The organism is Rufibacter latericius (assembly GCF_003721515.1).
In the GTDB taxonomy this organism is placed as follows: domain Bacteria; phylum Bacteroidota; class Bacteroidia; order Cytophagales; family Hymenobacteraceae; genus Nibribacter; species Nibribacter latericius.
This window is the reverse complement of the sequence record NZ_RJJD01000008.1, coordinates 676,680-731,154: the sequence shown is the minus strand read 5'-3', so window position 1 is coordinate 731,154 and position 54,475 is coordinate 676,680. Positions and strand designations below refer to the sequence as shown.

Genomic DNA, 54,475 nt, shown 5'->3' with positions numbered 1-54,475 from the left:
GGGTCACGTTGTTGTCTCCACCCAGGAAGTACCAGGCCGCAAAGCTGAGCACAGCAATCCCGATGACGATGGGCACGAAGATGCCGGCCACTTTATCGGTGAGTTTCTGCACGGGCGCCTTGGAGCCCTGCGCTTCCTGCACCATTTTGATAATTTGGGCCAAAAGCGTCTGGGCACCCACCTTCTCCGCGGAGATCTGCAGGCTGCCTTTCTGGTTGATAGTGCCCGTGAAAACCTGGTCTCCGGCGGTTTTCTCCACCGGAATCGGCTCGCCGCTTATCATGCTCTCGTCCAGAAAGGAAGAACCGTTGATTACCCGACCATCCACCGGAATCTTCTCGCCCGGCCGGATGAGCAGGACATCGCCCACTACCACTTTCTCAATAGGCAGTTCAATCTCCTGACCGTTGCGCAGCGCTTTTACTGATTTTGGCTGCAAACCCATCAACTTTTTGATAGCGCCTGAGGTGCGGGATTTGGCCCGTTCCTCCAGCATCTTGCCTAAAAGGATGAAGGCGATGATAACCGTAGCGGCCTCAAAATAGACGTGCGGCTCTAATCCGCGGGACAAAAAGAACTCAGGGTAAATGGTGTTGAAGGCGCTGAACAGAAACGCGATGCCGGTGCTCAGGGCTACCAGCGTGTCCATGTTGGCTTTGCCGTGTCGGGCCTGTTTAAAGGCATTCACGTAAAACGTGCGCCCGAACCAGAACACCACTGGCAAGGTGAGCGCAAGCATAATCCAGTTGCCGTAGGTCATGTGGTGGAAGAACATGCCAATCACTGCCACCGGCAAAGACAGGGCCCCCGCCCAAATTGTTTTGGTTTTGATGCGTGAATAGGCTTCCTGCTCGCGGGCTTCCTGAGCCTCGTGGGTGGCTTCTTCTTCCTTCAAAAGCAGATCATAGCCGATGTCCTGAATGGCTTTCTGCAAAAGGCGCAGATCGGTGCCGGGGAGGTATTCGACCAAGGCAGTTTTATTGGCGTAGTTCACGGCCGCGCTCTGCACGCCGGGTTGTGCCTGTAGCATGGACTCCACGCTTACGGCACAGGCGGCACAGCTCATCCCGTCAATGGGAAAGCTGCTCTTTATGGCGGGTTTTGTTTTCTCTTTCGTTAAGGTTGCCATAGTAGTAGGCGTTTTGGTTTCATTCAATTTCTGTTACAAAGATAAAGCGCCCTTCTGCCCGAGGCGTTACACCATTGTAGCCCTGTTGTTACATAATTTTATACCAGTCGCTGCGCGATGAACTGAGCATCATGCCCAGCACCCAGCAGCAAGGCCGAACTTCGGCTCCGCTGCCAGGAGAGGCCCAGGTAAAACAAACCTTCCACCGGACTTACTCCCTGTTTATGGATTGGGTGACCGTTTTCCGCTAATGCGCCCTCAACCTGTAACCACCCGTACTCGGGCCGAAAGCCGGTAGCCCAGATGATGCTGTTGAAGGTGGCGCGGCTGCCATCCTTGAAAACCATTTCCTGTTCTTTAAGAGCAACAATCTCGGACCTGAGCAGCACTTCTCCCTTTTTGAGCAGTTTTTGGAAATCCTGCCCGTAAATGACATCGCTTTTCTGCAGAACCTTTTTACCTACCCTAGAAGAAGGAGAGGCATAAATGGCCCCTGTCTGAGTGGCCCACCAGAAGACACTTTGTCCGAGCATACGAAGGGCCGAGAACCTAGGCTTCCTCTTGACGGATACCTGTACTTCATGCGTCTGGGCCAGTTCCACCGCAATCTGAGCCCCGGAGTTACCGGCTCCCACCACCAGCACGTTGCCATTGGGTACTTGGGAGGGGTTTCGGTACTGCGAACTGTGCAGTTGGGTAATTTCCGGCGGAAGAGTCTTCGCAATGTCTGGGACAAAAGGCGTCTGGAACGGGCCGGTTGCTATTACCACTTGCCGGGCTTGACATACCTGGGTGGGCGTCTGGATCTGGAAAGTCCCATTGGCTTTACTCATGCTTACCACCGGCTGCTTTAACTTTACCGGAAGTTGGAATTGCGCGGCATACTGCTGCAGGTAAGAAGCGATTTCATCTTTGGTGGGGTAGTAGCCTTTAGGTAACAGCAAGGGCCAACCCGGCAAAGAGCAATATTCAGCGGGGGTGAAGAGGCGTAAGGAATCATACCGGGCTCGCCAGGAGTCGCCTACCTGGGCTGCAGCGTCCAGCAACAGGAAGTTTTTCCGTTGGAGGTGCAGGTAATAGCCCATCGCTAAGCCGGCTTGTCCCGCCCCAATGACGATGACGTCATAGCTGTTTCCTGATTCGGGGGAAAGTATAGGTTCACTTCTGGTTTGCATGGCTCTTCGTTAGTATAGAGAGGCAAATCTAGCAGGAGCTAGGGCGGGGCGGTTACACAATTCTGTAGAAGAAGTGCAGGATTTTAGGCGGGTTTGGTCCTGATAAAAAGGTCTCTAAAGCAAAAGCTCTCTTCACTACAACTGCAGCAAAGAGAGCTTTTAGGCATTTATTCTGAAATCAGGCTTAAATCACCTTTAAAGGATTATGGCGCTGAGGCATACAGCATTTCAGTTACGGCATCTGGTTTTGGGATGAGTTCCTGGCAGACTTCAATGCATCGTCGGCAGGCGGCGGCGCATTCCTGACAATGGTCGTGGGCGTGGCGTTCGCATTCTACCGCGCAGGCCTCGCAGATCTCCACGCACTGACGCAGCACCAGGCGGGCGTGCTCAGAACCCTTTGACAGAAACGAAGCCGCCAAGCTACAGTAATCGGCGCAGTCCAGGTCCAAGTGGATGCAGCGCGCCATTTTTTTGACTTCTTCTTCCTGCAGGCAGGCGGTGGCGCAGTGGTCGCAGGCCGCGATGCAGGCCAACAACGCATCAATGGCCGGTTTATACTCGGTACGCATAGGCTTGAGGTTTGGTCTCCTATTCTATACGCGATTGAAAAAATGGGGGTGCCGTTTTTTGCGTTGTTTCCTGAAAAGGGGCCAGAAACTGGTTCAATGATATACCCCGGCATCGGCGCAGGCGTGGCCTTCGGTTCCGCGTTCCACCTGCAGGGTCACGTGCGGAATATGGAAATGGTCGCGGAGGTCATTCCGGATCTCGGATAACTGGAAATCGGAAGAATCTTCTTCTACTACCAGATGGGCGGTGAGGGAATTCTCGGTGCTGCTCATGGCCCAGACGTGCAGGTCATGGACTTCGGTGACGCCGGGTACCTCCAGCAAGTACGCCCGAATAGCTGCCAAATCTACCCCGTGCGGAACGGCATCCAAAGTGAGGCGCAACGATTCTACCAGCAACCCCCAGGTACTCCAGACAATTACGGCCACAATCACCAGACTCATGACGGCATCTACCCAGAACCAATCAGTGTAATACATCACCACTCCGGCAACTACCACGCCCAGGCTCACCAGCGCATCGGCGGCCATGTGCAGGTAAGCCCCTTTCACGTTGATGTCATGGTCTTTGTCCCGGAAGAAGAGGAGAGCGGTGCCCGCGTTGATGAGAATACCCACGCCAGAGACCAGAGAAATAGCGGTTCCGTTGAGCGCCGGGGCGGTGCCCAGCCGTTCAATGGCTTCCCACCCGATGGCGCCCACGGCCAGCAACAGCAACACCGCATTGAGCAGAGAAACCAGGGTGGTGCTTTTCCCATACCCATAGGTAAACCGATCGGTGGGTTTGCGCTGGGAGATTTTGAGGGCGAAGAAAGCCAGCAGCAGGCTTATGACATCAGTGAAATTGTGGCCGGCATCGGTGAGCAGCGCGAGGGAATTGTACCACCATCCGGCTCCGGCTTCTACCATTACATACAACACGTTGAGACCGATGCCCAGCAGAAATGCCGTGTTCAGGTTGCCAGTGGCGGGTAAACTGGGGCCATGATGGTGGTGCGCATGTGCATGACCGTGAGCGTGGGAGTGTGCCATCAGGAGAGCAGGTTCATATAGGTATCATACGTGCCCATGAGAATCAGGGCTTCTGCTGCAAAGAAAAACAGAGGCAAGCCGGAGCGTGTTACAGATTACGGAACAAGAGTTACAGAATTTGGGGTGAGAATCAGGGGCTTTCCGTAGAAGGCCCTGGAATGAGATGTAAAAAGCAACAGCCGAAGACCTCCAGCTGTTGCTTCCTATTGGGGTAGTCAGCCCTTAGGCAGCCAAAGACCGGCAAGCCTCGGCGCAACGGCGGCAGGTAGCGGCGCATTCCTGGCAATGATCATGGTCGTGCTTAGAACATTCTGCCGCGCAGGCTTCGCAGACTTCAATACACTCGCGCAGCAGGTGTTTGCCATGTTTTGACCCTCGGGCCAATAAGGTATGGGTCAGGCGGCAGACATCGGCGCAGTCGCGGTCAGCCTCAATGCAGGGCACCATCATGTGCAGGTGCTCTTCGTGCAGGCAGGAAGAGGCGCAATGCTCGCAGGCTAGAATACAATCGTTGAGGGCATCTAATACGGGTCTGATTTGTGAATTGTGCATACGTTTTGAATTAGGTTTTACAAAATCGATTCACAAACACGCTCTATTTTCTTATTCAGCAGAAGGCTTTGTGCCTAAGCTTTAAATAAGTTCACAGTAGTCATACGCCCAGACCCGGCAGCGGTTCTTATAAAATTACCCGCCTAGAAAGGTGAAACCCCTGCCTACGCCAGGTTGTCTAGTGGCCGGCGCTCTACGGTAGGGTTCTTTTTGTAGTCGGTGACGGAGATGCCGGTAACTTTCTTGAATTGATTGGAAAGGTGCTGCACGCTGCTGTACTGCAGCCGAAAGGCAATTTCGCTCAAGGTCAGCTCGCCGTAGGAGATGAGTTCTTTCACACGCTCAATCTTCAGGCGGATGAGGTGTTTCTCAATGGTGGTGCCGGTGTGCTGGGAAAAGACTTTGCTCAGGTGTTGGTAAGACATGCCCAGTTTATCGGCGAGATACACCGAGGTGGTGATGGGCTGGTATTCTTCCTCCAGGTGGCGCTGGTATTCCAGTAGGGTGGTCTTGATGAGGTTGGTGAGTTGTTCTTCCTTTTCCTGCAACAGTTCAAACCCATGGGCCTGCAACGCCGCCGAGAGTGCCGAGGCATCTGGTTCTTCGTTGGCGGTCACCACCGCTTCGCCCAGTTTCACCTCCTGCACCGCCAGCCCTTGTTGGGTCAGGACCTCCGTGACGGTGGCAATGCACCGGGGGCACACCATGTTCTTAATATATACGTGATGTTCCATGCGCTTTAGGGACAAAGGGTAAAATGCTGGTTCGTTCCCGAATGTAGGGATATAACAAAGAAAATACAGGGGTAGTGCCTTTGTCCTCTTTCTTCAGTCTAAACTATCGGCTCAAACCTCAGGAATCAGAACTATCCCATTTTGGTTCTCTGGCCTTTGCTTTAGAGATAGGGCGCTTGGGGGCAGCCGATGCTTTTTTAGGAGCTTTAGGGGCTTTTCCGGAAAGCCGCAGGAAAACCCAGTTCACCCCAGGCACAATGACAAAGGCCGTACCCGCCATCAGGAGAAATATAACCAGGAATGCGTTGAACAGCCGTGAGATGAAGTCGCTGGTGAGCCCGAAGGCGTACAGCAGCAGGGCCATAGCTAGCAGCATGCTAATGAGCGCAGCAATGAGCAGGTCGCGGCGCCAGTCTCGCTGGAAGGGATGTCTTTTGACAACTTTTGCCATGTTACGCTTGAGCGGCTTTCGCCCATTTAGGAATCAGGTGCAGCAACTCGGCCTGCAGGGCCTGACCATTGTTTTCCTCTGAGTGCCCCAACGATTTCTTAATGAATTCCAGAAGGGGCAGGTCTTTTTTCTTCAGATCCAGGACGTACTCCTGCAGCACGAGCGGCCTGGGCCCCCAGGAGCCTAGCGGCTGAAGCGTATCGGGAGCAAGGGCAATCAGCTTGGGAATGCTTTTGCCGCCGTGGGTGAGGTATGCGTCCATGACGGCGGGTTGCTCCGTGCGCAGGATGGTTCTAAACGTGATATTGTCCGATTTTTCGGTCAGCGCTGCCAACACCGGCAGGTGTACCGCCGCATCGCCGCACCAGCCCTCGGTGAGTACCAGCCACAACTGTGGCTGCGGTAAGTCCTGGATCAACTTCACCAGTTCTGGCAGCAGCGGGGTTTTGTAGGTGCGTTCCATAATGGCCAGGTTGTCTTGGGTGAGCTGCGCCAAAAAAGCAGACTGCTCTAAACCCGTGGTCTTTCCCTGGGCCACCGCCTCATGTACCAACGCCAGATATCCCTCAAAGGAAAGACTTTGGGCTACTACTTCGGGGGTAATCACCTTCTCGCTCTGTGATGCTTCCATACACGTTTTGTTAAAGTCTGGCAAGGCAGACGGTTTCGCGAAGATACGGGAATGCCGGCGGCTTGCCCAAACAAAGCGTTAACCGGGTTAAAAACAAAAGACCCGGGGCGTTTCCCGGGTCTTTTGCTGAAATCAGAGCTAAAACGCCCGCTTTTTCTTCGCTTACAGGTAAGCCAAGTACTTATTCTTTCTCGTTGCCCAAGCCTTCTTTGTCTTTGTGGCCTTTGAGGGTACTCGCGTTAGGCTGATTGTTCCGGAACTCCTTGTCCGATGAATCTGAGCCCCGGGTGTCTGACGGGTTGGCGTGTGAACCCTGTGGGGAATGCTGTTCGGGATCGAATTTGCCTTTTTTCGCGCCGCCGCCGTGTCCTTCTCTGGACGGAACGTTGGTGCCTCGGGTATTATCGGCGCCGCCGGCCACGGGTCCGTCCTGGAACTTAGGATCGTTGGTGCCCTGGTCGCGGTTGTGGTTGTGCTCGTTGTTGGGTTGGCCGCTCACGCCCGCCCCAGTATCCATGCCTCCTTGGTCATTGTTGCTGGATTTCTGGTTTCCGCTGCCCGGCGTATCGTGGTTAGACCGGGTTTCCGGGGTTCCCTCGTAAGGTGGGTTGTTGTTGTGCCGATTGCTGTTGTTGAGCTGGTCATCCTGGCTGTTGATGTCTCTCCAGCTTCTATCCTGGTCAGGTCTATGTTGCTTTGGGCTATTCTCGCCTTTTCCTTTGGTCATAGCGCTTTCTCCTTAGTTGGGGTGAAACTTATACAAATAGGTACGCCAGCATTCGCCAGCTCCTTCCTGTTGTACGGAGAGAGGGCAAGATAAGGTTAGCCCGATTGATTCTTAAAGCAAATAATGCCGGAAAGCCGCAGGTAGGTTAACTCAACCGTGATGAAGCGCGTACTATCCTCAGAGCGGGCCTCACGCATAAGCTAACCCGTAATGCTCATCTATTGAACCAGATCTATGAAAAAGAGAACGATGTCCATAAAACGTATTTCCGGCTCTTTGCTGTTAGGGGCCGCCTTACTGCTAGGCACCACCGCCTGCAGCACCGGTACCAGCGAGGGCCAGGTGAACGTAGAGGAAAGTGACTTCAAAGACAAAAGTCCTACTGAAAGAAACCCCGAGGGGCTCTCAGACGAAACCCAGGACCCCGTGAATACCAACGCCACCGACTCTACCAACCAGGCAATCTACGACCAGCAGGAAGATAAACTGCGGGAACGGAACTCAGATGTCAGTAACCAGGGAGTAGGCGGCGCGGCCGAGCGGAAGAAAGACAGAGACAATAATTAAAATTAAGTTTAATTTTCCTTTAGGAAAGCCTGCCTTGAAGAAGGCGGGCTTTCCTGTTTTCAGGCCTATTTGGTCAAAACGGCTCTTAAACTAGCGGAAGCTAAACCCGTTGGGTACGCCCTGTACCTGGAAAGAATCTACCACCGCGCCGTTGGTCTTATACCTGATCACCCACCCGGTCTTGCCATCTGGAGCAGTTCTGGAGACATATAACAATCCATCTGTAGGGTCTTGCCCCAGGCTTTGGAATGGCCTACGGATGATTGGTGCGGTTGGCAGGGCTATGGCTGCTGTTTCCATCACGTAGACCCCGCCGTTGAGGAAGTACAACCGGTTACGGCTGGTGCTCAAGGCCAGGTTCTTCGGCTGGAAAGTGGTTCCCGGAAATTCAAAGACTCTTTGTTGCGCCCTTAGGTTATTGGTAGTAATCCGGATGAGTTTGCCTTTGGTGCGGTTGGCTGGGGTTGTGGCATCGGGGCGACCGCCGCAGAGAACCCACAGGAATCCGGCTCCGTCTACCACCATGCTGTTGGGGTTATCCCCCACGGTGATGGTGGTGTCAATGGCTAAGGTGGCCGGGTTGATGACATGAATCCTGTTGGTGTTGTTGGCCACGTACAGCCGGGTGCCGCCCATCGCCATTACTCCTGGTCTTTTGTCAGTTTTGAGGGTATCTGTGATCTCGAGCGTGCGTAGGTTCACTTCCAGTACCCTCCCGGAATCGGCTTGCGCGGTTACCCAGTCCGTGACGAAGCCTGTGGTGCTGTTCATGGCCACAAACCACTGCGGAACCTGCAACCCTTGGATTACGCCTGCCGCGGTAAAGGTGCGCGAGGTAAGGACTTCTATTTTTTTGTTACCGGTGAGCAGGTACGTTTTGTCAAACGCACTGGCCATCTGTAGGGTGTTTCCTTCCAGAGATCGGCCGTTTACCTTATTGAAAAGATCTGGTTCAACGGTGCCGGTGGCTCGGTCATAATAACTGACACTGCCATTTGGTTCTCCTGCCGTACTTTCATTGGAGACCAATACCCCCGCCTCATACATGGGAAGCACCACTTTTTCCTCCTCTTTGCAAGATGTAGTAAACAAGAGAAAAGTACTTAAAAGCCCCATCAGGACTTGATTGCGGAGGAACAAACGTTTCATGTCACTAAGGTATGAAATTAGCCGAAATTGCAGGTGGTCAGGAGGGGAGCAGGACCGGAAGCTTGGTCTGCGCTTTGGTAAAACCAGAAGCAAAAACAGCAAAAAGGCAGCCTCAGATAGAGGCTGCCTTTTTGCTGTTTTCATTGCAGTTTCAGGAAAATGACGCTAAAAAGGGGTTATCTGAAGGAGAACCCATTAGGTAGAACCCTTACTTGAAAAGAATCAATGACGGTGCCGGTGGGTTGATATCGTACTGCCCAACCATTGGTCGTATAACCGCCTGCGCCCAGGTATATGGTATTGGTTTCCGGGTCAACGCCCAGGCCGTACGCACTCCGGTTGATAAGAGCCGCTGTTGGGGCAGAGGTTGCCGCCGTAGACATAGAATAAACTTTGCCACTGTATGAGTAATAAAGCGTGTTTTTGGCACCGTTGAGAGTTAACTGCCCAGCACCACTGGTTCCCTCCGGAAAGTTGTAGGTGGTAAGGGAATTGTTGTTGGCCGGATCTATTTTGATCAAAGCCCCCGGCGAGGAGTAACCGCCTCTCAGGACCCAGATTTTATTGTTAGCATCCAGCACCAGGTGTTGCGGGGCTTCGCCTACGGTAATGGTAGATTCCACTACATCGGTAGTGGTGTTGATAACTGAAATGGTGTTATCGCCGCCATTGGCCACGTACAATTTGCCGTTGTAGAGGAGCAAGCCTTCAGGAAGAAAGCCCACAGTGATGGTCTTGGTTACCGTGTTGGTGGATAGGTTCAGGACAGAAACCCGTCCGGCTCCTTCGTACCCTACATACTCGGTCACGTACGCTTTGTCAGATGAAAGGGCCGCAATGTACCTAGGAATCTCAAGTCCGTTGATGACACCTTTCGAGACAAATGTATTTGCATCTACCACTTCAATCTTTTTGCTGTTATTCACGGCTATGTAGGCTCTATCCCCGATAAAAGTCATGGATTGGGCCGCATCTCCTAAGGGGCGGTCGTTCACCTCTTTGAACAACTCTGGGATCAAGGTTTTGCTGTCTTTGGAAAGAAAGCTTACCTCAGCATTGGTATGCCTGAACTGTCCTTCGTTGGTGATAAATACGCCGTGTTCATAGGCTCCTTTTGGTTCATTGTCGTCTGAGTTGTCGCAGGAAGAGGTCACTACGCTACTGCTGGCCAACACTACGTAAAGTAGGTACTTCTTAAAAGTATTGATTTTCATAGAGGTAATTGGTGAATGGAAAAAATGAGAAATTAAGGTTTAGCCGCCCATTTAAATGAAACGGATATTCTGAAGTGACGCGGCGGCATGGCCAGGTACGCCATGGTTTGGTACACGGTGTTGGTCAGGTTCTGTACCTGCGCCATAAGTTGTGTTTCAAAGCGGGGCCAGGTGAAAGTTTTACCCAAACTGGCATTTACCAAGGCATAAGGCTCCAGCCAATTGTTGTTGTCATTATCGGTGAAGCGTTGGCCGGTGAATGTAGCATCTGAGGAGAGCCACCAGCTACCGTAGCGGGCTTCAACCCAGGAGGCTACTTTGTGTTTGGGAACGTAGAACAGTTGCCGGTCCTGTAATTGTGCTTGGGCATCGGGGAGTTTCTGTTGGGAGATGGTGTAGGCGTAGGCAGCTCCTCCAGAAAAAGACCATCGGTCATCAAGGGTAAATTGCCACCGGCTGTCCAGTTCAACGCCATTTCCGCTAACGGTTTGTAGGTTGACGGGCTCAGAGTAACCTCCGGTAGCGGAGGGTTGCCACTGAATCCAGTCGTTCACGCGTAGGGCATAGCCGGTGATTTCTGTAGTACCGCTTAAACGGCTTTTCTTGTACTGGTGCCTTAAACCGCCTTCATAGCCCCAGCCGCTTTCGGGTTTTAGGGCCGGATTTCCGCCCGGACGCCAAAAACGGTCGTTCAGGGTAGGCACCCGGTAGCTGCGGGAGAGGTTGGCTTTGGCGGAGAGCGTATTTCCGGCTTGGTCCAGGAATGTAAAATTAGCGCCCAGGGTAGGAGTAAGCGGCGGATTAAAACCCTGTACCCACGCCTGCCGCAGGTTCAGGCTTAGCTGCAATGCCGACAGGGGATCATACCGAAGCCATCCGTAGGTGGAGAGCCTCCGTTCATCTACTTTGCCGCCATATCCGCCCACATTGGCTTTGAATAACTGGCCCTCAGCCCCTACTTGTAGCAGCAGATTGGGCAATAAGGCGCGTTCGTGCTCCACCTGGCTCTGGTAGGTATCCACGGAAGAAAGGGAAAGCACCCCATCGTCTTTGTAATTAAGCACGTCATGGAAATAGGCCGCTCTTACGGTGGTGGTGCCTCGGGCAATCTGACCCTGCCACTCACCCATAAGGCGTAGGTTTTCATCGTCCTGCTCAGCGTGGGTGTTGGCGCTGCCCATGGGCGCTTGGATTTGGCGATGTGTTTTCACGTACCAGCCGCGCACCGATAGGCGCTGCGCCGGACTCAGTTTGTAATGCACCTCCTGCGCCAGGCTGGTTTGAGCGAAAGCGGCGTTCTGCTGCGTCTCCCACGGTGACCCGAAGGCAGTGGTATTCAAAAACCGGAAATCATTGTCTGACGCCGTGCGGGTAAACGAAGAAGAAAGGGATAATCTTCCGTTGGAGACTGTCCCGTTGGCGGCTGTGCGCCGGTGCCCGAAACTGCCCACTTCCTGCTGTACCCGTACCCATTGCTGCGGATGGAATGAAACGGGATTCTCCAGCAAAAGAGCTCCGCCCACGGCCCCGGTGCCGTGCAAGGCTCCGCTAGGCCCGTGCTGTACGCTTACCTGGGTGTTGCCTGAAGGTGGTAGCAAAGCGAAATCAGACATGCCCAAGGTGGGCAAGGCAATGTTAAACCCATTCCAGACCACGGCCGTGTGGCTAGACGATGTTCCCCTGAACGCTACCGTGGCCGTCATGCCGTTGCCATAGCTTTTAAGATACAAGGGGCTTCGTTGTTGCAGGAGATCGGCTAGGGTGGTGCCAGGGTTGCGTTGCAGGAGCAGGGTGTCTACCGTTTGCACCCGCGAACCAGCGGCATACCGGGTGTAGCGGTGAGCGGCTACCGTAACTGGCGCCAGTTGCACCGTGTCTTGTAGCTGGGCATAGCTGGTCTGCGGGGCCAAAAGCTCCCAACTTACCGCAATCCACGCAAACAGAAAAAGACGACGTACCATATCCTCGGCTACACAAGCAGAGGAGACTACCCAGGAAGAAATAAACGAAAACGCCGGCCCACGGCGGAGCCACCATCCTTGCTGCTTTTTTCCCGAAAGCCTCCAGGTGAATGTTAGATGTTGGCAGGTCTCCTGGCTCTCTTCTTCTGCCCGGCCTTCCCATCTGGCAAAGCAGACAGTGGCGTGCGGTGGGCAGAAACGTGTAGAAGATAACAGTTGCGGGAACAGCTCAGGTTTTGCACCTGATTCCCTTTTAAGACATCATCGGTAGAAGACCGAGGCTGTCACCAAAATCAGGGCAAAGGTACACCAAGTTTGGAAAGGGCGCTATACACGGTCAGAAAATTTACAAACGGCTGGCTAAATGCGGGGAAAACAGATTTTAAAATTTTCCAGAGTCAGCATATTTCCTCTGTTTCAGCGTTGTTTTTACAGAAACGGGCCCAAAACAGAAGTGCCTGACAGATGGAGCCGCGACGAGAGTGTAACTTTTTACCCTGCCTGTAGTTTTTAGCACTGTATTTGCCGTAGGCTTGTCGTCTTAAATTCCCCTAATCACCTACATGAAACAACTCCTAATTGCCAGCATCCTGTGCCTTGGCTTTCTTTTCCAGAGTCAGGCCCAGACCGTCTCCAAGATCAACTACGATGCCATCAAGACGGCAGTGACTTCCTCTAAGTCCAAGATGTACTATCCTACCTTGTTAAAGCGCTACCACGCCAACGACCCCAAACTGACGGTAGACGAATACAAGCACCTCTACTATGGCTGGACCATGCAGAAAGGCTACAACCCCTATAAGCCCAACGACCAGTCCGATGCCCTCAACGAGATGCTGCTGTACGAGCGGTTCCCTGAGATCATTACCACCGGCAAGAAACTCCTGGCCACTGATCCCTTCAACCTGGATGTGATGTACCTCATGCACATGGCCTACGGCGAGTTGAATAAGAAGGCGGAAAGCCAGATGTGGTTGACCAAGTTTGAAGGGCTTATGGCCGCCATCAAGGCCAGCGGCAACGGCCGAAGCAAAGAAACCGCGGTGGTCCTGAATGCGCCCCGTGATGAGTACATGTTCCTGACAGTAGTAGGGCTTCGGCAGAAAGGCCGTCCGCAGTTGGTGGAAAACAAATACGATTTGGTGAACCTGCAAACCCCGAACAAACTCAACCTGACCGAGCTTTATTTTAACATCCAGAAGGCAGTAGAGAAAAAACGATAACTACTTTTTGCCTCAACTTCATAACAGGGGCGGTCACCTAGATTTTTGGGTTGGCGGCCCCTGTTCTTTTTGCGTTCTTGCCGTTCAAAGTAAAAACTGCCCTATGAAAAACATGCTTTCTGCGGCTCTGATGAGTGCGGTACTTCTGGCGTCCTGCCAAACAAACGGAGAGAAACCAGCCAATGCCACTTCCTCCGATGAGGAAAACAAACAGACCGCTGTAGCTCTCTGCGAGTTCTCCACCACAGATTCAGCCACCGCCGCTACTCGGTTAAAGGGCAAATGGGAGTTGCGCGGTCTCCAGACCAATTACATGGGTGCCCAGGAAGATGAGTTTCTCACCGGAGAGCAGGTAGGCGATTCCAAAACCCTCACTTTTTTTGAGAACGGCGAATACGAGGAACACGTGAACGGCCAGCTTCGGGGAGAACGGCAGGCTTTTAAAATTGTAGGGCAGAGCCTGCCGCCGGTAGGGTACCAATTCTGGTTTTGCGGCGAGAATACCCTGGTCATCAACAACGTTATCGCCGACGGCGCCACCGAAGTCTTCATCCGTCAGTAACCTTCATCCATGCGCCTCCAGCAGAAACTCTCTTCGGATTTCTACACCCGCCCGGACGTAGTCACCATCGCTCGCGACTTAATTGGCAAGTACTTCTTTTCTAGTTTTGACGGCGTGCTTACCGGCGGCATGGTAGTAGAGACCGAGGCCTATTCCGGGACTTCCGATGCCGCTTGCCACGCCCATTTGGGCCGGCGCACCAAACGCACCCAGATCATGTATGAACAGGGCGGCGTGGCCTACGTGTACCTTATTTACGGCATCTATTCGCTTTTCAACATTGTGACCAACGCAGAGGGCACTGCTGATGCCGTTCTCATCCGGGCTATCGAGCCAATAGAAGGGATAGAGGAAATGCGGCTGAGAAGGGGACTAGCCAAAGTAGAGCCTCGGCTGACCGCCGGACCTGGTTTGGTCACGCAGGCGCTAGGCATTTCTACCCAACACAACGGTACCCAACTTTCAGGAAGTGAGATCTGGTTTGAAGACCGAGGCATGCTCGTGCCAGAGGATCAGATCATTGCTGGTCCTCGGGTAGGTGTGGCGTACGCCGGAGCCGATGCCCTGCTGCCCTGGCGGTTCTCTTTGAAAGGTAGTCGCTGGGTGAGCAAAGCCAACCCGAAATATCCACAGTAGTCTAATTCCCTACCTTCTTGCAAAGGAGAAGAATAGGCTTGTTGTGCAGGTCAGTAGTGGCGAAAAGATAATCATCGCCGCCTTCTTTCAGCTTTACTTTCTCCCGCAGTTGCGCCACCGTAAGCGGATAATTCCGGACGGTAATATTGGCTTTCTTTTGGGGCAGGAGTTGCTGCAACTCTTTTGCATTGGCCTTCGGTTTTCCGGTGATTTCAAAAATCCGGCCCGGAAACGATGGTTCCAACTCGTCTGATGTGTAAAGGTGGCTGTTGCGGTGCAGTTTGTTCAATCGGTAATGCTCAGAAAGCCAGCGAAAGGCCCCGGCTTTCAGCAAGGCCGTGTTGGGTTCATACAGGTAGCGTTGCGGCTCAGAATAGGTGGCTTGGGCGGTTTCCTCCTGGTTTTTGGTAAAGCTTATCGGGTGGGCTTCTTTGCTGGGCGTGAGGTTGACGCAGGTCAATTGAAGCGGTTCTGTCACCTGGGGTTTAAGGAGATACAGCACTTCTTTGCATTCATTCTGCACTGCCACTACCCACACGTGGGCTACCCTGCCCAGTTCTTGCAAGGCGAGGTCAATGTCCAGCATGGGGGCCGTTTTCAGGAGCACGGCTTTGCTTTTCTGGAATAACAAGGGCAGGAGCCCCAACACATCCGGGGTGCAGTCTTGCAGCAGATGCACTCGCTCTTGGCTATGCCCCCGGCGGGCAGGGTCTAGGTAAAGAACGTCTACCGGGGAGTCCATGCCTTGGAGATATTCTTCGGCAGAAATGGCAAGGCTTTGGATGTTTTCGGCCCCAAGCAATTCGAAATTATAGCTGGCAACCTCCTGCAGTTCCTGGTTCTGCTCCAAATGCACTACCTGATTGAAGCTCTTCGCAAAGTAAAAGCTGTCTACCCCAAATCCCCCGGTTAAATCCACCAGGGTCCGGCCTTGCACCAAGGTTGCCTTGAACGCGGCCGTTTCTTCTGACGAACTCTGCTCCACGGATAGCGTCACCGGGAAAATGGCCTCCGGGTGTCTTGCCCATGTAGGAAGCTTTTGCTGGGCCTTTTGCCGGGCCTTAATCTGCTGTACCAATTCAGGTACTGGCAAGGGGGCAAAGCGTTTTGCCTGCAACATCAATTGGGCGGTGTCTTGCAGTTGGTGGTCCAGAATAAACTTTTGCTCTTCAGGGTTGAAAATGCGCATAAAACAGGTTGGGCGTGGAGGCGCAAAGATACGCAAATTGGAGAGGGGCGAGGTGGATATGATTTGTTTAATAAATATTGTATAAAGATTAAACAAACTGCTGCCAGTCTGGTTCTTTCTGTACCTGAGTTTAGTTTTTACCTTAAGTTTTTACAGCTATGAAGAATTGGATGAAACTCGCTCTATTTGCCGCCTTGCCTGTTTTATCGCTCACCAGTTGTGACGATGATGACGACGCTGCGGAGATGTTGACAGATGAGGCTAGGGTACTGGTGGTGCATGCCTCGCCTAACGCCCCCGGAGTAGACTTGTATGTAGATGGCACCAAAGCAAACACTGCGGCCCTGAATTACCCAGACAATACAGGTTACTTAACCCTGGCCTCAGGTTCCAGGAACGTGAAAGTGACCGCTGCCGGAGCTGGGGTGGGTAGCCCGGTCATAGATGCCAATGTCACCCTGGAGAAGGACAAAAATTACACTGTCTTTGCCGCCGGTCCGCTCAGTGGCATCACGCCGGTTGTGTTGGTAGATGACCTGACAGCTCCGGCCAGCGGACGGGCCCACATACGGTTTGTGCACCTGTCGCCAGATGCACCCAACGTGGATGTGGTGGTGCAGGGAGGAAACAACCTTTTTTCAGACATCGAATTCAAAGAAGGTTCTGCGTTTACGCCCGTGAATGCCGGTAGCTATACAGTGGAGGTGCAGCCGGTAGGTACCGATATAGCCGCCGTGACCGCCACCCTGAACCTGCAAGCCGGTAAAATTTACACGGTGTACGCCCGAGGGTTCCTGAATCCTCCAGCCGGGAACACGAATACCCTAGGGGCTGGCGTCATTATGAACAATTAACCCAATAGCTAAGTTAGAGCTTGCCGGGTCACCTTTTGTCTAAAAAGGTGACCCGGCATTTAAAGGCAGGTTCAGGATGGCGGTAAGCCAAAAAATTGAGGATAATAAACTTATTGCGTACCTTTGTGTTTCTTCTGTAAAAACTTGAACTACAATGGTAGAAACGTATTTGCCTTACAAAGTAAAAGATATTTCCCTTGCTGAGTGGGGAAGAAAAGAAATTAAACTGGCCGAAGCCGAGATGCCAGGTTTGATGGCCATCCGTGAGGAGTACGGCGCAAGCCAGCCTTTGGCGGGTGCCCGAATTGCGGGTTGCTTGCACATGACCATTCAAACGGCTGTGTTGATTGAAACCTTGACTGCCCTTGGCGCTGAGGTGACCTGGTCTTCCTGCAACATCTTCTCTACCCAAGACCACGCTGCCGCAGCTATTGCCGCCGCCGGTATTCCGGTTTACGCCTGGAAAGGCATGAACGCCGAGGAGTTTGACTGGTGCATTGAGCAGACTTTGTTCTTCGGTGAGGATCGTCAGCCATTGAACATGATCCTGGACGATGGTGGTGACCTGACCAACATGGTGTTTGACAAATACCCAGAGTTAGCCGCTGGCATCAAAGGTTTGTCTGAAGAGACTACCACTGGTGTTCACCGTCTGTACGAGCGTATGAAAAACGGCACTCTGTTGATGCCCGCTATCAACGTGAACGACTCTGTGACCAAATCTAAATTCGATAACAAATACGGCTGTAAAGAATCACTGGTAGACTCCATCAGAAGAGCTACTGACGTGATGATGGCCGGTAAAGTAGCTGTGGTTGCCGGTTACGGTGACGTAGGGAAAGGTTCTGCCGCCTCGTTGCGTGGTGCCGGTGCCCGCGTGATTGTAACTGAGATTGACCCCATCTGTGCGCTGCAAGCCGCAATGGACGGTTTCGCCGTCCGTAAAATGGAGAATGCCATTCCTGAGGCTGACATTGTAGTAACCGCTACTGGTAACTTCAACATCATCAGAAGTGAGCACTTCCTAGCCATGAAGGACAAAGCCATTGTCTGCAACATCGGTCACTTTGACAATGAGATTGACATGGCCTGGTTGAATGAGAACTACGGTCATACTAAAGACACCGTGAAACCGCAGGTGGACCTGTACACCCTGGAAGGCAAAGACATCATCATCTTAGCTGAAGGTCGTTTGGTGAACCTGGGTTGCGCCACTGGTCACCCATCTTTCGTGATGTCAAACTCTTTCTCTAACCAGACTTTGGCCCAGATTGAGCTTTGGACCAACGCTGAGGCGTACGAGAACAAAGTGTACACCCTGCCTAAGCACTTGGATGAGAAAGTAGCCCGTCTGCACTTAGCCAAAATTGGTGTTGAGCTGGAAGAACTTTCTCCTGAGCAAGCTGCCTACATTGGTGTGGAAGTAGAAGGGCCTTTCAAACCGGAGTACTACCGCTACTAAGCATATCTGTTTCCGGCCTGTTTTCCGGAAATGAACATAAAAACGCCCGGCTTCTTTACAGAGGTCGGGCGTTTTTATGTTCATTTCCTTCACTCTGTCATCGTTTCAGGATGACAGAGTGAAGGAAAGCCTGTGCGGTCTTCCTTATAAGCGATAGAAGGTCTGGATATTAAGTAGGCTACGCTTGAAGATATTTGTTGATGCCGTTCTCACACCACTGTGCTTTCTGTGCAATGGCATCGGACAGGATCTTGTCGTTTTCTGACAGAGAGGTGCGGGCGTTCTCAGGGTGGTACAGGTGATAGCCCACCCCTCCGAAGGGCAGGTTGCGGCGTTCTATCCCGGAGTTCAGCATCCGAATGGCAAACTCGCTGTCTTCGCGGCCCCAGCCTTGAATGTTCTCGTTGAAACCGTTGATGCGCAGGACATCGGCGCGCCAGAAAGCCATGTTGCAGCCTCTGATAGCTTTGATGTCGGGGCGCTTCTTGGAGCCGAGCTTTGCCAGCGTTTCTGAGGAAACGGCATTAAAACGGTTGATGATGCCAGAGGTGAAAGGCGTGATGTGCCATTGCTTGCTTTGGAGAATCTGTGTGGTGAGTTCTGGCTGCAGCAGCACGCGCTTTCCTTGGATGAAGGTGTTGGCTCGGGCAATGCGTTTGTGGCTTTTCACGAAGTCTGGGTGCAGGACCATATCGCCATCAATGGAGAGAATGTATTCTCCCGTAGCCATGGCCATGGCTTTGTTCCGGATAGCGGCCAGCCGGAAACCGATGTCTTCGTGCCAGCAGTGGCGGAGCAGTACGGGAAAGTTTTGCTGAAAACGGTCAATAATCGCCTTGGTCTCGGGGCGGGAGCCGTCATCGGCAATGATCACTTCGCCTGGCAGTTCATTTTGTAAGGCAACGCTTTTCAGGACTACCTCTAGGGCCTCGGGCCAGTTGTAGGTGGAGATGATGAGGCTGGTGGTCATGGAGCGGTTGGCCTCGTGTAGTTTCATGTATTTGTAGAAAGCGCCGTTGGCATTGCAGGCCGAGATCAGGAAACCTTCAAAGCCGTACATGAAACCGCGTTTCAGGAAATAATTGCGGATAAACGTCCAGCCGGCTTTGTAAGACGCTTTGAAGGCCGAGGATTTCTTCTTGAACCGGTTCTCCTGCGCAAAGAGGGTCGTGTACTGGTTAAGTTTCTGTAACAGTTCGGTGGTGTTTTTGAAGGAGTAGTGGTTCAGGATGCCGGGTAGGGTTTCCACTGAAATCCCATCGGTCATGATGCCTTCGTGCACCTCACGATCCGTGAACCGAGTGGTTTTTCGGTTGAAGAGCCGCAGCACGTAATCATTTTCCCAACCACAGGCATTGATTAGCCGTTTCCCATAGTAATTGTGACGCAAGAACCTGTAAGCTTTGCCGTTATCCAAGGGATATGTCAAAATGCTTTGCACCAGTTCCGGCGTGAGCACCTCATCGCTGTCAATAGAGAGAATCCAGTCATGGGTGGCGTGTGAGGCGGCCAGGTTCTTGAGCGGACCAAACCCAATGAAGGGTGAATGGAAAACCCGCACGTTGGAAAACTGGCTAGCAATGGCTACAGTGGCATCGGTGGAGCCGTTGTCCAGCAGGATCACCTCCGGAAACAGCGCCAGCGACCGGAGGCATTGCGGCAGTAGTTCCTGGCTGTTCTTGGCGAGAATGGTAACAGAGATACGTTGAGACATGGGGCGCAGAAACAAAAAAGAAGGAAGATAAGGGCTGCAAAAGTACCTTTCAGCGGAGGAATGTAAACATCTGCCTGAATATTCGTATGTACCTATGTATATTTAATGTCTATATTTGCGTATAGGTATTTTTATCCCCAAGTGTAAAAGTACAAAATCAAGACCAATGAGCGAACAGAGAGCGAATTCAATGACGAAAGAGGAGAAAGACGCCCGGTTTGAGGCGGAGCTGATGCCGGTTATCTCGCCTCTCTACAACTTCGCGTACCGCCTAACCCTAGACGAAGACGACGCCAACGACCTGGTTCAGGAGACCTATCTCAAGGCGTATCGCTTTTTCGATTATTTCGAACCCGGAACTAATGCCAAAGCGTGGCTGTTCCGCATCCTGAAGAACTCGTTCATCAACGACTTCCGGAAGAAGAGCAAACAGCCCGCCAAAGTAGACTACTCTGAGGTGGAAGGTTACTACAATTCAGAGGACGTGGATGCGGAGGGAGACAGCTCAGGCGGTACCACCGACCTGCGCATGGAGAGCGTGCAGGATCTGATTGGCGATGAGGTGGCAGGTGCCTTGAACTCGTTGCCGGTAGATTTCAGGACGGTGATCATTCTCTGTGACTTGGAAGGATTTACCTATGAGGAAATGGCCAAAATCTTGGATATTCCTATTGGAACAGTACGGAGCCGCTTACACCGGGCCCGCCACTTCCTCAAAGAGAAGTTAGAGCAATACGCAAAGTCAATGGGTTATAATAGCTAAAGGAATTAAAATGATGGGGACTACTACAATGACAGAAGATTTGATGGGGCCAAATGCCTCTGATGAGAGCCATGAATCGGATTGTGAGAAGGTACAAGGTGTTTTTGAGAAATGGCTGGAAGGCGTAGCCACCAGTGATGATGAAGCTTTTCTGGCAGAACGCGCCGACGAGTGCTCTCCCTGCTTTGAAAGCGTAGACAAGCAACGGTTGTTTGTGCAGTTCCTGAACGCGACGCTTCGCCGCCCAGGCATGCCGGCTACGTTGGCAGACACCATCAAATCAAGAATCCACCAAACTGCTTAGTATTAAGCCTCCTAACCCCGGATGCAAGGTAAAATCATTATTTTTTCGGCCCCTTCCGGAGCCGGTAAAACCACAATTGTCCGTCATTTAGTAAACGTTCTCCCAGAACTAAGTTTTTCTATCTCCGCCTGCACCCGCGATCGCCGGGGCCGCAGTGAAATCAACGGCAAAGATTATTATTTCATCACCCCAGAGGAGTTCCGCGAGAAAATAGGGCAGGACGAGTTTGTGGAGTGGGAAGAAGTGTACGAAGGGGCTTTCTACGGCACCCTTAAATCTGAAATTGAGCGCATTTGGTCTGAAGGCAAACACGCCATCCTGGACGTTGACGTCAAAGGCGGCCTAAGCGTGAAGAATTTCTACAAAGACCGTGCATTGTCTGTGTTCGTGAAACCACCTTCCATAGAAGAGCTCTCTAAACGGTTGGTGGCCCGCAATACAGATTCTGCTTCCAGTATTTCCAGCCGCGTGTTCAAAGCGAAATTCGAGCTGAGCTTTGAAGACCAGTTCGATGTAGTCATCGTGAACGAGAACCTGGAGGAGGCGTTCGCCAAAGCCGAGAAGCTGGTGCGGGACTTTATCTATCCTCAGGAACCTATCGTTTAGTTATGCGGGTAGGGCTGCTGTTTGGGTCATTCAACCCCATTCATATCGGGCACCTGATTCTGGCCAACTACATGGCCACTAACACTACCCTGGACACGGTCTGGTTGGTGGTGAGTCCGCAGAATCCGTTTAAGCCCAGCAGTAGTCTGTTGCATGAGTTTGACCGGCTGCACATGGTGCGCCTGGCCATCGCTGACAACGCTGATCTTGGTGTCACTGACATTGAGTTCCGGATGCCCCGACCCAGCTACACCATAGACACGCTTACGTACCTCAAGGAGAAGTATCCTAAGTATCAGTTCGTGCTCATCATGGGCGAAGACAACCTGGCTACGTTGCCTAAGTGGAAAAACTACGAGCAGATCCTGGAGCAGCATGAAGTATTAGTATATCCTCGGTCTGAAAGCGGCAAAGTGCCGGCTTCATTAAAGGAACATGCAAAGGTCACGTTGGTGCCAGCTCCGCTGCTAGACATCTCGGCCACCTTCATCCGGAAATGCCTGAAGGAAGGCAAATCTACCCGATATCTGCTTTCTGAGCTCGTCACCGAATACATCAATGCCAAGAAGCTGTACCTGACGTAAAATCGAGCTGGCTAAAGCTGAAGGTTTGCCAGTGAGGCCGGGGTTTTGGGGCTACTTTATGCAAAGTAGCCCCAAAACCCCGGCCTCGCTTTTTTCTTACACGACCCGATGGTATCTGATTTTTTTCTCGATAGAAAAAATAATTTTCGATCGCTCTTTCAAGATCACTTCTCCCTTTCTGAGCTTTTGCTTTGCCGTTGAGGGAGGTAAGAATTTAGAACTAGCTACTTACTTCTGGCTATTTTTTGCAGTGTGGAAAAATGAATAAAACCTTCTGTTTTAAACTTCGTTTAGAATAAGTTAGCTTCATAAGCAGGTTGAAATAATCCTATAATTTACCGTATAAATACTTGGTTACCTCACATCCCAGATGTAATTTGCTATCCTTCCCAGACAGACACTGGAGGAGCTCTTGACAATGAGTAACGAACAAATATTCAAAGACACTTTCATATCCATCGAATACAATCAGGAGCAAAACTACCTTCTCGCCAATTGGACGGGCTTTCAGACAAAGCAGTCGGTGCAGGAGGGGTGCGAGCGGATACTAGACTCCATGGGGCAATTCAACTGCTACAAGGTCCTTAACGATAATACCAATGTGCAGGGCATCTGGTCCAGCGCAGCAGAGTGGGTTGGCGCCGATTGGTTTCCCCGGATGCGGCAGGCTGGCATGGTTTCCTTCGCTTGGGTGTATTCGCCCAGTATGTTCAGCCGGTTGTCAACAGATAAATCGCTGCGCTTTACCTATGACACCACCGGTATAGAATTGTTTGATCAGGTAGAGGACGCCGCGCAGTGGCTGGCTTCTTTTCCCGCATAGATTCAATCCAGCATATAAAAGGGAAGGCCCCGCACCAATAAGTGCGGGGCCTTCCCTTTTATGCGGATTTTTCTAAAACTAGGCGTAAAATGCAAAGGTGTTAGATGGTCATGATTTCAGCTTCTTTCTTGGAGAGCAACTCATCCAGGCGCACGATGTACGAATCGGTAAGTTTCTGAACCTTGGCTTCGGCGTCTTTCACGGCATCTTCTGAAGTGCCTTCTTTCTGCAGTTTACGCAGGGATTCGTTCACGTCTTTGCGGATGTTGCGCACTCTAATCTTGCCGCTCTCGGTTTCGTTTTTGGCTTGCTTTACCAAATCCCGACGACGCTCCTCAGTTAGAGCCGGGATGTTCAACCGGATGCCGTCTGCCTCTGTGTTAGGGTTCAGGCCCAGGTCACTGTTTTTGATGGCTTTGCCAATTTCCGCGATCATGTTCTTCTCCCAAGGCTTGATCATAAGCGTGCGGGCGTCTGGGGTCATGACGTTGGCTACCTGCGAGATGGGGGTTGGCGTGCCGTAGTAGTCTACGCGCAGGTCTTCCACCATGGCCGGAGAGGCTTTGCCGGCTCTGATTTTGGTTAATTCTACACTTGTGTGCTGCACCGATTTCTGCATCGATTCCTCGGCTTCGCTTAAATAAAAGTTAATTTCTTCGGTCATTGGGTTTTCTGATTTAGAAAGATGACTAAACGGTACCACCGTAGCAAACGCCAAAGGGCGGTACAAATTTCTGATTTAATTCTGTAAAATCCACTGCCGGGGCAGAAGACCTTTATCTTACATAGAAACCAGGGTTCCTACTCTTTCGCCTTTGATGAGTTTGGCCAGGTTACCCTTTTTGTTGATGTCAAACACCACAATAGGCAAATTGTTTTCCTTGCACAAAGTAAACGCAGTCATGTCCATTACGTTCAGGCCTTTTTCGAAAACCTCCTCAAACGTGATGTCATCGTATTTCACCGCTGAGTTGTCTTTCTCTGGGTCGGCGGTGTAGATGCCGTCTACGCGGGTACCTTTCAGCACCACATCGGCCTCAATCTCAATGGCCCGGAGGCTGGCGGCGGAGTCGGTGGTGAAGTAGGGGTTTCCGGTACCGGCCCCAAAGATCACCACGCGGCCTTTCTCCAGGTGGCGCATGGCCCGGCGGCGGATGTACGGCTCGCACACCTGCTGGATGTTGATGCCCGATAACAGACGGGTGAAGATGCCGGCTTTCTCCAGCGCGCTCTGCAGCGCCATGCTGTTGATCACAGTGGCCAGCATTCCCATGTAATCGCCCTGCACACGGTCCAATCCTACAGACTCGGCCTGCACGCCCCTGAAAATGTTTCCTCCGCCAATTACTACGGCAACCTCAGCGCCAAGGTCTACGGCAGATTTGATTTCTTCGGCGTATTGCACCAGCATGTTGGTATCAATGCCATACTGCTGATCGCCCATCAAGGACTCACCGCTGAGCTTCAATAGAATTCTTTTGAATCGCATGCTACTTATTAGATATTGAAAGTTAAAGACGTATGTATTGACACGTTTTGGGCCTGTCTTTCACAAAACAGGCCCAAAACGGAATTCTCTTTAAAACACCACCAGGATTTGGTTCTTCTCTACGTTCTGCCGTAAGTTTACCTTGACTGCGCTCACTACGCCATCGCCGGGAGACTTGATGATGTTCTCCATCTTCATGGCTTCCAGGATAAGGATTGGGTCGCCTTTTTTCACTTCCTGACCCGGCTCTACCTTAATGTCGATGATCAGGCCCGGCATAGGCGCTTTGATATCATTGACCTTGTGCGCCAGCGCCTGGCCCATGCCTAAGCTCTCTAGAAGGAGGTCCATGCGGTCCTGCACCTGCAGGGTATGCACCTGGCCGTTGATCTTGATCTTGAAGGTTTTGGTCTCAGGCTCGGTTTCCAAGAGCTCGGCGGTGTAGGAGCGGCCGTCTTTTAAGATATGGAAAGAAGTTGGGCTGAGGGGAAGCAAATCCCAGGTAAACGGAGCATCGTTGAGAAGAATCTGGTTTTTCTCCAGAACTACTTGCCAGGTGGCAGTAGCCGATTTTACCTGTAGCATGTTTGCAGGGTTAAAAGACAGTAAGTACCGTATGAGTGAAATAAATTCACAACTTGAGTTCCCAAAGTTAATAAATCATTACATGAATCACATCCTTTCCCGCGGCTTCTTGTACTTTCTGTTGTGCGGTGCCACCGCAAGCTGCGCCGTAAAGAAACCCGCTGCCCCCAGCGTTGCCACAGAAGAGACTGTTTCTGCTCAGGATACCACCGCTACCGCTGTAGTTCCCCTCACCAGCAAGGGACCGTACCAACCAGCCGCTGAGCGCCTCGTGGATTTGGTGCACACCACCCTGAACGTGCGGTTTGACTGGACGAAGCAGCATCTTTTAGGGGAAGCCACCCTCACCTTAAAGCCTTACTTCTATCCGCAGAAACAGGTTGTCTTGGATGCCAAGGGATTTGATATCCACCAGGTGGCACTGCTCAAAGGAAAGCAGCAAGTGCCTCTGAAGTATTCCTACGATCAACAGCAACTGACCCTGCAACTGGATAAACCTTACACCAGAAAAGACACGCTGCAGCTCTTTATTTCCTATACGGCCAAACCCAACGACCTGAAAGCCAAAGGTAGCGAAGCCATCCAGTCAGACAAGGGCCTGTATTTCATCAATCCGCTGGGTGCTGAAGAGGGCGTGCCGCGCCAGATCTGGACCCAAGGGGAGACCGAGGCGAACTCGGCCTGGTTCCCCACCATTGACAAGCCCAATGAGCGCATGACCCAGGATATTTTCATTACCGTGGAAAATCGCTTCAAGACCTTGTCTAACGGAACGCTGGTTTCATCTAAGGATCTGAAAAATGGCCTCAAAACCGATCACTGGTGGATGGCCAAGCCGCACGCCCCGTACTTGGTGATGATGGCCATTGGGGAGTTCTCCGTGGTCAAAGACAAGTGGCGGAACAAGGAAGTGAGTTACTGGGTAGAGCCTGAGTACGCTTCTACCGCTAAAGCCACCTTCGGGCGTACCCCGGCCATGCTGGAGTTTTTCTCTCAAAAACTAGGCGTGGCTTTCCCCTGGGATAAATACGCGCAGGTAGTGGTCCGGAACTTCGTTTCGGGGGCGATGGAGAACACCACTGCCTCAACCTTCATGGAGTCTGTGCAACAGGATCGCCGCGAACTGCTGGACAAGAACTGGGACCACATCATCGCGCATGAACTCTTTCACCAGTGGTTCGGGGATTATGTAACTACCGAGTCTTGGGCCAACCTGCCTCTGAACGAATCCTTCGCTGATTACTCTGAATACCTGTGGGCCGAACACCAATACGGTCCTGATGAAGCCGCTCTAACGCATCAAACCGCCTTGTTGGAGTACCTGGGGGAGGCAAGAACCAAACAGGAGCCACTCATCCGGTTTCATTACACCGATAAAGAAGACATGTTTGATAGCCATTCCTACGCCAAGGGAGGACGGGTGCTGCACATGCTTCGGCAGGAAGTAGGGGATGAGGCTTTTTTCGCTTCCCTGAACCTGTACCTGTCGCAGAACAAATACACAGCCGTAGAAATTGACAAACTGCGGCTCGCTTTCGAGGAAATCACCGGGCGCGATTTACGGCAGTTTTTCCAACAATGGTTCCTAACCCCGGGCCACCCCGAACTTCAGGTAAAACATACGTACCAGAATGGTGCTTTGTCAGTGCAGGTTACCCAGACCCAAGACACCACCCGGACCTCGGTGTACAAAATGCCCCTCACCATCTCGATTCTGAATGACGGGAAATGGCAAGACGAACAAGTAGAGATGCTCAAGGCAGACCAGACCTTTACTTTTCCGGTGCAAAAAGCCCCGCAGACAGTAGTGCTGGATCCCAACCAGAAACTGCTCGCCAACATCCGGCATGAGAAATCCATTGAAGAGTGGGCAACCCAGTTCCAGTACAGTGCAGCCTTTGCCGCTAAGTCAAATGCTTTGGAGAACCTCCGGGACACTGCCCATGCTGCTATTACACCTGTGCTACTGAAAGCCATCAAGGATCCCTTCTGGAAAGTACGGGCAACAGGGCTGGAGATGTTGGTAATCACGGAAGCCATGCAGGACCCCAAAGTGCAGGAACAGATTCAGCAGTTAGCAGAGGCAGACAAGAACAGCGCGGTGCGGGCCACGGCCACTTATGTCTTAAGCACCTTAACCGGTTTGCCCCAGGATATCATTGAAAGCAGGCTGCAAGACAGTTCCTACCAGGTGGTGAGTGCCGCTATCTTTGCCTGGAGCAGGGGAGAGCATGACCTCAGCAGGCTAAAGCCTTTCTTAGCTTATAAGAACCCAGACGTTGTGAATGCCCTGGCCTCGGCTTTCACGGCCAGCGAGGAAGAGGAGCTTTATGACTGGTATCTGAAAAACAGCCAAAGACTGCGGGGAGGAGACCGGTTTTACTTTGTGCAGAGCTTCGGAGCCTTCCTGCTGAAAAAAAATATTGACAGCCAGGAGAGAGGGTGGCAGGCCTTGGTAAAGGTAGTAGAGCAGGAGACCCTGAAAGAGGCCAAACAAGCAGCCTTTCAAATGCTTACGATGATGGCTGAGACCGATGACCGGCGGGAAAAGCTGCAGGAACTGACCGTAAAAGACCCACAATTAGCCCTGGCGGAAAGCCTTCAAACCAAATGACAGAAAAAAATAATTGCAGAAATATTTGACATGGAAGAAAAAGCCACTAGTTTTGCAGCTCCTAAGAACGAAAACGGCAACGAAAAACGGTTTTAGGGTTCTTTGAAACAGTATTGGGGAGATTCCAGAGTGGCCAAATGGGACGGACTGTAACTCCGTTAGCGTAAGCTTTCGAAGGTTCGAATCCTTCTCTCCCCACACTTAATTCGGTCAGAAATTGAGACAAGGTTACAGGTTGTTTCGTGAAGATTTCTGATGTTACCAGTAACAAGCGGGAGTAGCTCAGCTGGTAGAGCGACAGCCTTCCAAGCTGTAGGTCGCGGGTTCGAACCTCGTCTCCCGCTCTTTTAAGAGAGCAATGCAGCGAAAGCTGCATTCTTTTATTTTGCCGACGTAGCTCAGGGGTAGAGTACTTCCTTGGTAAGGAAGGGGTCGTGGGTTCAATTCCCATCGTTGGCTCAAGCGGTATTTTTATTACAAACATTACACCGTTTCACCCAAGAACTAAATAACTTTCTAAAATGGCTAAAGAAACATTTGATCGTTCCAAACCGCACGTAAACATCGGTACTATTGGGCACGTTGACCACGGCAAAACAACCTTGACTGCTGCTATTACTCAGGTTTTAGCGAGCAAAGGTCTAGCCGCAAAGAGAGATTTCTCTTCAATTGACAACGCTCCTGAAGAAAAAGAGCGTGGTATCACTATTAATACGTCTCACGTTGAGTACGCTACTGAAAACCGTCACTACGCGCACGTTGACTGCCCAGGTCACGCTGACTACGTGAAGAACATGGTTACTGGTGCTGCTCAGATGGATGGTGCTATCCTGGTAGTTGCTGCTACAGATGGTCCAATGCCACAAACTCGTGAGCACATCCTTTTGGCTCGTCAGGTAGGTGTTCCTGCTCTTGTTGTGTTCATGAACAAAGTGGACATGGTAGACGATCCAGAATTATTAGAACTTGTTGAAATGGAAATCAGAGAGCTTCTTTCTTTCTACGATTTCGATGGCGACAATATCCCGGTTATCCAGGGTTCAGCTCTTGGTGGCTTGAACGGTGACGAGAAATGGGTGAAAACCATTGAAGAATTGATGGCAGCTGTTGATAGCTACATTCCAATTCCTGCTCGTTTAACTGACCTTCCATTCTTGATGCCAGTTGAGGACGTGTTCTCTATCACTGGTCGTGGTACAGTAGCTACTGGCCGTATTGAGCGTGGTATCATCAACTCTGGTGAGCAAGTGGATATCTTAGGTATGGGTGCTGAAGGCTTGAAGTCTACAGTAACTGGTGTTGAGATGTTCCGTAAGATCCTTGACAGAGGTGAAGCTGGTGACAACGTAGGTCTGTTGCTGCGTGGTATTGAGAAAACTGATATCCGTCGTGGTATGGTTATCTGTAAGCCAGGTTCAGTAACTCCTCACATGAAGTTCAAAGCTGAGGTTTACGTTCTTTCTAAAGAAGAAGGTGGACGTCACACTCCATTCTTCAACAACTACCGTCCACAGTTCTATTTGAGAACCACAGACGTTACTGGTATCATCACGTTGCCAGAAGGTGTTGAAATGGTTATGCCTGGTGATAACATCACTATCACTGTTGACTTGATCAACAAAGTAGCGATGGAAAAAGGTCTGCGTTTCGCTATCCGTGAAGGTGGTAGAACTGTAGGTGCCGGTCAGGTAACTGAAATCCTTGACTAATTAGTTGAAAATAATAAGTCCGCCTTGCTGAAAATGTAAGGCGGACTTGTTTTTTTAAGAAAAGAATAATACATTTGCACTCCATTTAGACGAATGGCGTGCATTTTTTTACGGGAGTAGCTCAATTGGTAGAGTAGTGGTCTCCAAAACCATTGGTTGTAGGTTCGAGTCCTACCTCCCGTGCAAATAGAGTTAATAGCACCAGAATGGCAAAGCTGACAAAATTTTTCAATGACGCTGTAGAGGAGATGCAGCACAAGGTTACCTGGCCAACCTACTCAGAGCTTCAGAAGAGTTCTATCTTAGTATTGGTAGGATCTGTTGTGTTTGCACTTGTAGTGGGTGCTATGGACTTTGTTTACGACTCCACCCTGGAATGGTTTTACAACCAGTTCTAATAAAAGCTGGAGAAAATGGCAGATTTAAAATGGTATGTAGTACGGGCGGTTTCAGGACAGGAGAAGAAAGCAAAATCTTATCTTGAGAATGAAGTAGCGCGTCATAATCTTACGGAGATGGTGCCTCAGGTGCTGATTCCGTCAGAGAAAGTATACGAAATGCGAAACGGGAAAAAACGCGTTAGAGAGCGCAGCTTTTTCCCCGGTTATGTATTGGTGTTTGCAGACATCTCCAACGGTGAGGTAGAGCACTTGATTACTAGTACACCAGGAGTCATTGGCTTTCTGGGAGCGGGTAACGGTAAAGCTGACGAGAAGCCAGTTCCATTGCGCATGTCAGAAGTAAACCGAATCTTAGGAAAGGTTGACGAAACAGATGAGCAAGTGGAAACTTTAGAGACTCCTTTTATTGTTGGCGAAACTGTGAAAGTAATGGACGGTCCATTCAACGGTTTTTCTGGTACAGTGGAAGAGGTGTTTGAAGAGCGTCGCAAGCTGAACGTAATGGTGAAAATCTTCGGGCGGAATACGCCAGTAGAGCTGAACTACATGCAGGTAGAAAAAGAACAGTAGTAATAAATAATAATGGCAAAAGAAATAAAAGGTTATCTGAAACTTCAGGTAAAGGGAGGCGCCGCGAATCCAGCACCGCCGATTGGACCTGCACTTGGATCTAAAGGTCTTAACATCATGGAGTTCTGCAAGCAATTCAACGCTAGAACCCAGGACAAGGCCGGCCAAGTATGCCCAGTTTTGATTACAATGTACACAGACAAGTCGTTTGACTTCGTAATTAAGACTCCTCCCGCTCCAGTATTGTTGATGGATGCTGCGAAAATCAAATCCGGATCTAAAGAGCCTAACCGTAACAAAGTAGGTTCTGTGACCTGGGATCAGATTCGCGAGATTGCTGAAATCAAAATGCCTGACCTGAATGCATTTAAAGTTGAGGCGGCAATGAAATTGGTAGCTGGTACCGCGCGTAGCATGGGTATCACGGTAAAAGGAACTGCTCCTTGGAGTGAGTAATTAAAAAGCAAATGGCTAGAATTTCTAAAAACAGAAAAGCAGTCTTAGCGAAGTACGACCCTAAAAAAGAGTACTCTCTGTTAGATGCAGCAGGCGTAGTAAAAGAAATTACTTTCACTAAGTTTGATGCCTCCGTTGACATTGATGTACGCTTAGGAGTTGACCCGCGTAAGGCTGATCAAATGGTGAGAGGCGTGGTAACGCTTCCTCATGGAACCGGTAAAGATGTACGTGTGTTGGTGCTTTGTACTCCAGATAAGGAGGAAGAAGCCAAAGCGGCAGGTGCAGATTTCGTAGGTTTGGATGAATACATCCAGAAAATTGAAAAAGGTTGGACAGACGTTGATGTAATCATCACTATGCCAGCCGTAATGGCAAAAGTAGGTAGATTAGGCCGTATTTTGGGACCTCGTAACCTGATGCCAAACCCTAAAGCTGGTACTGTAACCACAGACGTAGCCAAAGCGGTGAAAGAAGTGAAAGCTGGTAAAATTGACTTCAAAGTTGACAAAACCGGTATCATCCACACTAGCATTGGTAAAGTTTCTTTCGGTCCAGATCAAATTGCGGCAAACGCTTCTGAGGTAATCGCTACCTTGAACCGTCTAAAGCCTTCTTCTGCAAAAGGAACTTATATTAAGAGCATCACATTGTCAAGCACAATGAGTCCTGGTGTAGTAGTTGATAAAACCTCAATTTAACGAGAAGAGATGACACGGGAAGAAAAAGAAATCATTGTACGTGACCTGAGTGAGAAATTAGCTCAAAACTCCTTCGTTTACATCACAGACGCTTCAGAATTGACCGTTGCTACCATCAACAGATTCAGAAGACTTTGCTTTGATAGAGGCATTGAGTACAAAGTTTACAAAAACACTCTGATTCGTAAGGCGCTTGATACCTTAGATGTAGACACATCTTCTTTAGATGTAGCTTTGAAAGGTTCTTCTGGAATCATGTTTGAAGCCACTACAGGTAATGCACCTGCAAAATTATTACTTGATTTCCGCAAAACAGGCGCCAAAAAGCCAGTTTTAAAGGGAGCTTACATTGATGCAAGCATCTATCTGGGCGATGACCAGTTGGATACCCTGAGCAAAATCAAGTCTAAAGAAGAATTGGTTGGTGAAATCATCGGCTTACTTCAATCTCCTGCCAAAAACGTTATTTCTGCCCTTCAGAGCGGCGGCAATATCCTGGCTGGCTTGGTGAAAACATTATCAGAGAAAGAACAATAACATTTCAATTTTAAAACAACTTTTAATTACTAATAAAAATGGCAGATTTGAAAGCATTCGCTGAGCAGTTGGTTAACTTAACTGTAAAAGAAGTTAATGAACTTGCTACTATTCTTAAGGATGAGTACGGTATTGAGCCAGCAGCTGCTGCTCCTGTAATGGTAGCTGGTGCTACCGGTGGAGACGCTGGAGCCGCTGCTGAGGAGAAAACTTCTTTTGATGTAATCCTTAAGTCAGCAGGTGCCTCTAAACTAGCAGTTGTGAAGCTAGTGAAAGAACTTACCGGTCTTGGCTTGAAAGAAGCGAAAGAATTGGTTGATGGTGCTCCAAAACCATTGAAAGAAGGTGTTGCTAAAGATGAAGCAGATTCATTGAAAAAGCAATTGGAAGAAGCTGGTGCTGAAGTGGAGGTTAAGTAATCCCACACTACCTTCCATTACCACAAAGGGTTAGACCTGGCATTTTCGTCAGGTCTTTTCCTGTTTGTACCTAGAAATGATTTTCTAGAAATTTCTGCCGGAGTAACACCTGTTTTCTGGCACGACAAAGTTTAAACGTAAAATTCAGACAACTTTGGCTACAAATAAAAAGACAGAGCGGATCAATTTTGCGTCCATTAAGTCGGTCATAGATTACCCAGACTTTCTGGACGTACAGCTACAATCTTTTCAGGACTTTTTCCAGTTGGAAACCGCTGCCGAGAACCGCACGGAAGAAGGTCTCTTCAAAGTGTTTGCTGAAAACTTTCCGATCTCTGATTCAAGAGAGAATTTCGTTCTGGAATTCGTAGACTACCACGTAGACCCACCCAAGTATTCAGTTGATGAGTGCATTGACCGTGGGTTGACTTATTCAGTACCTTTAAAAGCAAAACTTCGCCTGATCTGTAATGATACGGATAACGAGGATTTTGAAACCATAGAACAGGAGGTTTTCTTAGGAAACATTCCTTACATGACAGAGAAAGGTTCATTTGTGATCAATGGCGCCGAGCGCGTAATTGTATCTCAGTTGCACCGGTCGCCGGGAGTGTTCTTTGCCCAAAGCAAGCACACTAACGGGACCAAACTTTATTCTGCCAGAATTATCCCTTTCAAAGGATCCTGGATAGAATTCGCGACAGACGTGAACAACGTGATGTACGCGTACATTGACCGTAAGAAGAAGTTCCCGGTTACAACGCTTTTGCGTGCCATTGGTTACGGAACCGACAAGGACATCCTGGATTTGTTCGGGTTGTCTGAGGAAGTGAAGGCCGATAAGAAAACGTTGAAAGACGTAGTAGGCCGTAAACTGGCGGCAAGGGTTCTGCGCACCTGGACAGAAGACTTCGTGGACGAGGATACCGGTGAAGTGGTATCTATTGACCGTAACGAGGTGCTGTTGGAGCGGGACTCTGAAGTAACCGAAGATGACTTAGACGTAATCATCGACTCAGGCGTGAAATCCATCATCCTGCACCGTGAGAACGTAAACATCGCCGATTACAACATCATCTACAATACCCTGCAGAAAGATAACTCTAACTCTGAGCAGGAAGCAGTAGAGCAAATCTACCGTCAGCTCCGGAACACCGAAGCACCAGACGTAGAGACAGCACGGGACATTATCCAGAAGTTGTTCTTCAGTGATAAGCGTTACGACCTAGGTGATGTAGGACGTTACAGAATTAACAAGAAACTAGGCCTAGACAAAAACTGGGATGCCAAAGTATTGACCAATGAGGACATCGTCCTGATTGTGAAATACCTGATTGGTCTCATCAACTCTAGAGCCGTAGTGGATGATATTGACCACTTGAGCAACCGCCGTGTAAGAACGGTAGGGGAGCAGTTGTACGCGCAATTTGGTGTAGGTCTTGCCCGTATGGCCAGAACCATCAAAGAGCGGATGAACGTGCGTGACAACGAAGAATTCAAACCAGTTGACTTGATCAACGCGCGTACGCTTTCTTCGGTGATCAACTCGTTCTTCGGAACGAACCAGTTGTCTCAGTTCATGGACCAGACCAACCCCCTGGCAGAAATCACGCACAAACGTCGTGTGTCTGCACTAGGGCCAGGAGGCCTTTCCCGTGAGCGCGCTGGTTTCGAGGTACGTGACGTTCACTACACTCACTATGGTCGTCTTTGTACCATTGAAACACCGGAAGGGCCAAACATCGGTCTGATCTCTTCACTTTGCGTGCACGCTCGCGTGAACAGCATGGGCTTTATTGAAACTCCTTACCGCAATGTAGTGGAAGGGAAAGTAGATATCGACCATGGGGTGAAATACCTCACCGCAGAGGAAGAAGACACCCACCACATCGCTCAGGCCAACGCCATCATTGATGAAAACGGAAACTTTGTCAATGACAAAGTAAAAGGCCGTTTTGAAGGGGACTTCCCGGTAGTAGAGCCAGAGCGCTATACCTACATGGACGTTGCCCCTAACCAGATTGTATCGGTAGCTGCTTCGTTGATTCCGTTCCTAGAACACGATGATGCGAACCGTGCCTTGATGGGATCTAACATGCAGCGCCAGGCTGTGCCATTAGTGAAGCCGCAGGCTCCTATTGTTGGTACCGGTTTGGAACTGAGGGCCGCTCTTGACTCAAGAGCATTGGTAAGAGCAGAGGGAGACGGGTACGTGCACTTTGTTGACGCTGACAAAATCATCATTCGGTATGACCTCACTGAGGAAGAGAAGATGGTGAGCTTTGACGCCGAGTTTGTGACCTACGACCTGATCAAATTCCGCCGTACCAACCAGGATACCTGTATCAACTTAACCCCATTGGTTAAGAAGAACGAGCGGGTAACCAAAGGTCAGGCACTATGCGAAGGATATGCCACTAACCAGGGAGAACTTGCCTTAGGTAGAAACCTACAGGTAGCTTTCATGCCTTGGCAAGGATATAACTTCGAGGATGCGATTGTTATCTCTGAGCGTGTAGTAAGAGATGACGTGTTCACCTCTATCCACATCGAAGAATTTGAACTGGAAGTTCGTGAAACGAAACGCGGTGAGGAGGAATTAACCTCTGAGATCCCGAACGTGAGCGAAGAAGCCGTTCGTAACCTGGATGAGAACGGTATCATCAGAATTGGTGCTGAAGTACGCGAAGGTGATATCCTTATTGGTAAGATCACTCCTAAAGGAGAGACTGACCCAACCCCAGAGGAGAAACTCTTGAGAGCCATCTTCGGGGACAAAGCCGGTGATGTGAAGGACGCCTCCTTGAAAGCGCCGCCATCCTTGAATGGTGTAGTAATAGAAACCAAGTTGTTCTCTCGTCCTAAGAAAGACAAAAACCTACGGGCCAAGTCTAAGAAAGAGGTGGAAGAACTGAAAGTGAAGTACAATAGTGAGCTCAAAGCCGTGAAGAACGTGATGATTGAGAAACTAGTGGCTTTGCTTGAAGGCAAGACAAGCCAAGGGGTACGTCACCGTTTCGGGGACGAAATCCTGACCAAAGGAGCCAAGTTTGGTAAAAAGAACATCTCTGAGGCACTTTTCCCTGACAAAAACCCTTACAAGGACGAAAGCAACTACGCTGTTCCGGAAGAGGTGAACATGTTCAAGGATTTGATCCTGGAAGGATGGACGGCAGACGAGCAGACAAACAAGATGTTGCTGGAGTTGGTGAAAAACTACACCAAGCGCCGCAACATGATCTCTGCCCGTTTCAAACGTGACCGCTTCACCTTGGAAGTAGGAGACGAGTTACCAGCCGGTATCGTGCAGTTGGCCAAAGTATACATCGCTAAGAAGCGTAAGCTGAAAGTGGGTGATAAGATGGCAGGACGTCACGGTAACAAGGGGGTAGTAGCCCGTATCGTGCGTGAGGAAGACATGCCGTTCCTGGAAGACGGAACACCAATGGATATCGTGTTGAACCCACTTGGGGTACCTTCAAGGATGAACATCGGTCAGATTTATGAGACCGTTCTAGGTTGGGCAGGTCTGAAGTTGGGACGCACCTATGCTACCCCAATCTTCGACGGTGCCACTGAAGAGCAGGTTTCTGCAGAATTGGCTGAAGCTGGTTTGCCTAAATTCGGACGTTCTTATCTGTACGATGGTTTGAGCGGTGACCGTTTTGACCAACCAATCACAGTAGGTGTTATCTACATGTTGAAACTGGGTCACTTGGTAGATGATAAAATGCATGCCCGTTCTATCGGACCATACTCGCTTATCACGCAGCAGCCATTGGGTGGTAAAGCCCAGTTTGGTGGTCAGCGTTTCGGTGAGATGGAGGTATGGGCGTTGGAGGCCTTCGGTGCCGCTAACGTGCTGCAAGAGATCTTGACTGTGAAGTCAGATGACGTGATCGGTCGTGCGAAAGCATACGAAGCCATCGTGAAAGGTGACGTGTTGCCGAAGCCAAATATCCCTGAGTCTTTCAACGTGTTAATTCACGAGCTCAGAGGCTTGGCCTTGGAGATTACGCTAGACTAATAAGCTGTTTTAGAGGAGATTTCAGGAAAAGAGGCCCAAAAGGTATCATACTGAAATCTCCCTTTTACGCGTTAGTTAAGCCATTTAGTAAAAAGGAAATTTACATATCTAGCAACACATAACATGGCGTTAGCAAGAAATAAAAAATTAATCCAAGACTTCTCTAAAGTGACCATTTCGTTGGCTTCTCCAGAATCAATCCTGGAAAGATCAAACGGAGAGGTAACTAAGCCTGAAACCATCAACTACAGAACCTACAAGCCAGAAATGGGCGGTTTGTTCTGCGAGCGGATCTTCGGGCCAGTGAAGGACTGGGAGTGCCACTGCGGTAAATACAAGAGAATCCGTTACAAAGGGATTATCTGTGACCGTTGCGGGGTTGAAGTAACTGAGAAAAAAGTGCGTCGTGAGCGCATGGGCCATATTGAATTGGTAGTACCGGTAGCACACATCTGGTACTTCAAGTCATTGCCAAACAAAATCGGGTATCTGTTAGGCTTGCCAACCAAGAAGCTTGACCAGATCATCTATTATGAGCGGTACGTAGTGATCCAACCGGGTATCTTAGGTGAAGACGGCGTGAACATGCTGGACTTCTTAACCGAAGATGAGTACCTAGACATGATTGACAAGCTGCCACGCGAGAACCAGATGTTGGACAACCATGATCCAAACAAGTTCATCGCGAAAATGGGAGCTGAAGCTCTTCAAATGTTATTGGAGCGCATCAACCTGGATGACCTTTCTTATGACCTGCGTTACTCTGCTGCCCATGAGACTTCTCAGCAGCGGAAAGCGGAAGCGTTGAAGCGTCTACGTGTAGTAGAGGCTTTCCGTGATGCCGCCACCAGAATTGAGAACAAGCCTGAGTGGATGGTGATCCGTATGGTGCCTGTGATTCCACCAGAATTGCGTCCGTTGGTTCCGTTGGATGGTGGCCGTTTCGCTACGTCTGACTTGAACGATTTATACCGTCGCGTTATCATCCGTAACAACCGTCTGAAGCGTCTGATCGAGATCAAAGCGCCAGAGGTAATCTTGCGGAATGAGAAGCGTATGCTTCAGGAAGCCGTTGACTCCCTGTTCGACAACTCACGTAAAGTGAACGCTGTTCGGGCAGAAGGTAACCGTGCTCTGAAATCACTTTCTGACATGCTGAAAGGTAAGCAAGGACGTTTCCGTCAGAACTTGCTTGGTAAGCGTGTGGATTATTCAGGTCGTTCCGTAATTGTGGTAGGTCCAGAATTGAAACTACACGAGTGCGGTCTGCCTAAGAACATGGCAGCTGAGCTTTTCAAACCGTTCATCATCCGTAAGCTTATTGAGCGCGGTATCGTGAAAACGGTAAAATCTGCGAAGAAAATCGTAGACAGAAAAGACCCGGTTGTATGGGATATTTTGGAAAACGTGCTGAAAGGACACCCGGTACTGTTGAACCGTGCTCCTACGCTCCACAGATTAGGTATTCAGGCGTTCCAGCCGAAACTGATTGAAGGGAAAGCGATTCAGCTACACCCATTAGTAACCACAGCATTCAACGCCGACTTTGACGGTGACCAGATGGCGGTGCACGTTCCACTAGGACCGGCAGCCATCCTGGAAGCCTCAATGTTGATGTTGGCTTCGCACAACATCCTGAACCCTGCCAACGGTGCGCCAATTGCGGTACCTTCTCAGGACATGGTGTTGGGCTTATACTATGTAACCAAAGGCAAGCGTACCACCGAGAATGAAGTTATTCAAGGGGAAGGCATGTCTTTCTACTCTGCCGAAGAAGTAATCATCGCCATCAATGAAGGCCGCTTGTCTAAGCACGCCTTTATCAAGGTGCGGGTGAAAGTATTGGATGAGAACAACCAATTAGTAACCAAGCTCATTGAGACTGTTGCTGGTAGAGTTCTTTTCAACCAGTTCGTGCCAGAGGAAGTGGGTTACGTAGACGAACTTCTTTCTAAGAAAAAATTGCAGCAGATCATCTCCCGCGTGTTCAAAGTAACCGGTATGGCGAGAACTGCTCAGTTCCTGGATGATATCAAAACCCTAGGATTCCAGTCGGCTTACAAAGGCGGTCTGTCCATGGGCTTGGGTGACATCGTAATCCCGAAAGAGAAAGATATCTTAGTGGAAGAGGCCAAGAAAGATGTAGATGCCGTTTGGGCAAACTACTCTATGGGTCTTATCACAGATAACGAACGTTACAACCAGGTAATTGATATCTGGACGCGTATCAACAACCAGATCACCGAGACTTTGATGAGCCGTCTTGAAAAAGATGACCAAGGTTTCAACTCCATCTTCATGATGATGCACTCCGGAGCCCGTGGTTCAAGAGAGCAGATCCGTCAGTTAGGTGGTATGAGAGGTCTGATGGCGAAACCACAGAAGTCCTTGCAAGGATCAGTAGGGGAGATCATTGAAAACCCAATTCTATCTAACTTCAAAGAAGGCTTGGATGTAATTGAGTACTTCATCTCTACGCACGGTGCCCGTAAAGGTCTTGCGGATACAGCCTTGAAAACAGCGGATGCGGGTTACCTAACCCGTCGTTTAGTGGACGTTTCCCAAGATGTGATCGTAAACGAGTCTGACTGTGGTACACTGCGTGGTCTGGAAGTAAGCGCGCTGAAAGACAACGAGGATATTGTGGAATCTTTGTCTGAGCGTATCCTAGGTCGTGTGAACGTACATGACATCATCGATCCAATCACCGGAGAACTGATCCATGAGTCAGGAAACGAGATCACCGAAGAAGTAGCCCGTGCCATTGAGCAAACCGCTATAGAAAGCGTGGAGATCCGTTCGGTGTTGACATGTGAGACCAAGCGCGGTATTTGTGCGAAATGCTACGGACGTAACCTTTCAACTGGCCGTATGGTGCAGAAAGGGGAGGCTGTTGGGGTTATCGCAGCCCAGTCTATTGGTGAGCCAGGTACGCAGTTGACACTCCGTACTTTCCACGTGGGTGGTACAGCATCTAACATTGCGGTTGATGCAGCTATCCGTGCCAAATTTGCCGGTGCCATTGAGTTCGAAGATGTTCGGACCATTGAGACCATGAATGCTGAAGGCGAGCCGGTGAAAGTAGTAATGGGTCGTTCAGGTGAGGTGAAGGTAGTTGAGCCAACTACGGGCAAACTGCTGATCAGTAACCACGTGCCTTACGGTTCATTCCTGTTAGTAAACGAAGGCCAGACCGTAGCTAAAGGCGACGAACTGTGTAACTGGGATCCATACAATGCGGTAATCCTTTCTGAGTTTGACGGTACAATTGCTTACGAATCTATTGTGGAGGGTATCACCTTCCGTGAGGAGTCTGATGAGCAGACCGGACACCGTGAGAAAGTAATCATCGAGACAAAAGATAAGACGAAGAACCCAGCTATTGTCATCATCCCTGCCAATGGTGAGCCTAAGACCTACAACATTCCAGTAGGTGCTCACTTAGCCGTAGAAGATGGACAAGTAATCAAAGCAGGTCAGATTATCTCTAAAATCCCTCGTGCCATTGGTAAGACCCGTGACATCACGGGTGGTCTGCCACGCGTTACTGAGCTATTTGAAGCCCGTAACCCGTCTAACCCAGCGGTAGTGAGTGAGATTGACGGTGTGGTAACCTACGGTGGCGTGAAACGCGGTAACCGTGAAATCTACATTGAGTCTAAAGACGGTGTGAAGAAGAAGTACATGGTACCTCTTTCCAAGCACATCCTGGTGCAGGACAATGACTTTGTGCGAGCTGGTGTTCCGTTGTCAGACGGTGCCATTACGCCAAACGATATCCTGAATATCCAGGGACCTGGTGCCGTGCAGGAATACTTAGTGAACGAGATTCAGGAAGTATACCGTCTGCAGGGTGTGAAGATCAATGACAAGCACATTGAAGTAGTGGTTCGTCAGATGATGCAGAAAGTGAACGTGATTGACCCAGGTGATACAAGCTTCCTGGAGAACCAGACGGTTGACAAAGTGACGTTCATGGAAGAGAACGACATGATCATTGACATGAAAGTAGTGGAGGATGCAGGTGACTCAACCGCCATGAAGCCAGGTATGATTGTGACGGCGCGTCGTCTACGCGATGAGAACTCCAGCTTGAAGCGTCGTGACTTACGGATCGTAACCGTGCGTGATGCACAGCCGGCCGTGTCAAGACCAACCTTGCAGGGTATCACCCAGGCTTCTTTGGGTACGCAAAGCTTTATCTCCGCGGCTTCCTTCCAGGAAACGACCAAGGTGTTGAGCGAGGCAGCCATCAAAGGAAAAGCGGACGAATTACTGGGCTTGAAAGAGAACGTAATCGTAGGTCACTTGATCCCGGCAGGTACCGGTTTGCGCGAGTACTCTAAAATCATTGTAGGCTCTAAGGATGAGTATGAAGCTCTGACTTCCAGCAGACAATCAGGAGTGAAAGCAGCTAAACAAGGCGAACTGCAAGAGAAATAAGATGGCCGCCGCAGAACAACAAGGACAGATCAACATTGAGTTGACAGAGGAAATTGCCGAGGGTGAGTATGCAAATCTTGCCATGATCGCACATTCCCACAGTGAATTCGTGATTGATTTTATCCGCCTGATGCCCGGGATCCCGAAGGCAAAAGTAAAGTCAAGAGTGGTGATTACTCCAGAGCATGCCAAGCGTTTCTTGGCTGCTTTGGAGGAAAACATCCTAAAATATGAGCAAAGCTTCGGGGTGATAAAGCAGACGCCGGAAACCCCAAGCTTTCCGCTCAATTTTGGGGGAACTATTGGCGAAGCCTAAGCCATTAATAATTAATGAATTAAAACTTTGAATTTGCAAAGTGAATTTTATACCTTTGCAAACCATTTTTTGAAGAGAGAAATCAGTTTAAAAAGTTAGTAAATGCCTACTATACAACAATTAGTAAGAAAGGGAAGAGAAGCGCTAACATCAAAGTCTAAGTCTCCAGCTCTTGACTCATGCCCACAAAGACGTGGCGTGTGCACACGCGTTTACACAACCACACCTAAGAAGCCAAACTCAGCGATGAGAAAAGTGGCCCGTGTGCGTTTGACAAACGGTAAAGAAGTCAATGCCTACATCCCAGGTGAAGGACACAACCTGCAAGAGCACTCCATTGTGCTTATCAGAGGTGGTCGTGTGAAAGACTTACCAGGTGTAAGATACCACATCATCCGTGGTGCGTTGGACACTGCTGGTGTAAACGGTCGTCTACAGTCCCGTTCTAAATACGGAGCAAAACGTCCTAAACCAGGTCAGCCAGCAGCTGCTGCAGGAAAAGGCGGTAAGAAAAAATAATTGAGTTAAGACAATGAGAAAAGCGAAACCAAAGAAGAGAATTCTTCTTCCTGATCCAAAATACAAAGAGACTCTGGTTACCCGTTTTGTGAACTACCTGATGGTAGACGGTAAAAAGAGTGTGGCATACAGAATATTTTACGATGCTTGCGATTTAGTTGAGAAAAGAACTAAAGAGAACGGGTTAGATACCTGGAAAAAAGCATTGAACAATATCATGCCAGGTGTAGAGGTAAAATCCCGCCGTGTAGGTGGTGCTACTTTCCAGGTACCAACTGAGGTACGTCCGGATAGAAAGATTTCTCTTGGTATCAAATGGATGATCTCTTACGCTCGCAAGAGAGGTGAGAAGACCATGATGGATAAATTAGCTGGTGAGATCATCGCCGCTGCCAAAGGAGAAGGTGCTGCTGTGAAAAAGAAAGATGATACTCACAGAATGGCAGAAGCCAACAAGGCATTCTCGCATTTCAGATTCTAAGAATGGCTAGAGACTTAAAATTTACCAGAAACATAGGTATTGCCGCGCACATTGATGCCGGTAAGACCACAACTACAGAGCGTATCCTTTACTATGCTGGTGTAAGCCACAAAATAGGAGAGGTACACGATGGAGCTGCCACCATGGACTGGATGGAGCAGGAGCAAGAAAGAGGTATTACCATTACTTCTGCAGCTACTACTGTAAACTGGGACTACAGAGGTGACAAATACCACATCAACATCATTGATACGCCAGGCCACGTTGACTTTACCGTAGAGGTAAACCGTTCCCTGCGTGTATTGGATGGTTTGGTTTTCTTGTTTAGCGCAGTAGACGGTGTTGAGCCACAGTCTGAGACTAACTGGAGACTTGCCGATAACTACAAAGTAGCCCGTATTGGTTTCGTTAACAAAATGGACCGTTCAGGAGCTGACTTCCTTGCTGTTTGTAAGCAAGTAAAAGAAATGCTGGGCAGCAACGCCGTAGCGCTTCAGTTGCCAATTGGTGCTGAGGATGACTTCAAAGGTGTAGTTGACTTGGTAAACTTCAGAGGTATTGAGTGGAATGAGCACGACAAAGGGATGACCTTTAGAGAAGTTCCAATTCCAGACGATATGCTGGAGGAGGCTACTGAGTACCGTGAGAAGTTACTGGAAGCAGTAGCAGATTACGATGAGTCTTTGATGGAGAAATACTTTGATGATCCAGAAACGATCACTGAAGCTGAAATCATGAACGCTCTTCGTAAAGCAACCATTGACATGGCAATCGTGCCAATGCTTTGCGGTTCTTCTTTCAAAAACAAAGGGGTACAAACCATGTTGGACTATGTGATGGCTTTGATTCCATCACCTTTAGACAAGGACAACATTGTTGGTACAAACCCAGACACTGGCGAAGAAGTAGTGCGTAAGCCAAGCGAAAGCGATCCTTTTGCAGGTCTTGCTTTCAAAATCGCTACTGACCCTTACGTAGGCCGCCTTTGCTTCGTACGTGCCTATTCAGGCGTACTGGAGTCAGGTTCTTACGTGTACAATACCCGTTCCAACAACAAAGAGCGTATTTCCCGTATCTTCCAGATGCACGCTAACAAGCAGAACCAGATCGAGAGATTGGCTGCCGGTGACATCGGAGCGGTAGTAGGCTTTAAGGATATCAAAACTGGAGATACCCTTTGCGACCAGAATGCGAAAATCGTGCTGGAATCAATGGACTTCCCAGAGCCAGTTATCGGATACGCTATTGAGCCTAAAACTCAGGCTGACTCTGATAAAATGGGTATGGCCATTGCCAAGTTGATCGAAGAAGATCCAACTCTACAGGTAAACACTGACGAGGAAACTGGTCAGACCATCTTGAGAGGTATGGGTGAGCTTCACTTGGAGATCATCATCGACCGTATGAAGCGTGAGTTCAAGGTTGAATTGAACCAAGGTGCTCCTCAAGTAGCTTACAAAGAAACCATCACGAAGTCTTTCGAACACCGTGAGGTTTACAAGAAGCAGTCAGGTGGACGTGGTAAATTCGCGGACATCGTGTTCACCATGGGTCCACGTGAGGACGGGAAAACAGGTCTAGAGTTTGAAAACGCCATTGTAGGTGGTGTGATCCCAAGAGAATTCATTCCTCCGGTGCAGAAAGGTTTCGAAGAAGCAATGAAGAATGGTATCCTTGCCGGCTTCCCGGTAGATTCCATGAAAGTTCGTTTATTCCACGGTTCCTTCCACGACGTTGACTCTGATGCCTTGTCATTTGAATTAGCTGCCCGGGCAGGTTTCAAAGAAGCTGGTAAGCAATGTGCCCCTAAACTTCTTGAGCCAATTATGGCAGTAGACGTGGTAACTCCAGATGAATACACTGGTCCAGTTACAGGTGACTTGAACAGAAGAAGAGGTATCATGAAAGGTATGGATACCAAAGGTACTTCTACGGTAGTGAAAGCCGATGTTCCTTTATCAGAACTGTTTGGTTACGTGACTGATTTACGTACCATTACTTCAGGAAGAGCAACTGCTTCACTTACTTTCTCACACTACGAGCAAGTACCGCAGAACCTGGCAGATGGGATCATCGCAAAAATTAAAGGGACTTCGAAATAGTTGAAATAGAATGAATCAAAAGATCAGAATCAAACTGAAATCTTACGATCACAATCTGGTTGATAAATCATCAGAGAAAATCGTGAAAGCGGTAAAAGCAACTGGTGCGATCGTAAGTGGTCCTATTCCTTTGCCTACCGAAAAAGATATCTTCACTGTTTTACGTTCACCTCACGTGAACAAAAAAGCAAGAGAGCAATTCCAACTTTGCACCTATAAGAGATTGGTAGATATCTATTCTACTTCTTCTAAAACGGTAGATGCGTTGATGAAGCTTGAATTACCAAGCGGAGTTGATGTTGAAATCAAAGTTTGATAAAAGAGTTTAAGTAAAAAAGGGAGAGGGTGACCTCTCCCTTTTTTTATGGGTATAGGTGAATCTTTGTTTTAAGTCTGTTTTCGGAAAAGAAGCTAAAAACTTTCCTGAAAGTTATTTACTTCCAAAAAAAGAGGTGCAAGGAAAATTCTTCCGTTTAGAGCCTGTTTTTCAAAATCTAAGCTGAAAACAGGGAAGAGGAAGGAATCATTTAGGAAAGATGAGAGTTAAAGGGCTACTCAAAATTTACAGGCAGCGAGATACATGGATGAAAATACATTAGTATCTGAAAACAAATAATTTAGCAGGGCTTGTAAAATAAAAATTAAATATAGAACTTTGCACTCCCGAAAATAGACCCCCTATTACGGGTAGTTAATTTTAATTGTTTAAATAAAAAAGTAGAATGCCTGGAATTATCGGTAAAAAGATCGGAATGACAAGCCTCTTCACTCCTGAAGGGAAGAGCGTGGCCTGTACTTTGATTCAAGCAGGACCATGCGTAGTAACTCAGGTTAAAACGCAAGAAACAGACGGCTATACAGCTGTTCAGCTTGGGTACGGAGAGAAGAAGGTTAAAAGAGTAAGCAAGGCGCTTGCCGGACACTTCGCGAAAGCAAACACTACCGCTAAGAAAAAGTTGGTAGAGTTCAGACTGGAAGACGTAGCTTCTTTCTCACTGGGAGATTCAGTAGATGTAAACCTGTTTGAAGAAGGCGAATTCGTTGATGTAGTTGGCACTTCAAAAGGTAAAGGTTTCCAAGGGGTTGTAAAGCGTTACAACTTTAGTGGTGTTGGTGGCCAGACTCACGGTCAGCACAACAGAGCACGTCACCCTGGTTCAATTGGAGCCTGCTCTTGGCCATCACGGGTATTCAAAGGAATGCGCATGGCTGGTAGAATGGGCGGTGACCGTGTGAAGGTTCAAAACCTGCGCGTGTTACGTATTATGCCAGAGCAAAATTTACTTGTAGTTAGCGGTTCTATCCCGGGCGCTAAAAATTCATTTATTGTAGTTGAGAAATAAGATGGAGCTATCAGTTTTCAATAGTAAAGGCGAAGATACCGGAAGGAAAGTAACCCTTCCTGCGTCTGTGTTTGGGGTTGAGCCTAACGAACACGCCATGTATCTGGATGTTAAGCAATACTTAGCTAACCAACGTCAAGGTACTCACAAATCAAAAGAGCGTGCTGAGGTAGCTGGTTCAACCAAGAAGATCAAACGTCAAAAGGGTACTGGTGGAGCAAGAGCTGGCTCTTTGAAATCACCAGTGTTTGTAGGCGGTGGTCGTGTATTCGGTCCAAAACCTAGAAACTATAGCTTCAAATTAAACAAGAAGTTGAAGTCTTTAGCTAGACTTTCTGCACTTTCTCAATTAGCGAAAGATGAGCGTCTGGTGTTAGTGGATAACATCACCATTGATACTCCAAAAACAAAAACATTTGCAGCAATCCTGCAAGGTCTGAAAGTAGGAGAAAGAAAAACGTTGATCGTTACCAAAGAAGCTGATACCAATGTGGTTCTGTCAAGCAGAAACCTGTCAAAGGTAAAAGTAGCTACTCCTGGTGCTTTGACAACTTATGACTTGTTGAACGCAGACAAAGTAGTTTGTTTAGAGGAATCTCTTTCTGTTTTTGAAGAAATTTACACATCGAAATAATGAGTATCCTGAAAAGACCATTATTGACTGAGAAGCTTACCGCTTTGAACGAAGTAGGTAAATACGCTTTTGAGGTTGATAGAAAAGCAAATAAGATTGAGATCAAGAAAGCGATCCAATCACGTTACGGTGTTACAGTAGAGAAAATCTCTACCATGAGAACCCAAGGAAAATTGAAGTCTCGCAACACCAAGTCTGGTGTTGTAACCGGACGTACCGTATCCTCTAAGAAGGCGATTGTTACTTTGAAAGCAGGGGAAGTAATCGATTTCTATAGCGGTATATAAGCAAATAATAGAATGGCATTAAGAAAACTAAGACCGACAACACCAGGTCAAAGATTTAGAGTAGCGCCTGCCTTCACTGAGATCACGAAGAGCGAGCCTGAGAAATCTTTGTTGGCATCCAAGAAAAAATCTGGTGGACGCAACGATTCAGGAAGAATGACCATGCGCTACACAGGCGGTGGTCACAAACAAAAATTCCGTATCATCGACTTCAAAAGACAGAAGTACGGAGTTCCTGCAACGGTGAAAGCGATTGAGTACGATCCAAACAGAACAGCACGTATTGCCTTGTTGTTCTATGCAGACGGCGAAAAAGCTTATATCATTGCTCCAGCAGGCTTGGCTGTGGATGCGACTGTAGTTTCAGGACCTGGTGTTGCACCAGAAGTTGGTAACGCTTTGCCGTTATCTGACATTCCTCTGGGTACAATCGTTCACAACATAGAGTTAGCTCCAGGCCAAGGAGCGGTACTGGCAAGAAGTGCAGGTTCTTATGCACAGTTGGTAGCCCGTGAAGGCCGTTACGCTACCTTGAAATTACCTTCCGGTGAGATGAGAATGGTACTGGTAAACTGTATGGCTACCGTAGGTACTGTTTCGAACGCTGACCACATGAACGTGAAGCTTGGTAAAGCTGGACGTAGCAGATGGATGGGTATCAGACCAAGAGTAAGAGGTGTTGCCATGAACCCTGTAGATCACCCAATGGGCGGTGGTGAAGGTAAGTCATCTGGAGGTCACCCAAGATCACGTAAAGGTCTTTACGCAAAAGGTCAGAAAACCAGAAACAAAAATAAATTCTCCGAGAACCTGATTGTTAATAGAAGGAAGAAATAAGTAATGGCAAGATCATTAAAAAAAGGGCCTTATATTGACTACAGGCTCGATAGAAAAGTGCAGACAATGGATGAGTCTGGAAAGAAAGCAGTGATCAAAACTTGGTCACGCCGTTCCATGATCTCCCCAGATTTCGTTGGTCATACGTTTGCTGTTCACAACGGGAACAAATTCATTCCGGTGTATGTAACAGAGAACATGGTAGGTCACAAACTAGGCGAATTCGCTCCTACCCGAAACTTCAGAGGCCATATTGCTAAGAAAGATAAAGGTAAAAGATAATGGAAGCGGTAGCTAAATTAAACAATGTACCAAGCTCACCGCGTAAGATGAGATTGGTTGCGAACTTGATCAGAGGTAAAAAAGTTACCCAAGCATTAGGTTTGCTTAAATTTACACCAAATGCCGGCGCTCCTAAACTGGAGAAACTTCTTTTATCTGCTTTATCTAACTGGCAAGCAGCTAACGAAGATGCCCGCATCGAGGATGCTAATCTATATATTAAAGAGATTAGAGTAGATGAAGGAAAGATGCTGAAGCGTCTGCGTCCTGCTCCGCAGGGTCGTGGCCACAGAATCAGAAAGAGATCTAACCACGTGACACTTGTGATTGATTCTAAAGTGGAAGTGGAGACAGTTGAAACATCTACCTCTAACGAAGCCAAATAGTTAAAATGGGACAAAAAGTTAATCCAGTAGGCCTAAGACTAGGTATTGTTAAAGGCTGGGACTCTAATTGGTTCGGAGGAAAGGATTTCGCTGATAAACTGATCGAAGACGAAAAGATCCGTAAATACATCCTTGCCCGTATCCCAAAAGGAGGTATTTCCAAAATCATCATCGAGAGAACTCTTAAAAGAATCACTATCACCATTAACACTGCCCGTCCAGGCGTGGTTATTGGAAAAGGTGGCCAAGAGGTTGATAAAATAAAAGAAGAGCTAAAGAAAATCACCAACAAAGACGTTCAAATCAACATCTTTGAAATTAAGCGCCCTGAGTTGGATGCTAAATTGGTAGGTGAATCAGTAGCTCAGCAATTGCAGGCTCGTATCTCTTTCAGAAGAGCTATGAAACAAGCCATCGCTTCTGCCATCAGAGTTGGTGCTGAAGGTATCAAGATCCAGGTTTCTGGCCGTTTAGGCGGTGCTGAAATGGCCCGTACCGAACACTACAAAGAAGGACGTACTCCTTTGCATACCTTGAGAGCTGATATTGATTATGCTTTATCAGAAGCTCAGACCGTGTACGGTAAATTAGGTATCAAAGTGTGGATCTTCAAAGGAGAAGTATTCGGTAAGCGTGACTTATCTCCTAACGCTGGTCAACAAAGTGGTGGTCAGTCTGCTGGACCTCGCAACGAAAGAAGCGAGAGAGGTGGAAATGATCGCGGCGACCGTAGAGACAACAACCGCAACAAGCGTCCTGGTGATTCAAACCAGAAGCGCGGCGGGGGTGGACCTAACAAGCGCAAGTAGTTGTTCAACTTTTAGGAATTTAAGAAATGTTACAGCCGAAAAGAACTAAATATAGAAAGATGCAAAAGGGCCGGGTAACTGGTCTTGCGCACAGAGGAAGCACAATCTCCTTTGGATCTTTCGCGATCAAATCATTAGAAGCCTCTTGGATCACCGCTCGTCAGATTGAAGCAGCACGTATCGCAATGACTCGTGCCATGAAACGGGAAGGCCAAGTATGGATTCGTATTTTCCCTGACAAGCCTATCACTAAGAAGCCTGCAGAGGTGCGTATGGGTAAGGGTAAAGGATCTCCAGAGTACTGGGTAGCTGTGGTTAAACCAGGTACCATCATGTTTGAATCTGATGGAGTGTCGCTAGAAGTAGCTCAAGAGTCTTTACGACTGGCTGCTCAAAAGCTACCAGTAAGAACTAAATTTGTAGTACGTAGAGATTACGTTGAGAAATAGTCATGAAGCAATCTGAAATCAAAGCTCTTTCACTTAATGAAGTGAAAGAGCAACTTACAACTGAGAGAAACAACTTAGTGAACTTGAAGTTTGCTCATGCTATCTCTCCGCTTGAGAATCCTTCCAGAATTAAGCATACAAGAAAAACCATCGCCAGACTAGAAACGCAACTGCGTTCTCTAGAGCTCAATGGCTAAAATTAAAAACCATGGAGACGAGAAATCTAAGAAAAGAAAAAACTGGACGCGTGGTAAGTAACAAGATGGAGAAATCCATCACTGTTATTGTTGAGAGCAAAGTAAAACACCCTATTTACGGGAAGTTTGTTACCAAGTCCAAGAAGTTCATGGCACATGATGAGAACAACGAGTGCGGTATCGGAGATACTGTACGCATCATGGAAACCAGACCTTTGAGCAAGAACAAGTGCTGGCGCTTAATTGAAATCGTAGAAAGAGCTAAATAAGATGATACAACAAGAATCAAGACTTACTGTTGCTGATAACAGCGGAGCAAAAGAGGTTCTGTGCATCCGGGTACTGGGTGGAACAGGAAAAAAATACGCCTCTGTTGGTGATAAAATTGTTGTTACCGTAAAATCTGCTCTTTCCTCAGGAAACGTAAAAAAGGGAACTGTTCACAAAGCTGTGATTGTTCGCACCAAGAAAGAAGTTCGTCGGAAAGACGGTTCTTACATTCGTTTTGATGATAACGCAGCCGTGTTATTGAACAACAACGATGAGCCACGTGGTACGCGTATCTTTGGGCCAGTTGCCCGTGAGTTACGTGAAAGACAGTTTATGAAAATTGTTTCTTTGGCTCCTGAAGTAATTTAAACACGAGAAAAGAAAACAAGATGTCAAAGCATAAACTTCATGTGAAGAAAGGCGACACTGTTAAAGTGATCGCTGGTGATGATAAAGGCAAAACAGGAACTGTTACGTCTGTGCTTACAGATAAGCAAAAGATTGTAGTAGAAGGTTTGAACCTGGTATCTAAGCACCAAAAGCCAAGTGCTAAAAACCCGAATGGTGGTATTGTGAAATTAGAAGCTCCTATCCATGCCAGCAATGTCATGGTAGTTGAGCCTGCTACTAATGTTGCCACCAGAACCGGTAAGAAGCTGAACAATGATGGTAAGCTTCAACGTTATTCCAAAAAAACTGGAAACTTAATCTAACATGGCAGCTAGACTAAAAGAGAAATATTCAAAAGAGATTGTGCCTGCATTGAAAGAGAAATTTCAATACAAGAGCATAATGCAAGTGCCAAAGATTACCAAAATCAGCATCAACAGAGGTATTGGTAATGCCGTGGCAGATAAGAAACTGGTTGACATTGGAGTAGATGAGTTAACCATCATCGCTGGTCAGAAGGCCGTGCAAACCAAAGCAAAAAACTCTATCTCTAACTTCAAGTTGAGAGAAGGTATGCCAATTGGTGCCCGTGTTACCCTGCGTGGCGAAAAGATGTACGAGTTTCTTGACCGTTTGGTAACCATTGCCCTTCCACGGGTACGTGACTTCAAAGGTATCAGCGACAAAGGTTTTGACGGACGTGGTAACTATACATTAGGGGTTAAAGAGCAGATCATTTTCCCTGAGATCAGCATTGACAAGATCAAGTCTATCGCTGGTATGGATATCACTTTCGTAACTACTGCTTCTACTGATGAAGAAAGCTTGGAGTTATTGAAAGGCTTTGGTTTACCGTTCGCAAATTTAAAGAAATAAGAAAATGGCTAAAGAATCAGCAAAAGCAAGAGAGCTCAAGAGACAAAAGTTAGTTGCTAAATATGCAGCTAAAAGAGCTCAGTTAAAAGCTGCTGGCGATTATGAAGCTCTAGATAAATTGCCAAAAGATGCTTCTCCAGTTCGGTTGCACAACAGATGCAAATTAACCGGACGTCCAAGAGGCTATATGCGTAAGTTTGGCATCTCTCGTGTTACGTTCAGAGAGATGGCTTCTGCCGGCAAGATTCCTGGAGTGACGAAGGCTAGTTGGTAATTATTACTCCTATAACTATTATAGTTAGGAAAACATTAGTATCTTTGCGGCTCCTTAAAAAGAGCGGAATCTAAAATTATAGTCTAATGCATTCAGATCCGATAGCAGATTATTTAACTAGACTACGGAATGCCATTAAGGCAAACCACCGGGTAGTTGAAATTCCGGCTAGCAAAATAAAAAAGGAATTAACCAAAGTTCTTTACGAGAAAGGTTATATTCAGAGTTACAAGTTCGATGATAGTTCAGTTCAGGGTTCAATTAAAATTGCCTTGAAGTATGATCCCGCTACTAAGCAGTCTGCTATCGTGAAACTTGAGAGAGTCAGTAAGCCGGGACTCCGTAAGTATGTGCATCTTGATGAGATGCCACGTGTGTTGAATGGTTATGGCGTTGCCATCCTTTCAACCTCAAAAGGTGTCATCACTGACAAAGAGGCGAAAGGCCTTAATGTAGGTGGTGAAGTGTTGTGTTACGTGTATTAATCCAGAAGAAATGTCGCGGATAGGAAAACTGCCAATCACGCTCCCACAAGGTGTTGAGGTGTTGGTTAACCAGGATAACCTGGTTACAGTGAAAGGGCCTAAAGGTACTCTTTCTTCACAAGTTGATACGGACATTACTGTTGCTATAGAGGAAGGTGTACTTACCGTATCTCGTCCTACTGAGCAAAAGAGACACAAAGCTCTTCATGGTTTATACCGTTCTATCATCAACAACATGATTGTTGGGGTTAGCACAGGGTATAAACTTTCTTTGGAATTGGTTGGTGTGGGTTTCAAAGCCACCACTGTAGGCCAGAACTTAGAGCTTGCGTTAGGATATTCACATAACATTTATGTAGGCTTACCTGCTGAGATTTCTGTAGTTGCAGTTACTGAAAAAGGTAAGGCTCCTGTAATCACCTTAGAAGGTATTGATAAGCAGTTGATTGGTCAGGTAGCTGCCAAAATCCGCTCGTTACGTAAAGTTGAGCCTTACAAAGGCAAAGGTATTCGTTTCGTGGGTGAGGTTGTTAGAAGAAAAGCTGGTAAAACTGCTTCTAAATAAGTAAGAAAATGGCATTCGATAAAGCAAAAAGAAGACTGAGAATTCGTCGCAGCATCCGTAACAAGGTGTCTGGCACAGCTCAGCGTCCCCGTCTGTCTGTCTTCAGAAGCAATAAAGCTATTTATGCGCAACTGATTGATGATGTGAATGGTGTTACATTAGCAAGTTCTTCATCTTCTACTATTGAAGGAGAAGCCACTTCAACAAAAAGTGCTGCTTCTACCTCAGTAGGTCGTGATATAGCAGCTAAAGCCTTGGCAAACGGTATCACCGAAGTTGTTTTTGACAGAGGTGGTTATCTGTACCATGGTCGTGTTAAATCATTAGCAGAAGGGGCTCGTGAAGCGGGTCTAAAATTCTAAGAACATGTCTAAATTAAATATCAGAAGCATCAAAGCAAGCGAGATTGAGCTCAAAGAGCGCGTAGTGGCTATCAACCGTGTTGCTAAAGTTGTTAAAGGTGGTAGAAGATTCAGCTTTTCTGCTATCGTGGTTGTAGGTGACGGAAATGGTGTTGTAGGCTACGGCTTAGGTAAAGCAAATGAGGTAACTGATGCAATTGCAAAGGGAATCGACGATGCTAAGAAAAACCTGGTTCGTGTTCCTCTGTTCAAGCACACTGTACCGCATCCAATGGAAGGTAAATTCTCCGGTGGATTTGTGTTGATCAAACCTGCTGCAGCTGGTACCGGCGTTATTGCTGGTGGTGCGATGCGTGCAGTATTTGACAGTGCTGGCATTAGAGACGTACTTGCTAAATCAAAAGGTTCTTCTAACCCGCACAACGTGGTGAAAGCTACTTTTGATGCATTGTCTAAAATGCGCGATCCATTGGTAGTTGCTCAGCAACGTGGAATCAGTTTACAACGTGTATTCAACGGGTAATTATGGCAAGTGTAGAAATCACCCAGATCAAAAGTATTATTGACCGTCCCGAAAGACAAAAGCAAACCATGAAGGCGCTGGGTCTTGGCAAAATCAATAAGACTGTAACGAAAGAGTTGACCCCTCAGATTGCAGGTATGGTTAACCGTGTGCAACATTTAGTATCGATTAAGGAGGTCTAAAATGAATTTAAGTAATTTAAAACCTGCTGAAGGTTCTGTTAAGAACCGGAAGAGAATTGGTCGTGGTACCGGTTCTGGTAGAGGAGGAACCTCCACCCGTGGACATAAAGGAGCTAAATCTCGCTCAGGATATTCATCCAAAGCAGGTTTTGAAGGTGGTCAGATGCCATTGGTACGTCGTGTGCCCAAATTTGGTTTCAAAAACATTAACCGGGTTGAGTATACTGCTGTAAACCTTGATGTGCTTCAGAACTTAGCTTCTAAAACCGGATCTTCTGTTATCGACTTCGCTGTATTTCGTGAAAACGGATTAGCATCTAAGAACGATAATATTAAAGTTCTTGGAAGAGGCGAATTGACTACCGCTGTTGAGATCCACGCACATGCGTTTTCTCAAACTGCAGTAGAGGCTATTGAAAAAGCAGGCGGTAAGGTTGTGACTCTGTAAACAGATGAAGAAGCTGATTACTACGATTAAGAATATTTTTGCGATTGAAGATTTGCGAGTTAGAATCCTAAATACTTTAGGATTCATCGCAATTTTCAGATTAGGTTCCTATGTTGTACTTCCTGGAATTGATCCCAATCAACTGAAAGGTAGTTCTCAAGGAATCTTAGGCTTATTAGATGCCTTTTTAGGTGGGGCATTTAGCAATGCTTCCATCTTTGCATTGGGTATCATGCCTTATATCTCTGCTTCCATCGTTTTACAGCTTCTAACCATTGCGGTTCCCTATTTCCAGAAATTGCAAAAAGAAGGTGAATCTGGCCGTAAGAAGATAAATCAATACACAAGGGTGTTGACTATTGTAATTACCCTTGCACAGTCTGTTGGTTTCCTTGCCACTATTAACGCAGATGCTATTGACCCTTCAGTTGCTGGCCCTCTGTTTACAATTTCTTCCATGATTATCCTTACTGCTGGAACTATGTTCTGTATGTGGTTAGGTGAAAAAATCACTGATAAAGGTATTGGTAACGGTATTTCTATGCTGATCATGATTGGTATAGTTTCCCGTCTCCCTGGTGCTCTGGTAGGTGAGGCTCTTGCCCTTGGCTTAGGACGCGCCTTAATCTTCATCTTTGAATTAATTGTTCTTTTCTTTGTGGTAATGGGTGTAGTAATGCTTACCCAAGCTATCAGAAGAATTCCTGTTCAATATGCCAAACAAGTAGGCGGAAGTGCTTCCTTGCAAGCTGGCCAGAGACAATTTATTCCTTTGAAGGTGAATGCAGCCGGTGTAATGCCAATCATCTTTGCTCAATCTTTGATGTTCCTGCCTGGTATGATCGCCTCTTTCTGGAGAAACGATAGTGACATCGCCAATGAAATTGGGAATG

The 54,475-nt window shown here is 48.4% G+C and carries 65 protein-coding genes, 4 tRNA genes and 1 riboswitch (2 of these 70 only partly in view); of the genes, 52 read left to right on the top strand and 17 right to left on the bottom strand.

Annotation, left to right across the window (positions count from 1 at the left end; translation table 11 throughout):
• The 9 genes from EFB08_RS15150 to EFB08_RS23795 form a co-directional block, all read right to left on the bottom strand.
• On the bottom strand, positions 1-1,129 hold the 5' portion of the coding sequence (locus EFB08_RS15150) for a heavy metal translocating P-type ATPase (RefSeq protein WP_123127770.1). 1,115 nt of this gene lie to the left of the window's left edge; 1,129 of the gene's 2,244 nt are visible here — the first part of the coding sequence; it begins with the start codon at positions 1,127-1,129; its stop codon lies beyond the left edge, outside the window.
• A 98-nt stretch (positions 1,130-1,227) separates the two neighbouring features.
• The gene (locus EFB08_RS15145; RefSeq protein ID WP_123127769.1) at positions 1,228-2,304 is read right to left on the bottom strand and encodes a flavin-containing monooxygenase; all 1,077 of its coding nucleotides are present in this window, start codon (positions 2,302-2,304) and stop codon (positions 1,228-1,230) included.
• A gap of 203 nt (positions 2,305-2,507) precedes the next feature.
• The gene (locus tag EFB08_RS15140; RefSeq protein ID WP_123127768.1) at positions 2,508-2,876 is read right to left on the bottom strand and encodes a four-helix bundle copper-binding protein; all 369 of its coding nucleotides are present in this window, start codon (positions 2,874-2,876) and stop codon (positions 2,508-2,510) included.
• Between the two features lie 93 nt (positions 2,877-2,969).
• Entirely contained in the window at positions 2,970-3,908 is a 939-nt protein-coding gene (locus EFB08_RS15135; protein WP_193553974.1) for a cation diffusion facilitator family transporter, read from the bottom strand.
• A 222-nt stretch (positions 3,909-4,130) separates the two neighbouring features.
• Positions 4,131-4,460, bottom strand: coding sequence for a four-helix bundle copper-binding protein (locus tag EFB08_RS15130; protein ID WP_123127766.1), 330 nt, complete (start codon positions 4,458-4,460; stop codon positions 4,131-4,133).
• Between the two features lie 164 nt (positions 4,461-4,624).
• Positions 4,625-5,194, bottom strand: a complete 570-nt coding sequence (locus EFB08_RS15125) for a helix-turn-helix domain-containing protein (protein WP_123127765.1) — start codon at positions 5,192-5,194, stop codon at positions 4,625-4,627.
• Between the two features lie 118 nt (positions 5,195-5,312).
• Positions 5,313-5,645, bottom strand: coding sequence for a hypothetical protein (locus tag EFB08_RS15120; protein ID WP_123127764.1), 333 nt, complete (start codon positions 5,643-5,645; stop codon positions 5,313-5,315).
• Between the two features lies 1 nt (position 5,646).
• Positions 5,647-6,276, bottom strand: a complete 630-nt coding sequence (locus tag EFB08_RS15115) for a thioredoxin family protein (RefSeq protein WP_123127763.1) — start codon at positions 6,274-6,276, stop codon at positions 5,647-5,649.
• Positions 6,277-6,457: 181 nt separating this feature from the next.
• Positions 6,458-7,003: a hypothetical protein gene (locus tag EFB08_RS23795; RefSeq protein WP_227006348.1), complete on the bottom strand. Its 546-nt coding sequence runs from the start codon at positions 7,001-7,003 to the stop codon at positions 6,458-6,460.
• A 234-nt stretch (positions 7,004-7,237) separates the two neighbouring features.
• Between EFB08_RS23795 and EFB08_RS15105 the strand changes: the two genes are divergently transcribed.
• Positions 7,238-7,570: a hypothetical protein gene (locus EFB08_RS15105; RefSeq protein WP_125077748.1), complete on the top strand. Its 333-nt coding sequence runs from the start codon at positions 7,238-7,240 to the stop codon at positions 7,568-7,570.
• Between the two features lie 90 nt (positions 7,571-7,660).
• Here the strand turns inward: EFB08_RS15105 and EFB08_RS15100 are convergent, their stop codons facing one another.
• The gene (locus tag EFB08_RS15100; protein WP_125077747.1) at positions 7,661-8,719 is read right to left on the bottom strand and encodes a DUF5074 domain-containing protein; all 1,059 of its coding nucleotides are present in this window, start codon (positions 8,717-8,719) and stop codon (positions 7,661-7,663) included.
• A gap of 11 nt (positions 8,720-8,730) precedes the next feature.
• On the opposite strand from EFB08_RS15100, the gene EFB08_RS23545 reads away from it, so the two are divergent.
• Positions 8,731-8,922, top strand: a complete 192-nt coding sequence (locus EFB08_RS23545; protein WP_123127760.1) for a hypothetical protein — start codon at positions 8,731-8,733, stop codon at positions 8,920-8,922.
• On the opposite strand, the gene EFB08_RS15090 is transcribed toward EFB08_RS23545, so the two are convergent.
• Complete coding sequence (locus tag EFB08_RS15090; protein WP_123127759.1) at positions 8,896-9,933, bottom strand: YncE family protein; 1,038 nt, start codon at positions 9,931-9,933, stop codon at positions 8,896-8,898. The two genes, EFB08_RS23545 and EFB08_RS15090, sit on opposite strands and share 27 nt — an antisense overlap.
• Before the next feature lie 32 nt (positions 9,934-9,965).
• On the bottom strand, positions 9,966-11,894 hold the full coding sequence (locus EFB08_RS15085; protein WP_123127758.1) for a TonB-dependent receptor: 1,929 nt from the start codon (positions 11,892-11,894) through the stop codon (positions 9,966-9,968).
• 105 nt (positions 11,895-11,999) lie between these two features.
• Positions 12,000-12,201, bottom strand: a riboswitch (cobalamin riboswitch).
• Between the two features lie 256 nt (positions 12,202-12,457).
• Between EFB08_RS15085 and EFB08_RS15080 the strand changes: the two genes are divergently transcribed.
• The 3 genes from EFB08_RS15080 (at position 12,458) to EFB08_RS15070 (ending at position 14,315) form a co-directional block, all read left to right on the top strand.
• Positions 12,458-13,117: a DUF4919 domain-containing protein gene (locus EFB08_RS15080; RefSeq protein WP_123127757.1), complete on the top strand. Its 660-nt coding sequence runs from the start codon at positions 12,458-12,460 to the stop codon at positions 13,115-13,117.
• 103 nt (positions 13,118-13,220) lie between these two features.
• The gene (locus EFB08_RS15075) at positions 13,221-13,679 is read left to right on the top strand and encodes a hypothetical protein (RefSeq protein ID WP_123127756.1); all 459 of its coding nucleotides are present in this window, start codon (positions 13,221-13,223) and stop codon (positions 13,677-13,679) included.
• 9 nt (positions 13,680-13,688) lie between these two features.
• The gene (locus EFB08_RS15070; protein ID WP_123127755.1) at positions 13,689-14,315 is read left to right on the top strand and encodes a DNA-3-methyladenine glycosylase; all 627 of its coding nucleotides are present in this window, start codon (positions 13,689-13,691) and stop codon (positions 14,313-14,315) included.
• A 1-nt stretch (position 14,316) separates the two neighbouring features.
• On the opposite strand, the gene EFB08_RS15065 is transcribed toward EFB08_RS15070, so the two are convergent.
• Positions 14,317-15,504 (bottom strand): THUMP-like domain-containing protein, encoded by a 1,188-nt coding sequence (locus tag EFB08_RS15065; protein WP_123127754.1) that lies wholly within the window; start codon positions 15,502-15,504, stop codon positions 14,317-14,319.
• A 170-nt stretch (positions 15,505-15,674) separates the two neighbouring features.
• On the opposite strand from EFB08_RS15065, the gene EFB08_RS15060 reads away from it, so the two are divergent.
• Positions 15,675-16,358 (top strand): DUF4397 domain-containing protein, encoded by a 684-nt coding sequence (locus EFB08_RS15060; RefSeq protein ID WP_227006347.1) that lies wholly within the window; start codon positions 15,675-15,677, stop codon positions 16,356-16,358.
• 154 nt (positions 16,359-16,512) lie between these two features.
• Positions 16,513-17,820, top strand: a complete 1,308-nt coding sequence (gene ahcY / locus EFB08_RS15055) for an adenosylhomocysteinase (RefSeq protein ID WP_123127752.1) — start codon at positions 16,513-16,515, stop codon at positions 17,818-17,820.
• 178 nt (positions 17,821-17,998) lie between these two features.
• On the opposite strand, the gene EFB08_RS15050 is transcribed toward ahcY, so the two are convergent.
• A complete protein-coding gene (locus tag EFB08_RS15050; protein ID WP_123127975.1) occupies positions 17,999-19,534 on the bottom strand; it encodes a glycosyltransferase family 2 protein in 1,536 nt (511 codons plus the stop codon).
• 166 nt (positions 19,535-19,700) lie between these two features.
• On the opposite strand from EFB08_RS15050, the gene EFB08_RS15045 reads away from it, so the two are divergent.
• From EFB08_RS15045 to EFB08_RS15020, 5 genes are all read left to right on the top strand, one after another.
• On the top strand, positions 19,701-20,297 hold the full coding sequence (locus tag EFB08_RS15045; RefSeq protein WP_123127751.1) for a sigma-70 family RNA polymerase sigma factor: 597 nt from the start codon (positions 19,701-19,703) through the stop codon (positions 20,295-20,297).
• Between the two features lie 13 nt (positions 20,298-20,310).
• A complete protein-coding gene (locus EFB08_RS15040) occupies positions 20,311-20,601 on the top strand; it encodes a hypothetical protein (protein WP_165864915.1) in 291 nt (96 codons plus the stop codon).
• A 21-nt stretch (positions 20,602-20,622) separates the two neighbouring features.
• A complete protein-coding gene (gmk, locus tag EFB08_RS15035; RefSeq protein WP_123127749.1) occupies positions 20,623-21,207 on the top strand; it encodes a guanylate kinase in 585 nt (194 codons plus the stop codon).
• Between the two features lie 2 nt (positions 21,208-21,209).
• Complete coding sequence (gene nadD, locus EFB08_RS15030; protein ID WP_123127748.1) at positions 21,210-21,791, top strand: nicotinate (nicotinamide) nucleotide adenylyltransferase; 582 nt, start codon at positions 21,210-21,212, stop codon at positions 21,789-21,791.
• Positions 21,792-22,209: 418 nt separating this feature from the next.
• Complete coding sequence (locus EFB08_RS15020) at positions 22,210-22,614, top strand: hypothetical protein (RefSeq protein ID WP_123127746.1); 405 nt, start codon at positions 22,210-22,212, stop codon at positions 22,612-22,614.
• A gap of 100 nt (positions 22,615-22,714) precedes the next feature.
• Here the strand turns inward: EFB08_RS15020 and frr are convergent, their stop codons facing one another.
• The 3 genes from frr to EFB08_RS15005 form a co-directional block, all read right to left on the bottom strand.
• Positions 22,715-23,278 carry a ribosome recycling factor gene (gene frr, locus EFB08_RS15015; protein ID WP_123127745.1) on the bottom strand — a complete coding sequence of 188 codons (564 nt, stop codon included), beginning with the start codon at positions 23,276-23,278 and terminating at the stop codon, positions 22,715-22,717.
• 117 nt (positions 23,279-23,395) lie between these two features.
• Complete coding sequence (pyrH, locus tag EFB08_RS15010) at positions 23,396-24,103, bottom strand: UMP kinase (protein WP_123127744.1); 708 nt, start codon at positions 24,101-24,103, stop codon at positions 23,396-23,398.
• Positions 24,104-24,193: 90 nt separating this feature from the next.
• Positions 24,194-24,688, bottom strand: coding sequence for an acetyl-CoA carboxylase biotin carboxyl carrier protein subunit (locus EFB08_RS15005; protein ID WP_123127743.1), 495 nt, complete (start codon positions 24,686-24,688; stop codon positions 24,194-24,196).
• Between the two features lie 82 nt (positions 24,689-24,770).
• Between EFB08_RS15005 and EFB08_RS15000 the strand changes: the two genes are divergently transcribed.
• The 40 genes from EFB08_RS15000 to secY all read left to right on the top strand — a co-directional run.
• On the top strand, positions 24,771-27,302 hold the full coding sequence (locus EFB08_RS15000; protein ID WP_165864914.1) for a M1 family aminopeptidase: 2,532 nt from the start codon (positions 24,771-24,773) through the stop codon (positions 27,300-27,302).
• 115 nt (positions 27,303-27,417) lie between these two features.
• Positions 27,418-27,500: transfer RNA gene (locus tag EFB08_RS14995), tRNA-Tyr, on the top strand.
• Between the two features lie 73 nt (positions 27,501-27,573).
• Positions 27,574-27,646 (top strand) — tRNA-Gly (locus EFB08_RS14990).
• Between the two features lie 43 nt (positions 27,647-27,689).
• Positions 27,690-27,761: transfer RNA gene (locus EFB08_RS14985), tRNA-Thr, on the top strand.
• Between the two features lie 62 nt (positions 27,762-27,823).
• Positions 27,824-29,011 (top strand): elongation factor Tu, encoded by a 1,188-nt coding sequence (tuf, locus tag EFB08_RS14980; protein WP_123127741.1) that lies wholly within the window; start codon positions 27,824-27,826, stop codon positions 29,009-29,011.
• Positions 29,012-29,121: 110 nt separating this feature from the next.
• Positions 29,122-29,194: transfer RNA gene (locus EFB08_RS14975), tRNA-Trp, on the top strand.
• A gap of 23 nt (positions 29,195-29,217) precedes the next feature.
• Complete coding sequence (secE, locus tag EFB08_RS14970; protein WP_123127740.1) at positions 29,218-29,409, top strand: preprotein translocase subunit SecE; 192 nt, start codon at positions 29,218-29,220, stop codon at positions 29,407-29,409.
• 15 nt (positions 29,410-29,424) lie between these two features.
• On the top strand, positions 29,425-29,982 hold the full coding sequence (gene nusG, locus EFB08_RS14965; RefSeq protein WP_123127739.1) for a transcription termination/antitermination protein NusG: 558 nt from the start codon (positions 29,425-29,427) through the stop codon (positions 29,980-29,982).
• 12 nt (positions 29,983-29,994) lie between these two features.
• The gene (gene rplK, locus EFB08_RS14960; protein ID WP_062543970.1) at positions 29,995-30,438 is read left to right on the top strand and encodes a 50S ribosomal protein L11; all 444 of its coding nucleotides are present in this window, start codon (positions 29,995-29,997) and stop codon (positions 30,436-30,438) included.
• Between the two features lie 11 nt (positions 30,439-30,449).
• Positions 30,450-31,139, top strand: coding sequence for a 50S ribosomal protein L1 (gene rplA / locus EFB08_RS14955; RefSeq protein ID WP_123127738.1), 690 nt, complete (start codon positions 30,450-30,452; stop codon positions 31,137-31,139).
• A gap of 9 nt (positions 31,140-31,148) precedes the next feature.
• Positions 31,149-31,676 carry a 50S ribosomal protein L10 gene (gene rplJ / locus EFB08_RS14950; protein ID WP_123127737.1) on the top strand — a complete coding sequence of 176 codons (528 nt, stop codon included), beginning with the start codon at positions 31,149-31,151 and terminating at the stop codon, positions 31,674-31,676.
• Positions 31,677-31,714: 38 nt separating this feature from the next.
• Positions 31,715-32,095 carry a 50S ribosomal protein L7/L12 gene (rplL, locus tag EFB08_RS14945; RefSeq protein ID WP_123127736.1) on the top strand — a complete coding sequence of 127 codons (381 nt, stop codon included), beginning with the start codon at positions 31,715-31,717 and terminating at the stop codon, positions 32,093-32,095.
• A gap of 154 nt (positions 32,096-32,249) precedes the next feature.
• Complete coding sequence (gene rpoB / locus EFB08_RS14940; RefSeq protein WP_123127735.1) at positions 32,250-36,122, top strand: DNA-directed RNA polymerase subunit beta; 3,873 nt, start codon at positions 32,250-32,252, stop codon at positions 36,120-36,122.
• Positions 36,123-36,245: 123 nt separating this feature from the next.
• Entirely contained in the window at positions 36,246-40,565 is a 4,320-nt protein-coding gene (gene rpoC / locus EFB08_RS14935; protein ID WP_123127734.1) for a DNA-directed RNA polymerase subunit beta', read from the top strand.
• 1 nt (position 40,566) lies between these two features.
• On the top strand, positions 40,567-40,881 hold the full coding sequence (locus tag EFB08_RS14930; RefSeq protein ID WP_123127733.1) for a DUF3467 domain-containing protein: 315 nt from the start codon (positions 40,567-40,569) through the stop codon (positions 40,879-40,881).
• 102 nt (positions 40,882-40,983) lie between these two features.
• The gene (rpsL, locus tag EFB08_RS14925; RefSeq protein WP_048919295.1) at positions 40,984-41,400 is read left to right on the top strand and encodes a 30S ribosomal protein S12; all 417 of its coding nucleotides are present in this window, start codon (positions 40,984-40,986) and stop codon (positions 41,398-41,400) included.
• Between the two features lie 13 nt (positions 41,401-41,413).
• Entirely contained in the window at positions 41,414-41,881 is a 468-nt protein-coding gene (gene rpsG, locus EFB08_RS14920; RefSeq protein WP_123127732.1) for a 30S ribosomal protein S7, read from the top strand.
• 2 nt (positions 41,882-41,883) lie between these two features.
• Positions 41,884-43,983 carry an elongation factor G gene (gene fusA, locus EFB08_RS14915; protein WP_123127731.1) on the top strand — a complete coding sequence of 700 codons (2,100 nt, stop codon included), beginning with the start codon at positions 41,884-41,886 and terminating at the stop codon, positions 43,981-43,983.
• A 10-nt stretch (positions 43,984-43,993) separates the two neighbouring features.
• The gene (gene rpsJ, locus EFB08_RS14910; RefSeq protein ID WP_048919298.1) at positions 43,994-44,299 is read left to right on the top strand and encodes a 30S ribosomal protein S10; all 306 of its coding nucleotides are present in this window, start codon (positions 43,994-43,996) and stop codon (positions 44,297-44,299) included.
• Between the two features lie 406 nt (positions 44,300-44,705).
• Positions 44,706-45,326: a 50S ribosomal protein L3 gene (gene rplC / locus EFB08_RS14905; RefSeq protein WP_123127730.1), complete on the top strand. Its 621-nt coding sequence runs from the start codon at positions 44,706-44,708 to the stop codon at positions 45,324-45,326.
• A gap of 1 nt (position 45,327) precedes the next feature.
• Entirely contained in the window at positions 45,328-45,960 is a 633-nt protein-coding gene (gene rplD / locus EFB08_RS14900; RefSeq protein ID WP_123127729.1) for a 50S ribosomal protein L4, read from the top strand.
• Positions 45,960-46,247: a 50S ribosomal protein L23 gene (rplW, locus tag EFB08_RS14895; RefSeq protein WP_123127728.1), complete on the top strand. Its 288-nt coding sequence runs from the start codon at positions 45,960-45,962 to the stop codon at positions 46,245-46,247. The genes rplD and rplW overlap by 1 nt, the downstream gene beginning before the upstream one ends.
• Before the next feature lie 12 nt (positions 46,248-46,259).
• Entirely contained in the window at positions 46,260-47,084 is an 825-nt protein-coding gene (rplB, locus tag EFB08_RS14890; protein WP_123127727.1) for a 50S ribosomal protein L2, read from the top strand.
• A 3-nt stretch (positions 47,085-47,087) separates the two neighbouring features.
• Positions 47,088-47,366 carry a 30S ribosomal protein S19 gene (rpsS, locus tag EFB08_RS14885; RefSeq protein WP_048919303.1) on the top strand — a complete coding sequence of 93 codons (279 nt, stop codon included), beginning with the start codon at positions 47,088-47,090 and terminating at the stop codon, positions 47,364-47,366.
• The gene (gene rplV / locus EFB08_RS14880) at positions 47,366-47,752 is read left to right on the top strand and encodes a 50S ribosomal protein L22 (protein ID WP_123127726.1); all 387 of its coding nucleotides are present in this window, start codon (positions 47,366-47,368) and stop codon (positions 47,750-47,752) included. Before rpsS ends, rplV begins: the two co-directional genes overlap by 1 nt.
• Positions 47,753-47,757: 5 nt before the next feature.
• A complete protein-coding gene (gene rpsC, locus EFB08_RS14875; protein WP_123127725.1) occupies positions 47,758-48,561 on the top strand; it encodes a 30S ribosomal protein S3 in 804 nt (267 codons plus the stop codon).
• Between the two features lie 26 nt (positions 48,562-48,587).
• A complete protein-coding gene (gene rplP / locus EFB08_RS14870; RefSeq protein ID WP_062543985.1) occupies positions 48,588-49,010 on the top strand; it encodes a 50S ribosomal protein L16 in 423 nt (140 codons plus the stop codon).
• A gap of 2 nt (positions 49,011-49,012) precedes the next feature.
• A complete protein-coding gene (rpmC, locus tag EFB08_RS14865; protein ID WP_123127724.1) occupies positions 49,013-49,207 on the top strand; it encodes a 50S ribosomal protein L29 in 195 nt (64 codons plus the stop codon).
• 11 nt (positions 49,208-49,218) lie between these two features.
• Positions 49,219-49,476 carry a 30S ribosomal protein S17 gene (gene rpsQ, locus EFB08_RS14860; RefSeq protein WP_123127723.1) on the top strand — a complete coding sequence of 86 codons (258 nt, stop codon included), beginning with the start codon at positions 49,219-49,221 and terminating at the stop codon, positions 49,474-49,476.
• 1 nt (position 49,477) lies between these two features.
• Positions 49,478-49,846 (top strand): 50S ribosomal protein L14, encoded by a 369-nt coding sequence (gene rplN / locus EFB08_RS14855; RefSeq protein ID WP_123127722.1) that lies wholly within the window; start codon positions 49,478-49,480, stop codon positions 49,844-49,846.
• A gap of 20 nt (positions 49,847-49,866) precedes the next feature.
• On the top strand, positions 49,867-50,190 hold the full coding sequence (gene rplX, locus EFB08_RS14850; protein ID WP_123127721.1) for a 50S ribosomal protein L24: 324 nt from the start codon (positions 49,867-49,869) through the stop codon (positions 50,188-50,190).
• Position 50,191: 1 nt separating this feature from the next.
• Complete coding sequence (rplE, locus tag EFB08_RS14845) at positions 50,192-50,743, top strand: 50S ribosomal protein L5 (protein WP_123127720.1); 552 nt, start codon at positions 50,192-50,194, stop codon at positions 50,741-50,743.
• A 4-nt stretch (positions 50,744-50,747) separates the two neighbouring features.
• Positions 50,748-51,017 (top strand): 30S ribosomal protein S14, encoded by a 270-nt coding sequence (gene rpsN, locus EFB08_RS14840; RefSeq protein ID WP_048919312.1) that lies wholly within the window; start codon positions 50,748-50,750, stop codon positions 51,015-51,017.
• Positions 51,018-51,103: 86 nt separating this feature from the next.
• A complete protein-coding gene (gene rpsH / locus EFB08_RS14835; RefSeq protein ID WP_123127719.1) occupies positions 51,104-51,502 on the top strand; it encodes a 30S ribosomal protein S8 in 399 nt (132 codons plus the stop codon).
• Between the two features lie 10 nt (positions 51,503-51,512).
• Positions 51,513-52,067, top strand: coding sequence for a 50S ribosomal protein L6 (gene rplF, locus EFB08_RS14830; protein WP_123127718.1), 555 nt, complete (start codon positions 51,513-51,515; stop codon positions 52,065-52,067).
• Between the two features lie 8 nt (positions 52,068-52,075).
• Entirely contained in the window at positions 52,076-52,429 is a 354-nt protein-coding gene (rplR, locus tag EFB08_RS14825; protein ID WP_123127717.1) for a 50S ribosomal protein L18, read from the top strand.
• A 4-nt stretch (positions 52,430-52,433) separates the two neighbouring features.
• Positions 52,434-52,952 (top strand): 30S ribosomal protein S5, encoded by a 519-nt coding sequence (rpsE, locus tag EFB08_RS14820; RefSeq protein WP_123127716.1) that lies wholly within the window; start codon positions 52,434-52,436, stop codon positions 52,950-52,952.
• A 2-nt stretch (positions 52,953-52,954) separates the two neighbouring features.
• On the top strand, positions 52,955-53,134 hold the full coding sequence (rpmD, locus tag EFB08_RS14815) for a 50S ribosomal protein L30 (protein WP_123127715.1): 180 nt from the start codon (positions 52,955-52,957) through the stop codon (positions 53,132-53,134).
• 1 nt (position 53,135) lies between these two features.
• Positions 53,136-53,582 carry a 50S ribosomal protein L15 gene (gene rplO / locus EFB08_RS14810; RefSeq protein ID WP_123127714.1) on the top strand — a complete coding sequence of 149 codons (447 nt, stop codon included), beginning with the start codon at positions 53,136-53,138 and terminating at the stop codon, positions 53,580-53,582.
• A gap of 4 nt (positions 53,583-53,586) precedes the next feature.
• Positions 53,587-54,475: the 5' portion of a preprotein translocase subunit SecY gene (gene secY, locus EFB08_RS14805; protein WP_123127713.1), read on the top strand. The gene runs 437 nt beyond the window's last position; the window shows 889 of its 1,326 coding nt (coding positions 1-889); it begins with the start codon at positions 53,587-53,589; the stop codon falls past the right edge of the window.

Coding starts and splice junctions, on each gene's coding strand:
- rplP (WP_062543985.1), top strand. CDS start 48,588: ATGTTACAGCCGAAAAGAACTAAATATAGAAAGATGCAAAAGGGCCGG.
- gmk (WP_123127749.1), top strand. CDS start 20,623: ATGCAAGGTAAAATCATTATTTTTTCGGCCCCTTCCGGAGCCGGTAAA.
- EFB08_RS15130 (WP_123127766.1), bottom strand. CDS start 4,460: ATGCACAATTCACAAATCAGACCCGTATTAGATGCCCTCAACGATTGT.
- rplL (WP_123127736.1), top strand. CDS start 31,715: ATGGCAGATTTGAAAGCATTCGCTGAGCAGTTGGTTAACTTAACTGTA.
- rpsS (WP_048919303.1), top strand. CDS start 47,088: ATGGCAAGATCATTAAAAAAAGGGCCTTATATTGACTACAGGCTCGAT.
- frr (WP_123127745.1), bottom strand. CDS start 23,278: ATGACCGAAGAAATTAACTTTTATTTAAGCGAAGCCGAGGAATCGATG.
- rplK (WP_062543970.1), top strand. CDS start 29,995: ATGGCAAAAGAAATAAAAGGTTATCTGAAACTTCAGGTAAAGGGAGGC.
- rpsE (WP_123127716.1), top strand. CDS start 52,434: ATGTCTAAATTAAATATCAGAAGCATCAAAGCAAGCGAGATTGAGCTC.
- rpsH (WP_123127719.1), top strand. CDS start 51,104: ATGCATTCAGATCCGATAGCAGATTATTTAACTAGACTACGGAATGCC.
- rplN (WP_123127722.1), top strand. CDS start 49,478: ATGATACAACAAGAATCAAGACTTACTGTTGCTGATAACAGCGGAGCA.
- rplV (WP_123127726.1), top strand. CDS start 47,366: ATGGAAGCGGTAGCTAAATTAAACAATGTACCAAGCTCACCGCGTAAG.
- rpsN (WP_048919312.1), top strand. CDS start 50,748: ATGGCTAAAGAATCAGCAAAAGCAAGAGAGCTCAAGAGACAAAAGTTA.
- rplB (WP_123127727.1), top strand. CDS start 46,260: ATGGCATTAAGAAAACTAAGACCGACAACACCAGGTCAAAGATTTAGA.
- nadD (WP_123127748.1), top strand. CDS start 21,210: ATGCGGGTAGGGCTGCTGTTTGGGTCATTCAACCCCATTCATATCGGG.
- tuf (WP_123127741.1), top strand. CDS start 27,824: ATGGCTAAAGAAACATTTGATCGTTCCAAACCGCACGTAAACATCGGT.
- rplO (WP_123127714.1), top strand. CDS start 53,136: ATGAATTTAAGTAATTTAAAACCTGCTGAAGGTTCTGTTAAGAACCGG.
- EFB08_RS14930 (WP_123127733.1), top strand. CDS start 40,567: ATGGCCGCCGCAGAACAACAAGGACAGATCAACATTGAGTTGACAGAG.
- EFB08_RS15060 (WP_227006347.1), top strand. CDS start 15,675: ATGAAACTCGCTCTATTTGCCGCCTTGCCTGTTTTATCGCTCACCAGT.
- EFB08_RS15145 (WP_123127769.1), bottom strand. CDS start 2,304: ATGCAAACCAGAAGTGAACCTATACTTTCCCCCGAATCAGGAAACAGC.
- EFB08_RS15075 (WP_123127756.1), top strand. CDS start 13,221: ATGAAAAACATGCTTTCTGCGGCTCTGATGAGTGCGGTACTTCTGGCG.
- ahcY (WP_123127752.1), top strand. CDS start 16,513: ATGGTAGAAACGTATTTGCCTTACAAAGTAAAAGATATTTCCCTTGCT.
- EFB08_RS15065 (WP_123127754.1), bottom strand. CDS start 15,504: ATGCGCATTTTCAACCCTGAAGAGCAAAAGTTTATTCTGGACCACCAA.
- EFB08_RS15045 (WP_123127751.1), top strand. CDS start 19,701: ATGAGCGAACAGAGAGCGAATTCAATGACGAAAGAGGAGAAAGACGCC.
- rplR (WP_123127717.1), top strand. CDS start 52,076: ATGGCATTCGATAAAGCAAAAAGAAGACTGAGAATTCGTCGCAGCATC.
- rplF (WP_123127718.1), top strand. CDS start 51,513: ATGTCGCGGATAGGAAAACTGCCAATCACGCTCCCACAAGGTGTTGAG.
- rpsJ (WP_048919298.1), top strand. CDS start 43,994: ATGAATCAAAAGATCAGAATCAAACTGAAATCTTACGATCACAATCTG.
- EFB08_RS15040 (WP_165864915.1), top strand. CDS start 20,311: ATGGGGACTACTACAATGACAGAAGATTTGATGGGGCCAAATGCCTCT.
- rpsL (WP_048919295.1), top strand. CDS start 40,984: ATGCCTACTATACAACAATTAGTAAGAAAGGGAAGAGAAGCGCTAACA.
- rplW (WP_123127728.1), top strand. CDS start 45,960: ATGAGTATCCTGAAAAGACCATTATTGACTGAGAAGCTTACCGCTTTG.
- nusG (WP_123127739.1), top strand. CDS start 29,425: ATGGCAGATTTAAAATGGTATGTAGTACGGGCGGTTTCAGGACAGGAG.
- rplX (WP_123127721.1), top strand. CDS start 49,867: ATGTCAAAGCATAAACTTCATGTGAAGAAAGGCGACACTGTTAAAGTG.
- rplC (WP_123127730.1), top strand. CDS start 44,706: ATGCCTGGAATTATCGGTAAAAAGATCGGAATGACAAGCCTCTTCACT.
- EFB08_RS15050 (WP_123127975.1), bottom strand. CDS start 19,534: ATGTCTCAACGTATCTCTGTTACCATTCTCGCCAAGAACAGCCAGGAA.
- EFB08_RS15070 (WP_123127755.1), top strand. CDS start 13,689: ATGCGCCTCCAGCAGAAACTCTCTTCGGATTTCTACACCCGCCCGGAC.
- rpsG (WP_123127732.1), top strand. CDS start 41,414: ATGAGAAAAGCGAAACCAAAGAAGAGAATTCTTCTTCCTGATCCAAAA.
- EFB08_RS15120 (WP_123127764.1), bottom strand. CDS start 5,645: ATGGCAAAAGTTGTCAAAAGACATCCCTTCCAGCGAGACTGGCGCCGC.
- pyrH (WP_123127744.1), bottom strand. CDS start 24,103: ATGCGATTCAAAAGAATTCTATTGAAGCTCAGCGGTGAGTCCTTGATG.
- EFB08_RS15000 (WP_165864914.1), top strand. CDS start 24,771: ATGAATCACATCCTTTCCCGCGGCTTCTTGTACTTTCTGTTGTGCGGT.
- rpsC (WP_123127725.1), top strand. CDS start 47,758: ATGGGACAAAAAGTTAATCCAGTAGGCCTAAGACTAGGTATTGTTAAA.
- rpmC (WP_123127724.1), top strand. CDS start 49,013: ATGAAGCAATCTGAAATCAAAGCTCTTTCACTTAATGAAGTGAAAGAG.
- fusA (WP_123127731.1), top strand. CDS start 41,884: ATGGCTAGAGACTTAAAATTTACCAGAAACATAGGTATTGCCGCGCAC.
- rpmD (WP_123127715.1), top strand. CDS start 52,955: ATGGCAAGTGTAGAAATCACCCAGATCAAAAGTATTATTGACCGTCCC.
- EFB08_RS15005 (WP_123127743.1), bottom strand. CDS start 24,688: ATGCTACAGGTAAAATCGGCTACTGCCACCTGGCAAGTAGTTCTGGAG.
- secE (WP_123127740.1), top strand. CDS start 29,218: ATGGCAAAGCTGACAAAATTTTTCAATGACGCTGTAGAGGAGATGCAG.
- rplA (WP_123127738.1), top strand. CDS start 30,450: ATGGCTAGAATTTCTAAAAACAGAAAAGCAGTCTTAGCGAAGTACGAC.
- EFB08_RS15100 (WP_125077747.1), bottom strand. CDS start 8,719: ATGAAACGTTTGTTCCTCCGCAATCAAGTCCTGATGGGGCTTTTAAGT.
- EFB08_RS15090 (WP_123127759.1), bottom strand. CDS start 9,933: ATGAAAATCAATACTTTTAAGAAGTACCTACTTTACGTAGTGTTGGCC.
- rpsQ (WP_123127723.1), top strand. CDS start 49,219: ATGGAGACGAGAAATCTAAGAAAAGAAAAAACTGGACGCGTGGTAAGT.
- rplD (WP_123127729.1), top strand. CDS start 45,328: ATGGAGCTATCAGTTTTCAATAGTAAAGGCGAAGATACCGGAAGGAAA.
- EFB08_RS15125 (WP_123127765.1), bottom strand. CDS start 5,194: ATGGAACATCACGTATATATTAAGAACATGGTGTGCCCCCGGTGCATT.
- EFB08_RS15085 (WP_123127758.1), bottom strand. CDS start 11,894: ATGGTACGTCGTCTTTTTCTGTTTGCGTGGATTGCGGTAAGTTGGGAG.
- EFB08_RS23545 (WP_123127760.1), top strand. CDS start 8,731: ATGAAATTAGCCGAAATTGCAGGTGGTCAGGAGGGGAGCAGGACCGGA.
- EFB08_RS15135 (WP_193553974.1), bottom strand. CDS start 3,908: ATGGCACACTCCCACGCTCACGGTCATGCACATGCGCACCACCATCAT.
- EFB08_RS15080 (WP_123127757.1), top strand. CDS start 12,458: ATGAAACAACTCCTAATTGCCAGCATCCTGTGCCTTGGCTTTCTTTTC.
- EFB08_RS15140 (WP_123127768.1), bottom strand. CDS start 2,876: ATGCGTACCGAGTATAAACCGGCCATTGATGCGTTGTTGGCCTGCATC.
- rplJ (WP_123127737.1), top strand. CDS start 31,149: ATGACACGGGAAGAAAAAGAAATCATTGTACGTGACCTGAGTGAGAAA.
- EFB08_RS15020 (WP_123127746.1), top strand. CDS start 22,210: ATGAGTAACGAACAAATATTCAAAGACACTTTCATATCCATCGAATAC.
- EFB08_RS23795 (WP_227006348.1), bottom strand. CDS start 7,003: ATGACCAAAGGAAAAGGCGAGAATAGCCCAAAGCAACATAGACCTGAC.
- rplE (WP_123127720.1), top strand. CDS start 50,192: ATGGCAGCTAGACTAAAAGAGAAATATTCAAAAGAGATTGTGCCTGCA.
- rpoC (WP_123127734.1), top strand. CDS start 36,246: ATGGCGTTAGCAAGAAATAAAAAATTAATCCAAGACTTCTCTAAAGTG.
- EFB08_RS15115 (WP_123127763.1), bottom strand. CDS start 6,276: ATGGAAGCATCACAGAGCGAGAAGGTGATTACCCCCGAAGTAGTAGCC.
- EFB08_RS15105 (WP_125077748.1), top strand. CDS start 7,238: ATGAAAAAGAGAACGATGTCCATAAAACGTATTTCCGGCTCTTTGCTG.